At 59.4% G+C, this 57,539-nt stretch carries 48 protein-coding genes and 1 riboswitch; of the genes, 26 read left to right on the top strand and 22 right to left on the bottom strand.

Going from position 1 to position 57,539, the window contains the following annotated elements:
* The first annotated feature begins 78 nt into the window (after positions 1-78).
* On the top strand, positions 79-498 hold the full coding sequence (locus tag MEB48_RS19855) for an NINE protein (RefSeq protein ID WP_237885649.1): 420 nt from the start codon (positions 79-81) through the stop codon (positions 496-498).
* Between the two features lie 48 nt (positions 499-546).
* Here the strand turns inward: MEB48_RS19855 and MEB48_RS19850 are convergent, their stop codons facing one another.
* The 7 genes from MEB48_RS19850 to gshB form a co-directional block, all read right to left on the bottom strand.
* The gene (locus tag MEB48_RS19850) at positions 547-1,818 is read right to left on the bottom strand and encodes a dihydroorotase (protein ID WP_237885648.1); all 1,272 of its coding nucleotides are present in this window, start codon (positions 1,816-1,818) and stop codon (positions 547-549) included.
* Positions 1,815-2,819: an aspartate carbamoyltransferase catalytic subunit gene (locus tag MEB48_RS19845; protein ID WP_007897943.1), complete on the bottom strand. Its 1,005-nt coding sequence runs from the start codon at positions 2,817-2,819 to the stop codon at positions 1,815-1,817. Before MEB48_RS19845 ends, MEB48_RS19850 begins: the two co-directional genes overlap by 4 nt.
* A 27-nt stretch (positions 2,820-2,846) precedes the next feature.
* Positions 2,847-3,350: a bifunctional pyr operon transcriptional regulator/uracil phosphoribosyltransferase PyrR gene (gene pyrR, locus MEB48_RS19840; RefSeq protein WP_008068126.1), complete on the bottom strand. Its 504-nt coding sequence runs from the start codon at positions 3,348-3,350 to the stop codon at positions 2,847-2,849.
* A 99-nt stretch (positions 3,351-3,449) separates the two neighbouring features.
* Positions 3,450-3,887 carry a Holliday junction resolvase RuvX gene (ruvX, locus tag MEB48_RS19835; RefSeq protein ID WP_007897947.1) on the bottom strand — a complete coding sequence of 146 codons (438 nt, stop codon included), beginning with the start codon at positions 3,885-3,887 and terminating at the stop codon, positions 3,450-3,452.
* Positions 3,887-4,459, bottom strand: a complete 573-nt coding sequence (locus MEB48_RS19830; protein WP_237885647.1) for a YqgE/AlgH family protein — start codon at positions 4,457-4,459, stop codon at positions 3,887-3,889. The genes ruvX and MEB48_RS19830 overlap by 1 nt, the downstream gene beginning before the upstream one ends.
* A 180-nt stretch (positions 4,460-4,639) precedes the next feature.
* Positions 4,640-5,539: an energy transducer TonB gene (locus tag MEB48_RS19825; RefSeq protein ID WP_237885646.1), complete on the bottom strand. Its 900-nt coding sequence runs from the start codon at positions 5,537-5,539 to the stop codon at positions 4,640-4,642.
* Between the two features lie 64 nt (positions 5,540-5,603).
* The gene (gshB, locus tag MEB48_RS19820) at positions 5,604-6,557 is read right to left on the bottom strand and encodes a glutathione synthase (RefSeq protein WP_123500226.1); all 954 of its coding nucleotides are present in this window, start codon (positions 6,555-6,557) and stop codon (positions 5,604-5,606) included.
* A 233-nt stretch (positions 6,558-6,790) separates the two neighbouring features.
* Here gshB and pilG point away from each other — a divergent pair, with 233 nt between their 5' ends.
* The 8 genes from pilG (at position 6,791) to trhA (ending at position 18,621) form a co-directional block, all read left to right on the top strand.
* A complete protein-coding gene (gene pilG, locus MEB48_RS19815) occupies positions 6,791-7,195 on the top strand; it encodes a twitching motility response regulator PilG (RefSeq protein WP_237885645.1) in 405 nt (134 codons plus the stop codon).
* Positions 7,196-7,252: 57 nt separating this feature from the next.
* Entirely contained in the window at positions 7,253-7,618 is a 366-nt protein-coding gene (gene pilH, locus MEB48_RS19810; protein ID WP_008068134.1) for a twitching motility response regulator PilH, read from the top strand.
* Positions 7,619-7,628: 10 nt separating this feature from the next.
* The gene (locus tag MEB48_RS19805) at positions 7,629-8,183 is read left to right on the top strand and encodes a chemotaxis protein CheW (RefSeq protein ID WP_237885644.1); all 555 of its coding nucleotides are present in this window, start codon (positions 7,629-7,631) and stop codon (positions 8,181-8,183) included.
* A gap of 155 nt (positions 8,184-8,338) precedes the next feature.
* Entirely contained in the window at positions 8,339-10,387 is a 2,049-nt protein-coding gene (locus MEB48_RS19800) for a methyl-accepting chemotaxis protein (protein WP_237885643.1), read from the top strand.
* 37 nt (positions 10,388-10,424) lie between these two features.
* Positions 10,425-16,328, top strand: coding sequence for an Hpt domain-containing protein (locus tag MEB48_RS19795; protein ID WP_237885642.1), 5,904 nt, complete (start codon positions 10,425-10,427; stop codon positions 16,326-16,328).
* Complete coding sequence (locus MEB48_RS19790; RefSeq protein ID WP_237885641.1) at positions 16,321-16,779, top strand: chemotaxis protein CheW; 459 nt, start codon at positions 16,321-16,323, stop codon at positions 16,777-16,779. The genes MEB48_RS19795 and MEB48_RS19790 overlap by 8 nt, the downstream gene beginning before the upstream one ends.
* 200 nt (positions 16,780-16,979) lie before the next feature.
* Positions 16,980-17,609 carry a nucleotidyltransferase domain-containing protein gene (locus tag MEB48_RS19785; protein WP_237885640.1) on the top strand — a complete coding sequence of 210 codons (630 nt, stop codon included), beginning with the start codon at positions 16,980-16,982 and terminating at the stop codon, positions 17,607-17,609.
* A 394-nt stretch (positions 17,610-18,003) separates the two neighbouring features.
* Positions 18,004-18,621, top strand: coding sequence for a PAQR family membrane homeostasis protein TrhA (trhA, locus tag MEB48_RS19780; RefSeq protein WP_007897999.1), 618 nt, complete (start codon positions 18,004-18,006; stop codon positions 18,619-18,621).
* Between the two features lie 126 nt (positions 18,622-18,747).
* On the opposite strand, the gene MEB48_RS19775 is transcribed toward trhA, so the two are convergent.
* On the bottom strand, positions 18,748-19,662 hold the full coding sequence (locus MEB48_RS19775; RefSeq protein ID WP_237885639.1) for a LysR family transcriptional regulator: 915 nt from the start codon (positions 19,660-19,662) through the stop codon (positions 18,748-18,750).
* 107 nt (positions 19,663-19,769) lie between these two features.
* Here MEB48_RS19775 and MEB48_RS19770 point away from each other — a divergent pair, with 107 nt between their 5' ends.
* From MEB48_RS19770 to MEB48_RS19760, 3 genes are read left to right on the top strand one after another with little or no spacing between them, the layout of a single operon-like run.
* Positions 19,770-21,011, top strand: a complete 1,242-nt coding sequence (locus tag MEB48_RS19770) for a D-amino acid dehydrogenase (RefSeq protein ID WP_237885638.1) — start codon at positions 19,770-19,772, stop codon at positions 21,009-21,011.
* A gap of 21 nt (positions 21,012-21,032) precedes the next feature.
* Positions 21,033-21,383 (top strand): RidA family protein, encoded by a 351-nt coding sequence (locus tag MEB48_RS19765; RefSeq protein WP_237885637.1) that lies wholly within the window; start codon positions 21,033-21,035, stop codon positions 21,381-21,383.
* 28 nt (positions 21,384-21,411) lie between these two features.
* Positions 21,412-22,314: a transporter substrate-binding domain-containing protein gene (locus MEB48_RS19760; protein ID WP_237885636.1), complete on the top strand. Its 903-nt coding sequence runs from the start codon at positions 21,412-21,414 to the stop codon at positions 22,312-22,314.
* Positions 22,315-22,485: 171 nt separating this feature from the next.
* Here the strand turns inward: MEB48_RS19760 and MEB48_RS19755 are convergent, their stop codons facing one another.
* On the bottom strand, positions 22,486-23,205 hold the full coding sequence (locus MEB48_RS19755; protein ID WP_237885635.1) for a 16S rRNA (uracil(1498)-N(3))-methyltransferase: 720 nt from the start codon (positions 23,203-23,205) through the stop codon (positions 22,486-22,488).
* Positions 23,206-23,343: 138 nt separating this feature from the next.
* Positions 23,344-24,750, bottom strand: coding sequence for an adenosylmethionine--8-amino-7-oxononanoate transaminase (locus tag MEB48_RS19750; protein ID WP_237885634.1), 1,407 nt, complete (start codon positions 24,748-24,750; stop codon positions 23,344-23,346).
* A gap of 222 nt (positions 24,751-24,972) precedes the next feature.
* Between MEB48_RS19750 and MEB48_RS19745 the strand changes: the two genes are divergently transcribed.
* Positions 24,973-26,736 (top strand): FAD-dependent oxidoreductase, encoded by a 1,764-nt coding sequence (locus MEB48_RS19745; protein WP_237885633.1) that lies wholly within the window; start codon positions 24,973-24,975, stop codon positions 26,734-26,736.
* 75 nt (positions 26,737-26,811) lie between these two features.
* Here MEB48_RS19745 and MEB48_RS19740 read toward each other — a convergent pair whose 3' ends face one another.
* Positions 26,812-27,708, bottom strand: coding sequence for a YncE family protein (locus MEB48_RS19740; RefSeq protein ID WP_237885632.1), 897 nt, complete (start codon positions 27,706-27,708; stop codon positions 26,812-26,814).
* 312 nt (positions 27,709-28,020) lie between these two features.
* Between MEB48_RS19740 and MEB48_RS19735 the strand changes: the two genes are divergently transcribed.
* Both MEB48_RS19735 and MEB48_RS19730 read left to right on the top strand, forming a co-directional pair.
* A complete protein-coding gene (locus tag MEB48_RS19735; RefSeq protein WP_237885631.1) occupies positions 28,021-28,572 on the top strand; it encodes a cytochrome b in 552 nt (183 codons plus the stop codon).
* Positions 28,573-28,604: 32 nt separating this feature from the next.
* A complete protein-coding gene (locus tag MEB48_RS19730) occupies positions 28,605-29,198 on the top strand; it encodes a YceI family protein (RefSeq protein ID WP_237885630.1) in 594 nt (197 codons plus the stop codon).
* A gap of 247 nt (positions 29,199-29,445) precedes the next feature.
* On the opposite strand, the gene MEB48_RS19725 is transcribed toward MEB48_RS19730, so the two are convergent.
* From MEB48_RS19725 to ltrA, 5 genes are all read right to left on the bottom strand, one after another.
* Entirely contained in the window at positions 29,446-31,314 is a 1,869-nt protein-coding gene (locus tag MEB48_RS19725; protein WP_237885629.1) for a DEAD/DEAH box helicase, read from the bottom strand.
* 222 nt (positions 31,315-31,536) lie between these two features.
* Positions 31,537-32,352, bottom strand: a complete 816-nt coding sequence (locus tag MEB48_RS19720) for a substrate-binding periplasmic protein (RefSeq protein ID WP_237885699.1) — start codon at positions 32,350-32,352, stop codon at positions 31,537-31,539.
* Between the two features lie 193 nt (positions 32,353-32,545).
* Positions 32,546-33,391 (bottom strand): methylenetetrahydrofolate reductase [NAD(P)H], encoded by an 846-nt coding sequence (gene metF / locus MEB48_RS19715; protein WP_237885628.1) that lies wholly within the window; start codon positions 33,389-33,391, stop codon positions 32,546-32,548.
* 160 nt (positions 33,392-33,551) lie between these two features.
* A complete protein-coding gene (ahcY, locus tag MEB48_RS19710; protein WP_007898042.1) occupies positions 33,552-34,961 on the bottom strand; it encodes an adenosylhomocysteinase in 1,410 nt (469 codons plus the stop codon).
* Between the two features lie 23 nt (positions 34,962-34,984).
* Positions 34,985-35,083, bottom strand: a riboswitch (S-adenosyl-L-homocysteine riboswitch).
* A 130-nt stretch (positions 35,084-35,213) separates the two neighbouring features.
* Positions 35,214-36,902: a group II intron reverse transcriptase/maturase gene (gene ltrA / locus MEB48_RS19705; RefSeq protein ID WP_237885627.1), complete on the bottom strand. Its 1,689-nt coding sequence runs from the start codon at positions 36,900-36,902 to the stop codon at positions 35,214-35,216.
* A 1,234-nt stretch (positions 36,903-38,136) separates the two neighbouring features.
* Here ltrA and MEB48_RS19700 point away from each other — a divergent pair.
* Positions 38,137-38,535, top strand: coding sequence for an acyl-CoA thioesterase (locus tag MEB48_RS19700; protein ID WP_330932714.1), 399 nt, complete (start codon positions 38,137-38,139; stop codon positions 38,533-38,535).
* Between the two features lie 106 nt (positions 38,536-38,641).
* Complete coding sequence (locus tag MEB48_RS19695) at positions 38,642-39,520, top strand: formate/nitrite transporter family protein (RefSeq protein WP_237885626.1); 879 nt, start codon at positions 38,642-38,644, stop codon at positions 39,518-39,520.
* Positions 39,521-39,579: 59 nt separating this feature from the next.
* On the opposite strand, the gene MEB48_RS19690 is transcribed toward MEB48_RS19695, so the two are convergent.
* On the bottom strand, positions 39,580-41,598 hold the full coding sequence (locus tag MEB48_RS19690; protein WP_237885625.1) for a patatin-like phospholipase family protein: 2,019 nt from the start codon (positions 41,596-41,598) through the stop codon (positions 39,580-39,582).
* A 526-nt stretch (positions 41,599-42,124) separates the two neighbouring features.
* On the opposite strand from MEB48_RS19690, the gene MEB48_RS19685 reads away from it, so the two are divergent.
* Both MEB48_RS19685 and MEB48_RS19680 read left to right on the top strand, forming a co-directional pair.
* Positions 42,125-42,958, top strand: a complete 834-nt coding sequence (locus MEB48_RS19685; protein ID WP_237885624.1) for an EamA family transporter — start codon at positions 42,125-42,127, stop codon at positions 42,956-42,958.
* 50 nt (positions 42,959-43,008) lie between these two features.
* Positions 43,009-43,392, top strand: a complete 384-nt coding sequence (locus MEB48_RS19680; RefSeq protein ID WP_237885623.1) for an MAPEG family protein — start codon at positions 43,009-43,011, stop codon at positions 43,390-43,392.
* A gap of 884 nt (positions 43,393-44,276) precedes the next feature.
* On the opposite strand, the gene mltA is transcribed toward MEB48_RS19680, so the two are convergent.
* Positions 44,277-45,461, bottom strand: a complete 1,185-nt coding sequence (mltA, locus tag MEB48_RS19675; protein WP_237885622.1) for a murein transglycosylase A — start codon at positions 45,459-45,461, stop codon at positions 44,277-44,279.
* A 128-nt stretch (positions 45,462-45,589) separates the two neighbouring features.
* Here mltA and MEB48_RS19670 point away from each other — a divergent pair, with 128 nt between their 5' ends.
* On the top strand, positions 45,590-46,039 hold the full coding sequence (locus MEB48_RS19670) for a c-type cytochrome (RefSeq protein WP_237885621.1): 450 nt from the start codon (positions 45,590-45,592) through the stop codon (positions 46,037-46,039).
* Between the two features lie 64 nt (positions 46,040-46,103).
* On the opposite strand, the gene MEB48_RS19665 is transcribed toward MEB48_RS19670, so the two are convergent.
* The 4 genes from MEB48_RS19665 to MEB48_RS19650 all read right to left on the bottom strand — a co-directional run bounded on the left by MEB48_RS19665 (position 46,104) and on the right by MEB48_RS19650 (position 50,724).
* On the bottom strand, positions 46,104-46,499 hold the full coding sequence (locus MEB48_RS19665) for a DUF1090 domain-containing protein (protein WP_237885620.1): 396 nt from the start codon (positions 46,497-46,499) through the stop codon (positions 46,104-46,106).
* Positions 46,500-46,589: 90 nt separating this feature from the next.
* Positions 46,590-48,269 carry an NAD-dependent DNA ligase LigB gene (ligB, locus tag MEB48_RS19660; protein ID WP_237885619.1) on the bottom strand — a complete coding sequence of 560 codons (1,680 nt, stop codon included), beginning with the start codon at positions 48,267-48,269 and terminating at the stop codon, positions 46,590-46,592.
* 250 nt (positions 48,270-48,519) lie between these two features.
* The gene (metK, locus tag MEB48_RS19655; RefSeq protein WP_095052562.1) at positions 48,520-49,710 is read right to left on the bottom strand and encodes a methionine adenosyltransferase; all 1,191 of its coding nucleotides are present in this window, start codon (positions 49,708-49,710) and stop codon (positions 48,520-48,522) included.
* A gap of 18 nt (positions 49,711-49,728) precedes the next feature.
* Entirely contained in the window at positions 49,729-50,724 is a 996-nt protein-coding gene (locus MEB48_RS19650) for an ArsR/SmtB family transcription factor (protein WP_237885618.1), read from the bottom strand.
* 273 nt (positions 50,725-50,997) lie between these two features.
* On the opposite strand from MEB48_RS19650, the gene tkt reads away from it, so the two are divergent.
* From tkt to fba, 6 genes are all read left to right on the top strand, one after another.
* Positions 50,998-52,995, top strand: a complete 1,998-nt coding sequence (gene tkt, locus MEB48_RS19645) for a transketolase (RefSeq protein ID WP_237885617.1) — start codon at positions 50,998-51,000, stop codon at positions 52,993-52,995.
* A gap of 163 nt (positions 52,996-53,158) precedes the next feature.
* Positions 53,159-54,220, top strand: coding sequence for an erythrose-4-phosphate dehydrogenase (gene epd, locus MEB48_RS19640; protein ID WP_237885616.1), 1,062 nt, complete (start codon positions 53,159-53,161; stop codon positions 54,218-54,220).
* Between the two features lie 25 nt (positions 54,221-54,245).
* On the top strand, positions 54,246-55,409 hold the full coding sequence (locus tag MEB48_RS19635; RefSeq protein ID WP_007894933.1) for a phosphoglycerate kinase: 1,164 nt from the start codon (positions 54,246-54,248) through the stop codon (positions 55,407-55,409).
* A gap of 34 nt (positions 55,410-55,443) precedes the next feature.
* Positions 55,444-55,665 carry a hypothetical protein gene (locus tag MEB48_RS19630; protein ID WP_237885615.1) on the top strand — a complete coding sequence of 74 codons (222 nt, stop codon included), beginning with the start codon at positions 55,444-55,446 and terminating at the stop codon, positions 55,663-55,665.
* Positions 55,666-55,721: 56 nt separating this feature from the next.
* Entirely contained in the window at positions 55,722-56,054 is a 333-nt protein-coding gene (locus tag MEB48_RS19625; protein WP_237885614.1) for an MliC family protein, read from the top strand.
* A 248-nt stretch (positions 56,055-56,302) separates the two neighbouring features.
* Positions 56,303-57,367 (top strand): class II fructose-bisphosphate aldolase, encoded by a 1,065-nt coding sequence (gene fba, locus MEB48_RS19620; protein WP_007894938.1) that lies wholly within the window; start codon positions 56,303-56,305, stop codon positions 57,365-57,367.
* The last annotated feature ends 172 nt before the right edge of the window (positions 57,368-57,539 follow it).

The following is a 57,539-nucleotide window of genomic DNA, read 5'->3' as shown; positions in this document are numbered from 1 at the left end:
TTGCCGTATGTCGGTCATTGGTAAAAAAGTCACAAGAAATTCAAGAATATTTCTCTATCGCGTGAATCGAGGTCATCCATGAACACCTATCGACATCCCGTTTCACAGCAAGACACCCATAGCAAAGTGATCGGTTATCTACTGTGGATTTTCGGTTTTACCGGGGCTCATCGTTTCTATTACGGCAAACCGGTGACCGGGACGATCTGGTTTTTCACTTTCGGTTTGCTGGGCATTGGCTGGCTGATTGACCTGTTTCTGATCCCGGCCATGGATCGTGAAGCGGACCTGCGCTTTACCGCCGGACCCATCGAATACAACGTGGCGTGGATTCTCCTGACGTTTCTGGGAATCTTTGGTGTGCACCGGATGTATCAGGGGAAGTGGATCAGCGGCTTGCTGTACCTGGTGACGGGCGGGTTGTTCTTTCTGGGGGTGTTGTATGACTTCTGGACGTTGAATGATCAGGTGTCGGTTCGCAATGCGCAGAACCGCTGATTAATGATGATCGTTCCCACGCTCTGCGTGGGAACGATCAGATTGCGCTTACGCTTGGTGGCTGATCCGCCCATCCACCAGGGTGTAACGCACCAGACCCGGCAGGCTGTGACCAATGAACGGGCAGTTTTCGCCCTTGGACAGCCAGGTTTCACCGGCCACGGTCGAGGCCGCAGGGTCGAACAGTACGATATCTGCAGGCCCACCCACCGCCAGCTTGCCCGCCGGCAGGCGCAACGCCTCGGCAGGACCGGCGCCCAAGCGTGCGAGCAGCGTCGGTAAGTCGAGCAAACCGTCTTCCACCAAGGTCATCGCCAGCGGCAGCAGCAATTCAACACTGCTGATGCCCGGCTCGGTCGCGCCGAACGGCGCCAGTTTGGCATCACGTTCATGGGGCTGGTGATGGCTGGAGATGGCCGAGACCACCCCAGACTTCACCGCTGCCCGCAGGCCGTCGCGGTCCGCGCGGGTGCGCAGCGGCGGCTGGACGTGATAGAGGCTGCTGAAATCGATCAGTGCTTCGTCGGTGAGGATCAGCTGATACAACGCCACGTCCGCCGTGACCTTCAAGCCACGGGCCTGGGCCTGGGCGATCAGCGCCACACCGCGGGCGCTGGTGAGCTGGCTGAAGTGCGCACGCACACCGCTTTGCTCGACCAGCAGCAGATCCCGGGCCAGGGCCACGGTTTCGGCGGTTTCCGGAATGCCCGGCAAACCGAGGAAACTCGCAGTCGGGCCTTCGTGAGCCAGGCCGCCTTCGGCCAGATCATGGTCCTGCGAGTTGAAAATCACCGTCAGGTCGAACGTCGCCGCGTATTCCAGCGCCCGGCACAGGGTGCGAGTGTTGCGAAAGCTCTCCAGACCATTGCCGAAAGCCACGCAGCCGGCATCGCGCAAGGCGACCAGTTCGGCCAGCTGTTCGCCATCCAGACCTTTGCTCAGAGCGCCGATCGGGAAGACTTTGGTATTGCCGGCTTCGCGGGCGCGGTCGAGGATCAGTTCGGCCACGGCCGAGGTGTCCAGCACCGGTTTGGTTTTCGGTGGGCAGCACAGGCTGGTCACGCCACCGGCAGCAGCTGCGCGGGTTTCGCTGGCGATCGAGCCTTTACGGCTATAACCCGGCTCGCGCAGGGCGACGTTCAGGTCAACCAGCCCGGGGGCGGCAACCAGACCTTTGGCGTCAATGGTGTCTACTGCAACGAAACCCGCTGGAGCGGCGCCGAGGGCGACGATCTTGCAGGCTTCAACGTGGATATCAGTCACTTGATCCAGACCGCTGGCCGGATCGATAACGCGTGCGCCGAGAATGCTGAGCTTCACTGGGCGTTCTCCTGCTCGAATTGGCGCTGGGCTGTTTGCCCGCTCATGGCCATGGACAGCACGGCCATACGAATCGCGATGCCGTAGGTCACCTGGTTGAGGATCACCGAGTGCGGACCGTCGGCCACCGCCGACTCAATTTCCACCCCACGGTTGATCGGCCCCGGGTGCATGACGATGCAATCCGGTTTGGCTCCGGCCAGACGCGCGGTGGTCAGGCCGAACAGGCGATAGAACTCGCCTTCGCTTGGCAGCAGGCCGCCGGTCATGCGCTCACGCTGCAAGCGCAGCATGATCACCACATCGACGTCTTTCAGGCCTTCGGTCATGTCGGTGTAGACCTTCACGCCATATTGCTCGATGCCGATCGGCAGCAGGGTTTTCGGCGCGATTACGCGGATGTCCGGGCAGCCGAGGGTTTTCAGCGCCAGCATGTTCGAGCGTGCAACCCGCGAGTGCAGGATGTCGCCGACGATAGCTACCGAGAGATTCTCGAAGCCGCCCTTGTGCCGACGGATGGTGAGCATGTCGAGCATGCCCTGGGTCGGGTGGGCGTGACGGCCGTCGCCGCCGTTGATGATCGCCACTTGCGGGCAGACATGTTCGGCGATGAAGTGCGCCGCGCCGGAATCACCGTGACGCACGACGAACATGTCGGCGGCCATGGCTTCCAGGTTGCGCAGGGTATCGAGCAGGGTTTCGCCCTTGCTCGCCGACGACGTGGATACGTTCAGGGTGATCACGTCGGCCGACAGCCGCTGGGCCGCCAGTTCGAAGGTAGTGCGGGTACGGGTGGAGTTCTCGAAGAACACGTTGCACACGGTCTTGCCGCGCAGCAACGGAACTTTCTTCACCGCCCGGGCACCCACTTCGAGGAACGAGTCGGCGGTGTCGAGGATTTCCGTCAGCAGCTCGCGGCGCAAACCGTCGAGCGAGAGGAAGTGGCGCAGCTGGCCCTGATCATTGAGCTGCAGCGGGCGCTTGGTTTCTAGAGGCGTCATCGCGAGGGGGACTCTCAATAGGGCGAATTAAAGGGCGAGGTCTTGAAGTTCGAGCTTGAGTTCCGGGCCGGACAGCTTCACGCGCTCATGGGCTGCCAGCGACAGAGTCGCGCCAACCACGTTCGGGCGGATCGGCAGTTCACCGGCGTCCAGGTCCAGCAGGCATACCAGCGTCACACTGGCCGGGCGACCGTAGTCGAAGAGTTCGTTCATCGCGGCGCGGATGGTCCGACCGCTCATCAACACGTCATCGATCAGCACCAGATGCTGGCCTTCGATCTCGAACGGCAGTGCCGAAGGGCGTACTTGAGGGTGCAGGCCGTTCTGGCTGAAATCATCGCGGTAGAACGAAACATCCAGGGTGCCCAAGGGCGAATCGCTGCCCAGTTCATCGAGCAACGCCTGCGCTACCCAGACGCCACCGGTCCGAATGCCGATGTAGCGCGGTTCGCTGATGCCCCGTTTGGCCAGATAGGTGTCTAGACGGATCGCCATCTGGCTGATCAGTTCGGCGGGATTGGGCAGGCTCATGGTTTGCTCCTTCTTTGTCCCCAGCCGGATGCTGCTTGAGTGGTGGCTGGGGTTGTAGCTAAGGGAGACGCCGCAGCGGCTCTTCAGAATTAGGTACGCTCAGGATTCGAACAGCGCGGTGTTTTCGTCGAGCCAGCCTTGCAACAGTAGCGCGGCGGCGATGGCATCGACCGGGTTGTCGCGGTAACTGCCTTTCTGGCCGCCCCGGACCAGACGTTCGCCCTTGGCCTCGAAGGTGGTCAGGCGCTCGTCGTGCGTATAAAAGGGCAGGTTGTAGCGGCCGTTCAGGCGCCGGGCGAACTTCTCTGCCCGCAGGCACATGTCGCTCGGCGTGCCATCCATGTTCAGCGGCAGACCGACCACCACAGCGTCGGGTTTCCACTCTTTAATCAGGGCTTCGACCTGATTCCAGTCGGGAATGCCGTTTTGTGCCTTCAAGGTGCACAGCTCGCGGGCCTGGCCGGTAATCACCTGACCGACCGCAACGCCGATCTGTTTGGTGCCGTAGTCGAAACCCAAAATCAGCCGCAGGGCCATCAGGCGTGCCCCGCCTGGCTGGTGAGCAAACTGAGATTGATACCCAGATGTCTGGCCGCCGCTTCAAGGCGCAATTCGCTGCTGGTGTTGAACAGGATGTCGGCGTGGAACGGGCAAGTCAGCCAGGCGTTGTCAGCCAGTTCGGCTTCCAATTGACCGGCTTCCCAACCGGCGTAGCCGAGGGTGATCAGGCTTTTCGCGGGGCCGACGCCGTCGGCGATGGCGAACAGCACGTCCTGCGAGGTCGACAGCGATAACTCGCCGTCCAGATCAACGGTCGCCTGATAGGTTTTCCCCGACGGGTGCAGGACAAAACCGCGATCGGTTTGTACCGGGCCGCCAATAAAGATCGGCACGTGCTGGCAGAGGACCGGCGGCTCGATATCGGGGCGCAATTGCTCGAGGATATCGGCCAGGTTCAGGTCCTGCGGCCGGTTGACCACCAGCCCCATGGCACCATTGGCCGTGTGCTCGACGATGTAGGTCAAGGTGTGCGCAAAGTTCGGGTCGGCCATATGAGGCATGGCGATCAGGAAGTGATGCTTGAGGTAGCTGGGGCTGACGTTCTTCATGAGCGCTAGTGTGGCGTTGGAGGGGCGAACTGACAAGCCGGGGATGCCGCAATTTGGCAGTCGGCACAGACCAAATGTGGGAGCGGGCTTGCTCGCGAAGAGGGCGGTACATTCAACATTGATGTCGACTGCCCCGACGCCTTCGCGAGCAAGCCCGCTCCCACAGGGGTTTTGTGGTGGTCAGTTACTGGAGAGTCTGTCCCCACGCGCAAACTTCCAGGTACGGATGATTTCCAGCCGATCGATGTCCGACAGATCCCCGGTAAACGGTGCAAAAGGCGCCGCCAGCCTCACGATGCGCTGCGCCGCCTGGTCCAGCAGCGGCTGGCCGGACGATTCCAGCACCAGCACTTCATACAATGAGCCGTCGCGATTGATCGAGACCATCAGTCGCAAATTGCCATAAATCTGTTTGCGCCGTGCTTCGTCGGGGTAGTTGAGGTTGCCGATGCGCTCGACCTTCTTGCGCCATTCATCTTTGTACCAGGCACCCTTGTCGCGCATGGTCGAAGCGGCGCTCAAACGGTGGATGCGTGGGCGCTTGGCATACAGCTGTTGTTCATTGGCCAATTCCGCTTCCAGGCTGGCGATGTCACTGGACAGCTGCGCGCTGTCGAACGTCGGTGCCGCCACTTGGGGTTTGGTCAGGGGCTTGGGTTCTTCAGTCTTGCTGGCGGCTTTTTTCGGCTTCGGCGCGACGGTGGTCACAGATGCCTTGGGCGCGGCTTCCTGCACTTGAGGTTTGGCCGCCGGCGGTGGAGTAACTGGCTGCACCTTGTTGTCCTGGAAGGGCGCGACCTCGGTGGTCTTGGGAATCGCCTTTTTCTCCAGGGTGCCGCTGCCTTCCTGATTTTCCTGGGCGAGAAAATCAGCTTTCGCAGGCTTCTTTTCGCTTTTGAAAGTGGCGAGGGTGATTTCCAGGGTTTTGCTGATTTGCTGGGGTTCGACCATGGTGAACCCGACGCCCAACAGCAAGGCCAGGTGAATCAGCGCCGCGAGAAACAGGGTAAAGCCGAGGCGATCGGCCGGGCGCACGCCACGATGGGCGAGTTCAGCGGGCAGGTCGGCTGGGAGTGTCATAACAAGGAAACCAACATCGCGTTTTCACGGGCCGGGCATGATAACGCAATGTTGGTTTGGCTTATCAACGAGCCTTGAGCTTCTGATCGATGGCATCCATCAGCAGGCCACCGATGTCGGTACCGAACGCGTTATCGATCTCGCGAATGCAGGTCGGGCTGGTGACATTGATTTCGGTCAGATGCTCACCGATCACATCCAGACCGACGAACAGCAGGCCTTTCTCGCGCAGGGTCGGGCCGACTTGTGCGGCGATCCAGCGATCTTTCTCGGTCAGCGGTCGGGCTTCGCCACGGCCACCGGCGGCGAGGTTGCCACGGGTTTCACCGAGCGCGGGAATTCGTGCCAGGCAGTAATCCACCGGCTCGCCGTCGATCATCAGGATGCGTTTGTCGCCATCGACGATCGCCGGCAGGTAACCCTGGATCATGATCTGCTGCCGACCATGCAAGGTCAGGGTTTCGAGAATCACCGACAGGTTCGGATGACCAGCGGTGTGACGGAAGATCGACGAACCGCCCATGCCGTCCAGCGGCTTGAGGATCACGTCACCGTGATGGTCGGCGAATTCACGCAACACGTCCGGACGACGGCTGACGATGGTCGGCGGCGTGCACTGCGGGAACAGCGTGGCGAACAGTTTCTCGTTGCAGTCACGCAGGCTTTGCGGCTTGTTGACCACCAACACGCCGGCATTTTCCGCTTGTTCCAGCAAATACGTGGAATAGACGAATTCCATGTCGAACGGCGGATCCTTGCGCATCAGGATCACATCCAGATCGCTCAGCAGCGCATCGCTTTCGGCGCCCAGCTCAAACCATTTTTCCGGGTTGGCGAACACCTTCAGCGGACGCATCCGCCCGCGAGCCTCGCCTTCGGCCTGATACAAATCGCGCTGTTCCATATAGAACAGTTCCCAGCCGCGCTTTTGCGCGGCCAGCAGCATGGCCAGCGAGCTATCCTTTTTATAGGAGATGCTGGCAATAGGATCCATGACAATCCCGACGCGAACGCTCATGGGTTTTTCCTCGAAATTGGGGTGGAAAGTGTTGTGAAAAAGTGGCGTCAGAGTGGCGCTGAGTGTGTTTCCGGTCAAGGAAAAACCACCGCCAGGGTCGCCGGATAGATTGGATGGGGAGACTGTGCTAAAAAGGCTGCCATGCCGTGTTGGCCCTTAAGTATCAAGGGTTTCGAGCCAACGGTAAGTGGCAAACGGACAAATTGATTCACAAAGGCGACGGTAGAGCCACTATGGAACAGCATTCCAGCGCCTTGAAGGTCATGGTGATCGATGATTCGAAAACGATTCGTCGCACCGCCGAAACGCTGTTGAAAAACGTGGGCTGTGAAGTCATCACCGCAGTCGATGGTTTCGATGCCCTGGCCAAGATTGCCGACAATCACCCTGGCATCATCTTTGTCGACATCATGATGCCGCGTCTGGATGGCTATCAGACCTGCGCTTTAATCAAGAACAACAGTGCGTTCAAGTCCACGCCAGTGATTATGCTGTCGTCCAAAGACGGGTTGTTCGACAAGGCCAAGGGGCGGATCGTCGGTTCCGACCAGTTTTTGACCAAACCCTTCAGCAAGGAAGAACTGCTGAACGCGATCAAGGCCCATGTACCGGGCTTCGCCGCCGTTTCGCCGCAGTAGGACACGCACAGTGACGCTCGGCCATGGGGCCTGGTGTCGACAAGAATGGGGAAGACCATGGCACGTATTCTGATCGTCGATGACTCGCCGACCGAAATGTACAAACTGACCGGCATGCTCGAAAAGCACGGTCATGAGGTGTTGAAAGCCGAAAACGGCGCCGACGGCGTGGCCCTGGCCCGTCAGGAAAAACCCGACGCGGTGCTGATGGACATCGTCATGCCCGGCCTCAATGGTTTCCAGGCGACCCGTCAGCTGACCAAAGACCCGGAAACCGGGCACATTCCGGTGATTATCATCACCACCAAGGATCAGGAAACCGACAAAGTCTGGGGCACGCGCCAGGGCGCCAAGGACTACCTGACCAAACCGGTCGATGAAGAGACCCTGATCAAGACCCTGAACAACGTGCTGGCCGGTTGATCGTCCGGTCATGACCGAGTCGCTGACGGCTTTCGAACTGCTGCTGCAGATTGACCAGCGCTGTCGTCTGCTGGCGGCGGACCTGCCATCCCAGCCGACCCGACAGGACAGCTGGAGTGGCATCGGTTTTCGCTTGGGCGAGCATTGGTACGTCGCACCCATGGGCGAAGTCAGCGAAGTCCTGCACGAACCGCGGGTTACGCAATTGCCGGGGGTCAAGCCCTGGGTCAAAGGCGTGGCTAACCTGCGCGGGCGCCTGCTGCCGATCATGGATTTGCAGGGCTTTTTTTATGGTTATGAGTCCGGCCATGAACTGCCGGCCTTGCGCAAGCAACGGCGGATATTGGTGGTGGAGCACAAGGAAGTGTTTGCAGGGTTGATGGTCGATGAGGTCTTCGGCTTGCAGCACTTTGCCCAGGACAGTCTGGAGCCGGTGCCGACCGATGACTTGCAAGGGCCGATGTCGGCGTTCGTCAAAGGCCGGTTTCAGCGTGAGCAGAAGTGGCAGGTGTTCAGCCCGTTTGCGTTGGCGCAGTCGCAAGGATTCATGAACGTCGCCGCATAACCGGCGCGACGCCGATTCAATGTGGGAGCGGGCTTGCTCGCGAAAGCGGTCATTCATTCAACATTGATGCTGACTGACCCATCGCCTTCGCGAGCAAGCCCGCTCCCACAGGTTCTTCGGCAAGGTTCACAGGTGTGGTTAACAGGCGAGGACCGATGATAAAAGCAAAATCAGGCAAGCCAGAAGGGTCGCGCAGTCGGTCGCAGATCATCGCGCTGTTCATCGCGTTGATCGTCTTCATCATGCTGCTGTTCGCCAACTTCGCGTACCTCAACACCCAGGCGAATTACGACAAGCAGTACATCGGCCACGCCGGTGAGCTGCGCGTGCTGTCTCAACGCATCGCCAAGAACGCCACTGAAGCCGCCGCCGGCAAGGCCGCGGCGTTCAAATTGCTCAGCGATGCGCGCAACGACTTCGCCCAGCGTTGGGGCTACCTGAAGAAAGGCGATCCTTCCACCGGCCTGCCGCCGGCACCGTCCACCGTGCGCCCGGAAATGCGCGCCGTGCAGCTGGATTGGGAGCGTCTGCTGAAAAACACCGACGCCATCCTCTCCAGCGAACAGACCGTGCTGTCCTTGCATCAAGTGGCTGCGACCCTGGGCGAAACCGTGCCGCAGTTGCAGATTGAGTATGAAAAGGTCGTCGAAACCCTGCTGCAACGCGGCGCCCCGGCCGCTCAGGTGGCGATGGCCCAGCGTCAGTCTCTGCTGGCCGAGCGGATTCTTGGTGCGGTGAACACTGTGCTGTCCGGCGACGAAAGCTCGCAGCAGGCAGCCGACGCCTTCGGTCGCGACGCGGCGCGTTTTGGCCTGGTGCTCAACGGCATGCTTCAAGGCAATGCGGCACTGAAAATCAGCCAGGTCGAAGACCGCGATGCGCGCGCCCGGTTGACCGAGATTTCCGAACTGTTCGAATTCGTTTCGGGTTCCGTGGACGAAATCCTCGAAACCTCGCCGCAGCTGTTCAAGGTCCGCGAATCGGCCACCAACATCTTTACCTTGTCGCAAACCCTGCTCGATGAAGCCTCGCACCTGGCCAGTCGGTTCGAAAACCTCGCCGGCGGACGCAACACCGATACCATCGGCGGCTATGTGCTGGGCCTGCTCGCGTTGATGTCGATCATCCTCATCGGCTTGGTGATGGTGCGTGAAACCAACCGTCAGCTGCGTGAAACCGCCGAGAAGAATGAGCGCAACCAGAACGCGATCATGCGTTTGCTGGACGAAATCGAAGACCTCGCCGACGGCGACCTGACCGTGACCGCCTCGGTGACCGAAGACTTCACCGGCACCATTGCGGACTCGATCAACTATTCCGTCGACCAACTGCGCGATCTGGTGGCGACCATCAACCTCACCGCTGGCCAGGTCGCCGCCGCCGTGCAGGAAACCCAGGCCACCGCCATGCACCTGGCCCAGGCCTCGGAGCATCAGGCCCAGCAGATTTCCGAAGCCTCCACGGCGATCAACGACATGGCCCAGTCCATCGATCAGGTCTCGGCCAACGCTGCCGAATCCTCCGCGGTGGCCGAGCGCTCGGTGGAGATCGCCAACAAGGGCAATGAAGTGGTGCACAACACCATTCATGGCATGGACAATATTCGCGAGCAGATTCAGGACACCGCCAAGCGCATCAAACGGCTGGGAGAGTCTTCTCAGGAAATCGGCGACATTGTCAGCCTGATCGATGACATTGCCGATCAGACCAATATCCTCGCCCTCAACGCGGCGATTCAGGCGTCCATGGCCGGTGACGCCGGGCGCGGTTTTGCGGTGGTGGCCGACGAAGTGCAGCGTCTGGCCGAGCGTTCGTCCGCGGCGACCCGGCAGATCGAAACACTGGTGCGGGCGATTCAGACCGACACCAACGAAGCGGTGATTTCCATGGAGCAGACCACCACCGAAGTGGTGCGCGGCGCGCGTCTGGCGCAGGATGCCGGAGTGGCCCTGGAAGAAATCGAAGGTGTATCGAAGACCCTCGCGGCATTGATCCAGAGTATTTCCAACGCCGCGCAGCAACAGACTTCGTCGGCCGGCCAGATTTCCCTGACGATGAACGTGATCCAGCAAATCACTACGCAGACCTCGTCGGGTTCCACCGCCACTGCCGAGAGCATTGGCAACCTGGCGAAAATGGCCAGCCAGCTGCGACGTTCGGTGTCCGGTTTCACTTTGCCGGCCAGATCTGCGGACAACGCTTGAACCGCCCCAGGGCGGATGCATCTTGATTGGAGTGGTTATGGGTGATCGGCACGACTATGTGGCCCTCGAATGGGTCAAAGGCGAGATTGCCGAAACGCTGAAACAGGCTCATCAGGCGATCGAAACCCTGATCGACGATCCACAGGCGACGCACACGCTGAGCGAGTGTCTGGCCGGTGTCCATCAGGTTCACGGTAGTTTGCAGATGGTCGAGTTCTACGGCGCGGCCCTGCTCGCCGAAGAAATCGAGCAGCTGACCAGCGCCTTGCAGCAAAACCGCATCAGCCATCGCGACGAGGCGATCCATCTATTGCTGCACGCCTTGGGGCAATTGCCGACTTACCTCGACCGGGTGCAAGGCGCCCGTCGTGATTTGCCTTTAGTCGTGTTGCCTTTGATCAACGACCTGCGTAGCGCTCGCGGCGAAAGCTTGTTGTCGGAAACCAGTTTGTTCAGCCCGCAACTGCCGGAGCTGTCACCCCTGAGCCCAGAGGCCGTGGCGCTGCTGGAGCCATCCGACTTGCCGAATGTGCTGCGCAAATTGCGGCAGATGTTGCAAATGGCGCTGGTCGGCTTGCTGCGCGAGCAGGATAGCGAAACCCACTTCGGTTATCTGGCCAGGGTGTTTGCGCGCCTCGAAGCGTTGTGCGGCAATGCGCCCCTGAGCCCGTTATGGCAAGTCGCTTCGGCACTGGTCGAAGGTATGCGCAATGGCTCGATAGCCAACAGCCCGGCGTTGCGCAGCCTGTTCAAGGACGCCGACAAAGAGCTCAAGCGTCTGCTCGAACAGGGCATGCCCGGCATCAATCAACCGGCACCGCCGGAGCTGCTCAAGAGTTTGTTGTTCTATATTGCCAAGGCCGAACACCCCACCGGGCAGATGCTGACCATGAAAGATCGCTACTCACTTGACGACGCGCTACCCGACGGCGCGATGGTCGATGAAGAACGGGCACGGCTGGCCGGCCCTGACCGCGACGCCATGCGCTCGGTATTGTCGGCGCTGTGCGAAGAGCTGGTGCGGGTCAAGGAGCGCCTGGACTTGTTCGTGCGCAGCGACCGCCAGCACACCTCGGACCTCGAAAGCCTGCTGGCGCCCTTGCGGCAAATTGCCGACACCTTGGCGGTGCTCGGTTTCGGCCAGCCGCGCAAGGTCATCATCGATCAATTGGCGGTGGTGCTGAGCCTCGCCCAGGGCCAGCGCGAACCCAACGACGCGACTCTCATGGACGTCGCCGGAGCCTTGCTTTACGTGGAAGCGACCCTGGCCGGCATGGTTGGCACCGTGGAGCCGGAAAGCCAGGAAGACAGCCGTCTGCCGACCACCGATCTGACGCAGATCCATCAGATCGTGATCAAGGAAGCGCGCATTTGCCTGCAACAGGCCAAGGACATGATCGTCGATTACATCGACGCCGACTGGGACCGCCAGCATTTGCAGCCCTTGCCGGCATTGCTGACCCAAGTGCGCGGCGCGCTGGCGATGATTCCATTGGCCCGCGCGGCGAGCCTGGTCGAGACCTGCAATGGCTTCATCCGCGAGCATCTGCTGGTGGACCCGGGCCAGCCCGGCTGGCAGCAACTGGACAGCCTGGCCGACGTCATCACCAGCATCGAGTATTACCTGGAGCGCCTCGGCGACGACCCCGAAGCACCGGGGGAACACCTGCTCGATGTCGCGGAAAAAGGCCTGGCCTCACTCGGCTTCTTCCCCAGCGAACAGCGGGTGCCGATGCTCAAGGATGTGCTCAGCCCCAGTGAAGCCTTGGTCATGCAGGACATGCAGGAACTGGACGACCCCGAAACCGTTCAGTCCCTGGCCGATGTGCTGGCCAGCCCGGTGTCGTCGGTCAACCCACCAGCGCTGACCACGCCGGGCAGCCTGTTGCCGCCGCCCGCCAGTGAAGAGCCGGTGGACAATGAACTGCTGGAAGTCTTCCTTGAAGAGACTGACGAGGTGCTGGAAATCCTCGAGGAGTACCTGCCACGCTGGTCGGCCAACCCCGACAACACATCAGCCTTGGTTGAATTGCGCCGCGCCTTCCACACCCTCAAAGGCAGTGGCCGGATGGTCCGTGCGCTGGTGCTGGGTGAGTTGGCCTGGGCGGTGGAAAACCTGCTCAATCGGGTGCTTGAACACAGCGTCGCACCAGGGCCTGCGGTGCAACAACTGGTGGGCGATGCGCTGAAACTGCTACCGGAACTGGTGGCCGAGTTCGCCGCCAATGCCCAGCGCCAGCGCAACGATGTCGATCAACTGGCCGCCCGCGCCCATGCCCTCGCCAAGGGTGACAAGCCGTTGTCCGATGAGGACGCGCAGGATGTCGCGGCGCTCGATCCACTGTTGCTGGAGATCTTCCGCAACGAAGCCGAAACCCACTTGGGCAGCCTCAATCGCTTCCTCGATCAGGCCGCCGAGCATGTGCCGCTTCAGGCCAGCGACGAGTTGCAGCGAGCCTTGCACACACTCAAGGGCAGCGCCTCGATGGCTGGCGTGCTGCCGATTGCCGAACTGGCGGCGTCGCTGGATCAACTGGCCCGAGAGTACAAGGCGCACCGGATTGCCCTCGACCTGGACGAAGTCGAATTGCTGCTGGAAGCCGAAGGGCTGTTCCGTCTTGGGCTGCGACAACTCAAGAGCGATCCGCTGGCCGAAATTCCCGACGCCCACTCGTTGATCGAGCGAACCCACACAGTGCTGACCGAGCGTCTGCACAGCCTCTTGAGCGCGTCCAACACGGGACTGCGCATCAAGCGCGACCCGCAACTGATCAACAATTTTCTCGCCCAGGGCATGGACATCCTGCTGGACGCCGAAAGCCTGTTGCAGCGCTGGCAGCAGCATCCCGGCGAGCGGCAGGAACTCAGCGCGCTGCTGGACGAATTGACCACCCTCGGCGAAGGCGCGCACTTGGCCGATCTGCATCCGGTGGATGAACTCTGCGAGGCCTTGCTCGACCTCTATGGCGCGGTGGAAGAAAGCAGCCTGGCGGTCAGCGACAGGTTTTTCCACGAGGCGCAAAGTGCCCATGAAGCGCTGATCAATATGCTCGACGAACTGGCCGCCGGCCAGGAAGTCACTGCGCAACCGGCGCGCGTTCGGGCCTTGCGCGGCTTGCTCGATGAGAGTCTCGATCCCTCCTCCATGGGCCTGATTCGTAGTGACGGCAGTCGCACCCTGAGCATCCGCGAACTGGGCAGCGCCACCGCCGAGCTGGAGCAGAGCGCGACCCAGGTTGAGCTGGACGACGAAATCGTTTCGATCTTCCTGGAAGAGGCGGTGGATATCCTCGAAAGCGCCGGCCAGGCCTTGCAGCGCTGGCTGAGTGACCCGGACAATGCCGCGCCGCTGTCGTCCTTGCACCGCGATTTGCACACCCTCAAGGGCGGTGCGCGGATGGCCGAGGTCGAGCCGGTCGGCGATCTGGCCCATGAACTGGAAAGCCTTTACGAAGGCCTGGTGGACCGTCGTTACAGCCACAGCGAAGGGCTGGCGCAGTTGCTGCAACAGAGCCATGACCGACTGGCCATGTTCCTTGATCAGTTACAGCACAACCGTCCGCTGGGTGACCCGGGCGAGTTGATCGAAGCCATTCGTGAGTTTCGTCAGGGCAATGCCGGCAGTGCCGAGGTGATCGAACCGGCGGCCAGCAATGACTCGGCGGGACATGATCCCGAGCTGCTGGAGATCTTCCTCGAGGAAGGTTTCGACATCATCGAAAACTCCGGCGCGGCACTGTTGCGTTGGCAAGCCGAGCCGTCGAATCGCCAGGAAGTGGAAACCCTGTTGCGCGATCTGCACACCCTCAAGGGTGGCGCACGGATGGTGGAAATTGCGCCGATTGGCGACCTGGCCCATGAACTGGAATTTCTCTATGAAGGTTTGTCGGCGGGCGTGCTGCAACCCACCGCCGAGCTGTTCTCGTTGTTGCAACGCAGCCATGACCGACTGGCGCAAATGCTCGACGCCACCCGCGCCGGTCAGCCATTGCCACCGGCCGATCGGTTGATCGACGCGATCCAGAATTTCAGCCATCCGGCGGTGCCTGAAACTGCGGAATCGCTGGTGATGCCCGCAACACCCAAAACCGAGCCAACCGCTCCCCAACCCGAAGGCACCGACACGGTCAAGATCTCGGCGGAGTTGCTCGACGATCTAGTGAATCTGGCGGGAGAAACTTCAATCTTGCGGGGCCGCATCGAACAACAGGTCAGCGATGCACGGGTGGCCCTGAGTGAGATGGAAACCACCATCGAGCGCATGCGTGACCAGTTGCGCCGCCTCGATACCGAAACCCAGGGGCGGATTCTCAGCCGTCAGCAAGTCGAAGCCGAACGCCTGGGCTATGAAGAATTCGATCCACTGGAGATGGACCGTCATTCGCAGTTGCAACAGTTGTCGCGGGCATTGTTCGAATCGGCCTCCGACCTGCTCGATCTCAAGGAAACCGTCGAGCAGCGTAATCAAGACGCGGAAAACCTGCTGCAACAGCAGGGCCGCATCAACACCGAATTGCAGGAAGGCCTGATGCGTACGCGCATGGTGCCGTTCGAGCGAATGCTGCCGCGTTTGAAGCGCATCGTTCGGCAGGTCGCCAGCGAGCTGGGCAAGGACGTGGACTTCGTCGTCGGCAACGCCGAAGGCGAGATGGACCGCAACGTCCTCGAACGCATGGCCGCGCCGCTGGAGCACATGCTGCGCAATGCCGTCGACCATGGGCTGGAATCGGCCGAGGTGCGAATCGCGGCGGGTAAACCAGCCCAAGGCAAGATCACGCTCGACCTGTCGCGAGAGGGCGGCGACATCATTTTCGACATCCGCGACGACGGTGCCGGCGTGCCGCTGGACGCCGTGCGGCGCAAGGCGATCAAGCGCGGATTACTCAACCCGGACAGCGACATCAGTGACCGCGACGTGCTGCAATTCATCCTGCAACCGGGGTTCTCCACCGCCGAAAAAATCACCCAGATCTCCGGGCGTGGCGTCGGCATGGACGTGGTTCACGAAGAAGTCCGCCAGCTCGGTGGCAGCATGAGCATCGACTCTGTGCCGGGGCAGGGCGTGCATTTCCGGATCCGCCTGCCGTTCACCGTATCGGTCAATCGCGCGCTGATGGTGCAATGCGGGGAGGATCAATACGCGATTCCGCTGAACACCATCGACGGCATCGTTCGGGTGTTGCCCAACGAACTCGAAGGGCATTACCGGCTCGATCCACCGACCTACGAATACGCCGGGCAACGTTATGAGTTGTGCTATCTCGGCGAGCTGCTGAAAACTAGCACCCGCCCGAAACTGCTGGGCCAGAGCCTGCCGTTGCCGGTGTTGCTGGTGCAGTGCAACGAGCGGCACGTCGCGGTGCAAGTGGATGCCATGGCCGGTACCCGGGAAATCGTGGTCAAAAGCCTTGGCCCGCAGTTCGCCGCGGTGCAGGGTTTGTCCGGCGCGACGATTCTTGGCGACGGCCGGGTGGTGCTGATTCTCGACTTGCTGGCGCCGATCCGCGCGATGCAAGTGCGTGCGCCGCAACGGCCTGTGACTCAGGACGTCGAGCCCGAGGCGCAACGGCCGTTGCTGGTGCTGGTGGTCGACGATTCGGTCACCGTGCGCAAGGTCACCAGCCGTTTGCTGGAGCGCCACGGCATGAACGTGCTGACCGCCAAGGACGGGGTCGACGCCATGTTGCTGCTCGAAGAACACAGGCCCGACCTGATGTTGCTGGACGTCGAAATGCCGCGCATGGACGGCTTCGAAGTGGCGACCCAGGTGCGCGCCGACGAGCGCTTGCAGCATCTGCCGATCATCATGATCACCTCTCGTACCGGCCAGAAACACCGCGACCGCGCCATGGCCATCGGCGTCAACGACTACCTCGGCAAGCCATACCAGGAATCGGTGCTGCTCGATAGCATTGCCCGGTGGAGCAAAACCCATGCATGAGCACCGTTCCAGCAATCTCACCGGGCTTTTATTGCCCTTGGCTGATCGCAACCTGATTTTGCCCAACGTCGCTGTCGCTGAACTCATCGATTACCAACCCGGCGCCTTCGACCTCGACACACCACCGTGGTATCTGGGGCGGGTGACGTGGCGGGATCGGCAGATTCCATTGCTTAGTTTTGAGTCGGCGTGTGGCAACAAAGTGGTGATCGGTGAGCGAGCACGGATCGTCATCCTCAACGCCCTCGGCGGGCGGCCTGAGCTGAAGTTCATTGCGTTATTGGTGCAGGGGATTCCGCGGTCTTACAAGTTGGATAGTCAGTTGAGCTATGTCGATGTGCCGTTGTGTTCGCTGGAACAGGCGGCGGTGCAGGTGGGGGAGCAAGTGGCCAAGGTGCCGGATTTGTTGGCGCTGGAGGAGCTGCTTGTTACAGCAGGGTTAGCCCACTGATCGTTCCCTCGCTCCGCGTGGGAATGCCTCAACGGACGCTCTGCGTTCGGCTTTTTGGGACGCAGAGCGTCCCGGGCTGCATTCCCACGCAGAGCGTGGGAACGATCGTGAAGCCCTCTTGCCACAAAATTTCTGCGTCAGGTTGAAGATTCCCAAAAAGGGACCTATCGTTCCTTTTTTGGGACTTATCGGTCGTTGCCGTGAAAAACCTGTCACTAAGCGAAGCCTTGTTCACCACCACCCAGCAAAAAGTGCTCGGCCTGTTGTTCGGTAACCCCGACCGAAGTTTTTACGCCAACGAAATCGCCCGCTGGGCTCAAGTGGGTAAAGGCAGTCTCATGCGCGAGCTGGATCGGTTGCAGCGGTCAGGCGTGCTGACCATGACCCGTCAGGGTAACCAGACCCACTATCAAGCCAATCCCGACTGCCCGATCTATGCCGAACTGCTGGGCATTGCCCGCAAAACTTTTGGTATTGCCGAGCCTCTGCGTCAGGCGCTCCAACCCTTTGCCGAACAGATCACCTGGGCATTTGTGTACGGATCTATCGCCAAGGATCAGGCAAACGCATCCAGTGACATTGATCTCATGCTGATCGGTGAGGGCCTGCACTACAGTGAAGTGATGGAGCGGCTCATACCGATGGAAGAGCAGTTGGGCCGCGTCCTCAACCCGACGCTCTACACCCCCGACGACTGGGCCGCAAAACTGGCGGCTGAAAATAGTTTTGTCGTGCGGGTAGCGCAGCAGGACAAGATCAATCTGATGGGGGGAAACCCTTTGGAGTCCAAGGATGGGCAGCAACGAGAACCTGGAAAACCTGTTACGTAGCGGTGGACTGAAAGCTGAGCCGCCGGATCGCAAGGAGTGCGAAGGGCTGATGCGTTCGGCTGTGGATCGATTGAAAGACGCGCAAACGTCTTGATCGTTCCCACGCTCTGCGTGGGAATGCAGCCCGGGACGCTCCGCGTCCCATTCGAGAGCTGGAACGCGGAGCGTCCCTTGAGGCATTCCCACGCAGAGCGTGGGAACGATCGGGACGGTGTTCGATCATTACGGTCAGCGTAACGATCCAACACTCTTGATTGATGCCCCACACCCAACACTCCTAAGGTGACTCCCACGACAGCTCTTACAGGGGCATTGTGTTCTGAAACATTGCGCTTTTAGTCTCAAGGCCTGAGCCTTGCGCGATGCGGCAATGAATTTTGAGGGTGAACAACAGATGTATCACGGAGAAAGATTGAATGCCTGGACGCATCTGGTCGGGGCGGTGGCGGCGTTTGTCGGGGGTGTGTGGTTGTTGGTGATCGCCAGTATGGACGGCAGTCCGTGGAAGATCGTCAGCGTGGCGATTTATGCGTTCACCTTGCTGGTGCTCTACAGCGCCTCGACCGTTTACCACAGCGTGCGCGGGCGCAAAAAAGCGATCATGCAGAAGGTCGATCATTTTTCGATCTACCTGCTGATTGCCGGCAGTTACACGCCGTTCTGCCTGGTGACCCTGCGCGGGCCGTGGGGCTGGACGTTGTTCGGGATTGTCTGGGGGCTGGCGCTGATCGGCATCCTGCAAGAAATAAAACCCCGCTCGGAAGCGCGGATTTTGTCGATCGTGATTTACGCGGTGATGGGCTGGATCGTACTGGTGGCGGTCAAGCCGTTACTGGCGGCGCTGGGGCCAGTCGGCTTTACCTGGCTGGCGTCGGGCGGGGTGTTGTACACCGTGGGGATTATCTTTTTTGCCCTCGATCATCGTTTGCGTCACGCCCATGGCGTATGGCATCTGTTCGTGATCGCCGGGAGCGTGCTGCACTTTGTGGCGATTTTGTTTTATGTCCTGTAGAGCGCACTGCAGCTATTTGCAAAACCTGTAGGAGCGAGGCTTGCCCGCGAAGAACGATGACGCGGTGTACCTGATATACCGCGGGGGATTGTTCGCGGGCAAGTCGGATCGCCGCACCGCTCGCTCCTACAGGGTGGGGCATAGGTGATCCAGTTGCGCCTGCGCCCGACGGCTGAACACTTGCAGCAAATCGCTCAAGGTGTGCGGCGGCGGTTCGTCGGCGCGGGTCACCGCGTACAGGGTGATCGGCAGCGCCGGCGCCAGGGGGCGAATCGCTGTGGTGGCGGGAGACGCGCCGAGCGCGGTGAACGGGTCGATCACTGCCAACCCGGCACCGGATTCAACCATCGCCCGCGCCAGCGAATAGGTCTGCACCGCGATGCGTACCTTGGGTGGCGGATCGACCGCCTCAAGGTAGCTGTCGAGTCTGGCGGCCAGCGGGTCGGCGCTGGACAAGCCGATCAGCGGCGCACCGGCCAGTTCGATCAACCGCAGCGGTTTACCGTGAGTGTCATCGGCCCAAAAGCCCTTCGGCGCCAGCGCCACCAACATCCCACAGGCCAGGGCTTGCGCCTTCAGGCCCGGATGATCCGGCGGTTGCAGCGTCAGGGCGACATCCACTTCGCGCATCAACAGATTCTGCATCAGCTCACGGCTGTGGGCGCTGGACAGTTCGCAGGCGATTTCCGGGTAGCGTTGCGTCCATTCGTTGATCGCCGGTGGCAGCAGCGACAAGGCCAGCGCCGGGATGGCGCCGATCCGTACACTGTGGCCCGGCTCGCGGCGCAGGCTCAGCGCCAGACGTCGCACCCCTTGCAGGCTTTCAGTGACCTTATCGACCTCGCGCTCAAGCTCCAGGGCTTCGGGCGTCGGCTGCAATTTACCGCGCACCCGCAGGAATAACGCAAAGCCCAGTTGCTGTTCGGCGTGTTGCAGCACTTTGCTCACCGCCGGCTGCGACACGTGCAGCAACTGGGCGGCGCCACTCACCGAACCGGTCTGGCGAATGGCCTGAAAAATCTCGATGTGTCGCAGTCGCATGGCAAGTCCATAACCTTTGTTTATGGGTCAGCCATCTTTATGCATTGTTCAACGGCTGTCACCTGGTCCTAACCTGAAGCCTGTTCCAACAACGCTTAAGGACAGACATGGCTCAGCGGGTTTGCATCATCGGTGGCGGCGTCATCGGACTGACAACGGCTTACGCACTGGTTCGCGACGGCATCGACGTGACGCTGATCGAGGCCCGGGATTCGTTTGCCAGCGAGACCAGTTTCGCCAACGGCGGCCAGTTGTCCTACCGCTATGTCGCGCCACTGGCCGATGTCGGCGTACCGTTGCAGGCGCTGGGCTGGATGTTGCGCGGTGATTCGCCCTTGAAGCTGCGTCCGCGCCTGGACCCGGCGCAATGGCGCTGGATGGCGTCCTTTCTGGTGGCCTGTCGGCGTTCGGTGAATCAGCGCAACGGCGCCCATCTGCTGCGTCTGGCGTTGCTGAGCCAGGCCACGCTGCAAGGCTGGCGCGACGAAGACCGCCTCGACGGTTTCGATTGGCGGCGCAACGGCAAACTGGTGACGTTTCGTGAAACGGCAAGTTTCGAGCATGCGCGCCAAGGGCTGACTGATCCACGACAGCAACAGGTATTGTCCCGGGCCGAATGCGCACAGTTGGAGCCGGCACTTGCCGAGGCGCCGTTCGTGGGCGCGATCTACACGCCCGATGAAGAAGTCGCCGATTGCCATGCGTTCTGCCAGCAACTGGTGGCTCGGCTCAAGGCGTCGGGGCGTTGCGAGTTTTTGCTCGGCCGCACAGTCACCGGCATTCGCCACGCGGACGGCGCGGTACAGGCCATCGAAATGGGCGCGCAGGTGCTGCCAGTCGAGCAATTGGTGATCGCTGCCGGTCATCGCAGCCCGGCGCTGGCGTTGCCGGGCATGAACCTGCCGCTGTATCCGCTCAAGGGCTACAGCCTGACCCTGCCGATCCGCGCCGAACATCGCGCGCCGGAGCTGAGCATCACCGATTACAACCGCAAGATTGTTTACGCCCGCATTGGGGCACAACTGCGCGTAGCGGCAATGGTCGACATTGTCGGTTTCGACCCGGCGCTCGATCCCAAGCGCCTGGCGCTGATCAAACGCCAGGCGCAGGAAACCCTGCCCAATGCCGGCGATTACGGCGCCGCCATCGAATGGGCCGGCATGCGCCCGGCGACGCCCAGCGGCGTGCCGTTGATTGGCGCCACGGCGTACCGCAACCTCTGGCTCAACCTTGGCCATGGCGCCCTGGGTTTTACGTTGGCCTGCGGTAGCGCTCGACTGCTGAGTGAGTTGATTGCCCGGCGCGCACCCTCGATCGAAATGCAGGGCCTCGCACCCCGCGTCGCCTGACTGGAAAAGGAAAAAGAACCAATGAGCATCACGCGTTTCAACAGCAACAATCGACTCTCTGGCGCCGTGACCTTTGGCGAGCTGGTGTTTCTCTCGGGACAGGTGCCGGGTGACAGTCACGACGTCACCGGCCAAACCGCAGAGGTGCTGGCGAAAATCGACGGTTTGCTGGCCGAGGCTGGCAGCGACAAGGATCACTTGCTCAGCGCGACCATTTACCTGAGTGACATTGGCCGCGATTTCGCCGCCATGAACGAGGTCTGGTCGCAATGGTTGTCGCCGGACAAGGCGCCGACCCGCACCACGTTGCAGGCGCAACTGGCCCGTCCAGAGGTTCTGGTGGAAATCACCGTAATCGCCGCCCGCCGTTAATTCGATCTACCCACAACGGAGAATAACAATGCAAAAAATCACGTTGATCGGCTGCACCCTCGGCCTGTTGCTTGGCAGTCAGGTCCAGGCCAGTGAAACACCACTGACCGGCACGCTGAACAAGGTTGCCAATGCCAAGAGCATCACGCTGGGCTATCGCGATGCGTCGGTGCCGTTCTCTTACGTGGGTGATCACACGGGACAGCCGATGGGCTATTCGGTGGATCTGGCGAGCAAGATTGTCGAGCGCATCAAGCAAAAACTCGAGCTGCCGGATCTGCAGGTGAAGTACAACCTGGTGACCTCGCAAACACGCATTCCGCTGGTGCAGAACGGCACGGTCGACCTTGAATGCGGCTCCACCGGCGTGACCGCCGAGCGCATGCAGCAAGTGGCGTTTTCCTATGGGTTCATCTACGTGAAGGGGCAGTTGCTCACGGCGAAGGACAGCGGCATCAAGAGTTTCGCCGACCTGCGCGGCAAGAACGTCGTGACCACCGCCGGCACCACCAATGAGCGGTTTTTGAAGAGCTACAACGTCGATCACAAGATCGATATGTTCGTGATCAGCGCCAAGGACCACGGCGAAGCGTTCCAGATGCTGCAGTCCGGGCGGGCAGCGGCGTTTTATATGGATGACGCGCTGCTCTACGGCGAACGGGCCAAGGCGCGCGATCCGCATAAGTGGGTGGTGGTGGGCGAGGAGCAATCCCGGGAAATCTACAGCTGCATGGTACGCAAGGGCGATCCGCAGTTTCTTGAATTGGTGAATTCGACGCTTGCCGATTTGTACAGCTCGGGGGAAATCAATGGCATCTACAACCGCTGGTTCCAGCAGCCGATTCCGCCTAAAGGTTTGAACCTTGAGTTTCCGATGACCAGCGAGTTGAAGGCAATAATCGCCAAACCAGTGAGTGACCCGGTGCAATAGTCCCTGACGGATCGTTCCCACGCTCTGCGTGGGAATGCCTCTACGGACGCTCCGCGTTCGGCTTCAAGTGGGACGCAGAGCATCCCGGGCTGCATTCCCACGCAGAGCGTGGGAACGATCAACGGAGCAACCCGGGCTGCATTCCTTTGCTGAGCGTGGGAACGATCAAACCTAGAAGTCGCCCCAAAGCTGCTGGGCTACCGCCAGCGCCACCACCGGCGCGGTTTCGGTGCGCAACACGCGAGGGCCGAGGCGGGCGGCGTGAAAACCGCCAGCCTTGGCCTGCTCGACTTCAGCGTCGGACAACCCGCCTTCCGGGCCGATCAGAAACGCCAGTGTCGCCGGTTTCGCATGGCTCACCAGCGGCTCGGCCACCGGGTGCAGCACCAGCTTCAATTCGGCCTCCGTCTGCTTCAGCCAATCGGCCAACAGCAGCGGCGGATGAATCACCGGCACCGATGAGCGCCCGCACTGCTCGCAGGCGCTGATCGCCACCTGACGCCAGTGCATCAGGCGTTTGTCGGCGCGCTCGTCCTTGAGGCGGACTTCGCAGCGGTCGGTGAAGATCGGCGTGATCTCGCTGACGCCCAGTTCGGTGGCTTTCTGAATCGCCCAGTCCATCCGCTCGCCCCGGGACAAACCCTGGCCGAGATGGACCGCCAGCGACGACTCGACCTGCCCGGCGAAGCTTTCATCGATGCGCACCGAGACGCGCTTCTTGCCCACTTCCGCCAGCGCGCCGCGAAACTCATGGCCCGAACCGTCGAACAATTGCACCGCATCACCCTCGGCCATGCGCAGCACGCGGCTGATGTAATGGGCCTGGGCCTCGGGAAGCTCGTGTTCGCCGATGCTCAAGGGGGCGTCGATAAAGAAGCGGGACAGTCTCATCAATGGTCTCTGTAATTCGTCTGAACTGATCGTTCCCACGCTCTGCGTGGGAATGCCTCACCGGACGCTCCGCGTCCGCTTTTGGGAGGCGGAGCGTCCCCGGCTGCGTTCCCACGCAGAGCGTGGGAACGAGAGAAACTAGCCCGGATCGCGGTAACCCGGATGAAAGTCCTTCGGCACCGCCACGCTGATGCTGTCACGGGTGGCGATGTCGATGCCTTCGCTGGCCACTTCGGCCAGAAAGTCGATTTGCTCCGGGGTAATCACGTACGGCGGCAGGAAATACACCACGCTGCCCAACGGCCGCAATAACGCACCACGCTCTAGCGCATGCTGGAACACTCTCAAACCACGACGTTCCTGCCACGGGTAAGCGGTCTTGCTGGCCTTGTCCTTGACCATCTCGATCGCCAGCACCATGCCGGTCTGGCGCACTTCGGCAACGTTCGGGTGATCGGCCAGGTGCGCGGTGGAGGAGGCCATGCGCTGGGCCAGAGCCTTGTTGTTCTCGATAACGTTGTCTTCTTCGAAGATATCCAGCGTCGCCAATGCCGCCGCGCACGCCAGCGGATTGCCGGTATAGCTGTGGGAATGCAGGAAGGCGCGTAGGGTCGGGTAGTCGTCGTAGAAGGCGCTGTAGACCTCGTCGGTGGTCAGGCAGGCCGCCAACGGCAGGTAACCGCCGGTCAGGGCCTTGGACAGACAGAGGAAGTCCGGGCGGATACCGGCCTGTTCGCAGGCGAACATCGTACCGGTGCGGCCGAAGCCGACGGCGATTTCATCGTGGATCAAGTGCACACCATAACGATCACAGGCTTCGCGCAGCAGCTTGAGGTACACCGGGTGATACATGCGCATCCCCCCGGCGCCCTGAATCAGCGGTTCCAGGATCACGGCGGCCACGGTGTCGTGGTTGTCGGCCAGCGTCTGCTCCATGGCGGCGAACATAGTGCGCGAGTGTTCTTCCCAGCTCATGCCCTCGGGACGCAGGTAGCAATCGGGGCTCGGCACCTTGATGGTGTCCATCAGCAGGGCTTTGTAGGTTTCGGTGAACAGCGGCACGTCGCCCACCGCCATCGCCGCCATGGTCTCGCCGTGGTAGCCGTTGGTGAGGGTGACGAAGCGCTTCTTGTTCGGCTGGCCGCGGTTGAGCCAGTAATGAAAGCTCATTTTCAGCGCGACTTCGATGCACGACGAACCGTTATCGGCGTAGAAGCACCGGGTCAGGCCTTCGGGCGTCATTTTCACCAGACGCTCCGACAGTTCGATCACCGGCTGATGGCTGAAACCGGCGAGGATCACGTGTTCCAGCTGATCGACCTGATCCTTGATGCGCTGGTTAATCCGCGGATTGGCGTGACCGAACACATTGACCCACCAGGAACTGACGGCGTCGAGGTAACGTTTGCCTTCGAAGTCTTCCAGCCACACGCCTTCACCGCGCTTGATCGGGATCAGCGGCAGCTGTTCGTGGTCTTTCATCTGGGTGCAGGGATGCCATAACACCGCGAGATCGCGTTGCATCCACTGATTATTCAGGCCCATGTTCAGTCTCCTCGAGGCGGCTCGCTTGTGTCGCGGGCAAACAATCGCGCAAGCCTATGCAATGCGCGTCATCGGGACAACCCATTGTGTCGATTGAGCTACTTTGTAGAGGACGATAGGCGTCGCTGGCGGCGTTTTGATGGCTGACGTATTCTTCGCGGTTCTTTGAGTCGTCTGACTCGCAAAACCGCTATTTCCTCGTGTATTTCCGGAGTTCGCTGAATGTCTGCTGGTTGGCTGCGCGCCTGTGCGCTGGTGATGTTGGGGCTGTTCAGCGTTGCGGCGCTGGCCAAGGATAAAACCGCGATCGTGGTCGGCGGCGGGCTTTCGGGCCTCACCGCGGCGTACGAATTGCAGAACAAAGGCTGGCAGGTCACCTTGCTGGAAGCCAAGCCGACCCTGGGTGGTCGCTCCGGCATGGCCACCAGTGAGTGGATCGGCAACGACAAGACCCAGCCGGTGCTGAACAAGTACATCTCGACGTTCAAGCTGACCACCACGCCAGCCCCTGAATTCGTACGGACCCCTGGCTATCTGATCGACGGTGAATATTTCACCGCCGCCGATCTGGCGACTAAACAGCCGGCCACCGCCGAAGCGCTGAAACGCTACGAAAAGACGCTGGATGATCTGGCGCGTTCGATCGAAGACCCGCAAAACCCGGCCGCCAACAGCACGCTGTTTGCCCTGGACCAGATCAACGTGTCCAACTGGCTCGATCGTCTGAATCTGCCGACCACTGCGCGTCAGTTGGTGAATCAGCAGATTCGTACCCGCTATGACGAACCTTCGCGCCTGTCGCTGCTGTACTTCGCACAACAGAGTCGCGTCTACCGTGGCATTGCCGACCGTGACCTGCGCGCCTCGCGTCTGCCTGGCGGCAGCCCGGTGCTGGCCCAGGCTTTCGTCAAACAACTGAAAACCATCAAGACCAGCTCCCCGGTTTCGGCCATTACTCAGGACAAGGACGGCGTGACCGTCAAAGTCGGCAGCGTTGGCTATCAGGCGGATTACGTGGTGCTGGCCGTGCCGTTGCGCGCACTGAACAAGATCCAGATGACCCCGGCGCTGGATGCTCAGCACATGGGCGCCATCAAGGGCACCAACTACGGCTGGCGCGACCAGATCATGCTGAAATTCAAGACGCCAGTGTGGGAAAGCAAGGCGCGTATGTCCGGCGAGATCTACAGCAACACTGGCCTGGGCATGTTGTGGGTCGAGCCGGCCCTGAAGGGCGGCGCCAACGTGGTGATCAACCTGTCGGGCGACAACGCGCGGGTGTTGCAGGCCTTTGGCGACAAGCAGATGGTCGATCAGGTGTTGATTCGTCTGCACGCCTTTTATCCACAGGCACGCGGGTCGTTCACCGGTTATGAAATCCGTCGCTACAGCACCGATCCTTCAATGGGTGGCGCTTACCTGGCCTTCGGCCCGGGCCAGATCAGCAAGTACTGGCGCCTGTGGGAGCGCCCGCTACAACGTGTAGCCTTTGCCGGCGAGCACACCGATACCTTGTACCCAGGCACTCTGGAAGGCGCATTGCGCACCGGTCAGCGTGCGGCCAGTCAGGTAGAGGATCTGGCGGCGGGCAAATCGTTTGAGCCGGCGAAAGTTGTTCCGGCGGCGACCGCAGCAGCGGCAGGTGCAGTGGCGGCGAAGAAAGGCAACTTCTTCACCAACCTGTTCGGTGGTTCTGACGACAAACCGGCACCAGCCAAGGCGCCAGCACCAGTGGCACCGGTGGCTCCCGTGCCGGCCCCGGTAGCTGCGCCGGCCCCAGCGCCAGTACCGGTTGAGCCGCCGAAGCCAGCGGTGCCGGTGAAAGCCGAGCCGGTCAAGAAAGCTCCCGTGAAAAAGCCGGCGGCTAAAACCGAGACCAAAAAAGCGCCGGTCAAGGCGACGGCGAAAAAGACTGAACCCGTGAAGAAACCAGTGTCCAGTACAGCTGCGAAGATCCCGGCAACGACTGAAACCAAGACACAGTAGGAGCGGGCTTGCCCGCGAAGACGGCGGTACAGTCAACATCGATGTTGCCTGACACACCGGTTTCGCGGGCGCGCCTTATGCCTGAGACAGATCGACGATATGGACTTCGTCACTTTGGTAGTCGCTGATATAGGCACGGTTGTGTCGATCAAGCACCATGTCATACGGTTCGCAAGCACCAGGGATGGGCACCCTGCGAATAATCTCGTGCGTGGCGGTATTCACTTCCACGATCTCCTTGTTGGTTTGATCGACGGCATAAGCGCTTTTTTCGCCGAATACTATCTTCCCTTCGCAAGTCACAAAGTCGAAATGCCTGGTGATTGATGACCGGGTGTCCAGCACGGTAAGTTTTCGAGCGTCCTGACCCACGACATACACTTCTCTGCCGTCGGGGCTGACGGTAACCGCTGACGGATATTGTGCGGTTTTGATGATGTCGATGACTTCGAACGTCTTGCTGTCGATGACCGTGAGCGCATCCTGATACGGGGCGCCAGGGGGGTTGGTGCTGGAAATATAAAGACGCGAATCGTCCTGGCTGATATCCACACTGATGGACGGCGAGGGTAATCCTCGCACTCTGCTCACCGCGTAAGTGCGGGCGTCAATAATTGCCAACCACTCTTTATCCTGTCGAACCGTGACGTAAACCTGTTTCCCGTCGCGGCTCACGACGACTCCCCACGGATGTCTCCCCACCGTGACGTTACCCATTTCGTATGTTTCGGTATCAATCACTGAAACCGAGCCCGAGCCGTAGTTGGTTACATAAGCTCTTTTTCCGCCAGGGCTAAGGGTGATGTTTTGGGGGTAACGCTCGACGGCAATGGTGCGGATTACCTTTTTTCTCCGGGTGTCGATGACAGAGACATTGTCTGAAATGTAATTGCAAACAAGAACGCGAGCCCCATCACTGCTGATGGCTATCCCTCGCGGTCCTTCTCCTACGGGTATCGATTGATTGCTCATTATCACGGGGGGGAACTCGAATTGTGACTCATCGTAGAACTCCTTTTCGGCCGCTCGAACAAATATTCGAGTCCAGATTCATCAATGACCCGAAATGGCACTACTGCCAGATATGACAGTTCTGACGAGTGGTAAGGCGCTGGCAGTGAAAATGGGAACGATGGCTGAAGGTTTTTCACCCGGTTAACACTCTCTTAACATCTCGACCCCAAGGTCTTGATCGTATTTCTCGATATTTCAGAGCGAAATTTTCCGCTTTAAATCGATAGATAACTCGATAGTCTTGGTCGCAGTTCTTACAGGATTTGGGCAATGCAGCTACGTAACTCTTCTTCCCGCTACGGTTGGGTCAGCATCTTCATGCACTGGGGTGTAGCGCTCGCCGTCTTCGGCCTGTTCGCATTGGGGCTGTGGATGGTCGGTCTCGACTACTACAGCACCTGGCGCAAAGATGCGCCGGATTTGCACAAGAGCATTGGTCTGGTGTTGTTCGCGGTCATGTTGCTGCGGGTATTGTGGCGCTTTCTCAGCCCACCGCCGCCGCCCCTGCAAAGTTATAGCCGCATGACGCGCCTTGGCGCTGTGTTCGGCCATGGCTTTCTCTATCTCGGGCTGTTCGCTGTGATGATTGCCGGTTACCTGATTTCCACCGCAGACGGTGTCGGGATCCCGGTGTTTGGCCTGTTTGAAGTTCCTGCACTGGTTTCCGGACTACCGGACCAGGCAGACACCGCTGGTGTGATCCATTTGTACCTGGCTTGGGTGCTGGTAATTTTTTCCGGCCTCCATGCGTTGGCAGCATTGAAACACCACTTTATCGATCGTGATGCGACCCTGACGCGAATGCTGGGACGCAAAGCCTGATATTCAACCTCGACTCCCAAGGAATAGAAAGCATGTTGAAAAAGACACTCGCCGCTCTGGCAATCGGTTCTGCTCTGCTGTCCGCTAACGTGATGGCGGCCGACTACGTGGTTGACAAAGAAGGCCAGCACGCCTTCGTTGACTTCAAGATCAGCCACCTGGGTTACAGCTACATCACCGGTACCTTCAAGGATATCGACGGCAAGTTCAACTTCGACGCTGCCAAGCCTGAAGACAGCAAGATCGAGTTCAATGTGCGCACCGCCAGCGTGTTCACCAACCATGCCGAACGCGATAAGCACATCGCCAGCGGTGACTTCCTGAACGTGGGCAAATTCGCCGACGCCAAGTTCGTCTCCACCAGCGTCAAATCCACCGGCAAAAACGCCGCTGGTAAAGACACTGCCGACGTAACCGGTAACCTGACCCTGTTGGGAGTGACCAAGCCAATCGTGGTCAAGGCCACCTTCCTGGGTGAAGGCAAGGATCCATGGGGCGGCTACCGTGCCGGCTTCGAAGGCACCACCAGCATCAAGCGTTCCGATTTCGGCAAACAGAAAGATTTGGGTCCATCGTCCGACATGGTCGAGCTGTACGTTACATTTGAAGGTGTGAAGGCGAAGTGAATTTCGCTGTTTGAATAAAAAGCGCCCCTGCTCTAACGATCAGGGGCGTTTTTTGTTTCTGACGGGTTCGGGCCGATCGACACATGACCCTGTAGGAGCCAGGCTTGCCGGCGAAGACGTCATCCGCCGCACCGCAAAAACCGAGTCGCCCCCTTCGCCGCAAGCCTGGCTCCTACAGGGTTATGTTGAGGCATAAAAAATGCCCCTGATCTCGCGATCCGGGGCATTTTTCATGGCTTTGAAGAACTCAGCGATTGCGTGTCAGCAACGCTGGTTTTTCACCGCGCGGACGGCCTGGCAGTTGATCCAGTTGCTCAGGTGTCGGGAAACGATCGCTTTTCGACTCCTTGTGAATGATCTTCGGTGCCGGACCCCGTGGGTTCTGCACGGCCGGTTCCGAACGAGATTGTTCGTCACGGGCCGGGCGGCGGTTGCGGGACTCTTCGCGACGGGCCTGGCCATCACGTGGAGCACCGCTGCGTGGGCCGCTGCGCTTGGCCGGTGGCGTACCGGTGGTTGCGCCGCTGCTGTTGCGCGGACCGTTCTGGCGACCTTGTGGCTGGCCGGTGCGCGGAGCACCTGCACCTGCACCTGCACCTTGTGCCGGAGCGCCCGGACGGCGACCACGGCCCTGAGCAGGTTTGGCTTGAGGCACGTAGTCGACGCGGTTACCGAAGTTATCGATATCATCGTCCAGGAACTCGTCTGGAGCACGGTCAGCGGCGGCGCGAGGTGCCGGGCGCTGTTGCTCACGGGCCGGGGTGCCTTCGCGAGGCTTGTGTTCACGTGCAGGACGCTCGCCACGGCCAGCAGCAGGTTTTTCCTTGCCGCCCTTGTCCTTGCCTTTGTCTTTACGACCGCCGCCACCGCCGCTGCCGTTGGGGCCATCACCGCGCGGACCACGTGGGTTGCGCGGGTTCCGCACATCCGGACGCTCGCGAACTTCAGGTTTTTCGGCTTCCACGGCGCTGGAGTCGAAGCCCATCAGGTTGCCGTCGGCAATCTTCTGCTTGGTCATGCGCTCGATGCTTTTCAGCAGCTTTTCTTCGTCCGGAGCCACCAGCGAGATCGCCTCGCCCGAACGACCGGCGCGGCCGGTACGGCCGATACGGTGCACGTAATCTTCATCGACGTTCGGCAGTTCGAAGTTGACCACGTGGGGCAACTGGTCGATGTCCAGGCCGCGAGCGGCAATGTCGGTGGCGACCAGGATGCGCACTTCACCGGCCTTGAAATCGGCCAGGGCTTTGGTGCGCGCATTCTGGCTCTTGTTGCCATGGATCGCGACGGCGGTGAGACCGTGTTTGTCCAGGTACTCGGCCAGACGGTTGGCGCCGTGTTTGGTGCGGGTGAACACCAGCACCTGTTCCCAGGCACCGGCGGTGATCAGGTGCGCCAGCAACGAACGCTTGTGGCTGGCAGCCAGGCGGAATACGCGCTGTTCGATCCGCTCGACCGTGGTGTTCGGCGGCGTGACTTCGATGCGTTCCGGGTTGTGCAGCAGCTTGCCGGCGAGGTCGGTGATGTCCTTGGAGAACGTCGCCGAGAACAGCAGGTTTTGCCGTTTGGCTGGCAGGCGGGCCAGAACCTTCTTCACGTCATGGACAAAGCCCATGTCGAGCATGCGGTCGGCTTCGTCCAGCACCAGGATTTCCACGTGGGACAGGTCGACGCTGCCTTGGCCGGCGAGGTCGAGCAGACGACCGGGGCAGGCCACCAGTACGTCAACACCACGGGACATGGCCTGAACCTGCGGGTTCATGCCGACGCCGCCGAAGATGCAGGCGCTGACGAATTTCAGGTCACGGGCATAGACCTTGAAGCTCTCGTGCACCTGGGCCGCGAGTTCGCGGGTTGGGGTCAGGACCAGTACGCGCGGTTGGCGCGGGCCGTGACGCTGGGATTTGTCCGGGTGACCGTTGGGGAACAACCGCTCCAGAATCGGAAGGGCAAAGCCGCCGGTTTTGCCAGTACCTGTCTGTGCCGCAACCATCAGGTCGCGACCTTGCAACACGGCGGGAATGGCCCGCTGTTGCACCGGAGTAGGCTCGGTATAGCCCGCTGCCTCGATGGCGCGGACTAAAGCCTCGGAGAGACCGAGGGAAGCAAAGGACATGAGTAATCCTGTTTTAGTTAGGGCTTGGCCCAATGGGAGTCTTGCCTGGCGCGAATCGCGTTTAAGAGGACGCAATCCCGTCCGGTCCTGCTGGGCCTCGAAGGCTCGTCTGGAACGCTCGCGCGGGCTGAAAAGCTGCGCTGTAGCGGGGTCGAGATGCCTTGAACAAGTCCGAGCGTCCGGGCGTGAGCCTGGCGGGAAGGCCGGAGTATAACAGAGCAATCACTGCGCGCCGCTTTCCTGCTGCTCAACGGTTTTTCCGCCGGTTGCGGTGGCGCTGGCGGCCCGTGCTTCGGTCATCGGGCCGGCGCCATAGCGGGCGCTCAGTTCGGCATAGGCCGGCTCGCGCTTGAAGCGTTTGAGCTCGGCACCGAAGCGCTGCACCAACAAATCCATCCCGGCATTGCGGCGTACCGCCAGAAACTGGCTCTGCTGGCTGATGATGATTGGGTTTTCGGTGATCTTGTCGCGGATGTTCAGTTGATCGAGCAAGTACTGGCCAACCCGGCGATCAGTGATCAGCAGGTCAATGCGGCCGCGCACCAGTTTGCCGAAGTTGGCTTCATGGGTGGGCGCCGACTCTTGGGTGAACAGCGTCGATTCGCTGAAGTCCTTGCTGTACAGATAGCCCGGCGAGGTGCCAATGGTCAGGCCTTTCAGATCGTCCAGCGTGCGAAACGGATAGGGTCGCTCGTTGGCGTAGAACATCACGAATTCGACTTGCGAGAGCGGTTCGCTGGGGTAGAGCAGGGTCGCGTCGCGTTCATCACTGTGGAAAATATCCAGCACGCCATCCGCCTGGCCTTGCTCAAGCATCGACAGGCAACGTTTCCACGGCAGGAACTGCCATTCCACATCGATTCCCAGGCGTTTGAAGACGATGGCCGTGGCTTCGTAGTCGAGCCCCAGAGACTTACCGTTTTCCTCATACACATAAGGTGCCCAGGGTTCCGTGACAATACGCAACTTCTCGCCCCGAGCGGTGAAGCTCAGGCAAGTGAATAGAAGCACGGTCAGTAACTGGGTGATCAAGGGCATGGGGTTGAGATTACGACGAGAAATCATAAAGAGCCAGAAACCGGATCCAGAAGCTCTATCTCAGGATATGACTGCACAACAAAGGGGCGTCGAAAAGCAAAAGATCGCAGCCTTCGGCAGCTCCTACATGGGCGTACATACCTCTGTAGGAGATGCCGAAGGCTGCGATCTTTTGATCTTGCTTTAACGACTTTTAGCGCGGCAACTTCAGGTTATTCCACACCGCCAGACTCGGCTCAGCCTGGTTCAGCGTGTAGAAATGCAGCCCTGGAGCGCCACCTTGCAACAGGCGTTCGCACATCTCGGTGATGACTTGCTCACCAAAGCCTTGGATGCTTTGGGTGTCGTCGCCGTAGGCTTCCAGTTGCTTGCGGATCCAGCGCGGGATTTCCGCACCGCAAGCGTCGGAAAAGCGCGCCAGCTTGCTGTAGTTGGTGATCGGCATGATCCCCGGCACGATCGGGATGTTCACACCTTTCGCCCGTATACGCTCGACAAAGTAGAAATAGCTGTCGGCGTTGAAGAAGTATTGGGTGATCGCACTGCTGGCACCGGCATTGGCCTTGCGCACGAAGTTGTTGAGATCGTCTTCGAAGTTGCGTGCTTGCGGATGCATTTCCGGGTAAGCGGCGACTTCGATATGGAAATGATCGCCGGTCTCTTCACGAATGAATTCAACCAGGTCATTGGCATGACGCATCTCGCCGCTGGCCATGCCCATGCCCGAAGGCAGGTCACCGCGAAGCGCAACGATACGTGTGATGCCGGCTGCCTTGTACTGGCTCAGCAGGCCACGAATATCGTCCTTGCTGTCGCCCACACAGGACAAATGCGGTGCGGCAGGGACTTTGACTTCGCTTTCAAGCTGCAACACGGTGTTGAGGGTGCGATCACGGGTCGAACCGCCAGCGCCGTAGGTGCAGGAGAAAAAGTCGGGATTGTAGGTCGCCAGATGACGGGCAGTGGCGATCAGTTTTTCATGCCCAGCATCGGTCTTCGTAGGGAAGAACTCGAAGCTGTAGCGACGGTCTTGGGACATGGTCATATCCTTGGAAACACGTAAGCCGGACGCTTGCACACCCTAATGTGGGAGCGGGCTTGCTCGCGAAGGCGGTGGGTCAGACGACATTAATGTTGAATGCTAAACCGCCTTCGCGAGCAAGCCCGCTCCCACAAGGGAGAGCAGGCAGCAGGACCAATCAGTAGCGGTAAGCGTGCGGCTTGAACGGGCCTTCGACGGTCACGCCGATGTAGTCAGCCTGTTGCTTGGTCAGTTGAGTGACCACGCCACCGAAACCGCGGACCATTTCCAGGGCCACTTCTTCGTCGAGTTTCTTCGGCAGTACTTCAACGGTCAGGCGCTCGGCTTTCTGGGCTGGCGACAGGTCGGCGTACTTCTGGCCGAACAGGAAGATCTGTGCCAGAACCTGGTTGGCGAACGAACCGTCCATGATGCGGCTTGGGTGGCCAGTGGCGTTGCCCAGGTTAACCAGACGGCCTTCGGCCAGCAGGATCAGGTAGTCGTCGTTCTGAGCGTCGAAAGCGCCCGGGCCGGTGCGGTGAACCTTGTGAACCTGTGGCTTCACTTCTTCCCATGCCCAGTTCTTGCGCATGAAAGCGGTGTCGATTTCGTTGTCGAAGTGACCGATGTTGCAGACAACAGCGCGCTTCTTCAGGGCTTTGAGCATGTTTGCGTCGCAAACATTGACGTTGCCGGTGGTGGTCACGATCAGGTCGATCTTGCCCAGCAGTGCTTTGTCGATGCTCGCTTCGGTACCGTTGTTGATACCGTCGATGAACGGCGAAACCAGTTCGAAACCGTCCATGCAAGCTTGCATGGCGCAGATCGGGTCGACTTCGGAGACTTTAACGATCATGCCTTCCTGACGCAGGGACTGGGCCGAGCCCTTGCCCACGTCACCGTAACCGATGACCAGCGCTTGCTTGCCGGACAGCAGGTGGTCGGTACCGCGCTTGATCGCGTCGTTCAGGCTGTGACGGCAGCCGTACTTGTTGTCGTTCTTGCTCTTGGTCACCGAGTCGTTGACGTTGATGGCCGGGATTTTCAGCTCGCCCTTGGCCAGCATATCCAGCAGACGGTGAACGCCGGTGGTGGTTTCTTCGGTGACGCCGTGGACGCGGTCCAGAATCGCCGGGTATTTCTTGTGCAGCAGCTCGGTCAGGTCGCCGCCATCGTCGAGGATCATGTTGGCATCCCAAGGCGCGCCATCTTTCAGGATGGTTTGCTCCAGGCACCACTCGTACTCTTCTTCAGTCTCGCCTTTCCAGGCGAAAACCGGGATACCGGCAGCAGCGATAGCGGCAGCGGCCTGGTCCTGAGTCGAGAAAATGTTGCAGGACGACCAACGCACTTCGGCACCCAGGGCAACCAGGGTTTCGATCAGCACGGCGGTCTGAATGGTCATGTGGATGCAGCCGAGAATCTTCGCGCCTTTGAGCGGTTGCTCGGCGGAGTATTTACGGCGCAGACCCATCAGGGCTGGCATTTCGGATTCGGCGATGATGGTTTCGCGACGGCCCCAGGCAGCCAGGGACATGTCGGCGACTTTGTAATCGTTAAAATCTACAGGCGTGATAACAGCGCTCATGAAGAGCCTCCATTCGTAATGTATGCGAATGGGCGCCGTTGTGCGTTTAGTGTCTGGCCGTGGCCAGGCAACGCCCCATCCGAGCCTGACAGGTCGAACCTGCTGCAGCGCCCCTCGGACAGGTGGCGGGAAAACGGTAGCAACCGAAGATGACCGTTTTGAGTTGGGTAGCCCCATTCCATTGCTGGAATGAGGCCCCCCAAGAACCGTACGTGCGCCTTTCAGCGCATACGGCTCAAGTCTTGCAAAACCTCAATTAGAGGCCGGTTTGTTCACTGTCAAACCCAGCGCGTGGAGCCGCTGGTGACAAACAGGGTGCAATAGTACCCGATTGCCCAAAGAGTCGTCACCACCCTGAATGCGGTAAATGACGTGATGGTCGTGCCATCCAGTCTCTTTGGTTATCGATTGCCCACATAACGCACACTTTCCATTCTGGCTTCGGAACAAGCTGACAATCTGCTTCCGGTACTTCATCTTTTTCAGCATTCGGTCCATACGCAGTTTCTCGCTCATCCCCTCCATCGCAGGATCGAAGGGGTTGTATCCTCCGCTGACTTTTCGGTGTCGCTCAATGGGGGTCTCGGCTAACGAGTACAGCTTTAGGGTCACACGTTCTCCCTTTCCGTTTATCACCGACTCGGCGAATACCCAACATTTCTGCTCCTGTGCGGGAAAGTACTTCTCCTTTATCCAGACCGCATTCTTGTTGGGGTGTCGCCGTTTAGCCCAGCGCCAAAGCGCATAGTTAATTAAATGGTCCATGCGGCTGTACGTCTGCTTGGCAACCACTGGCTGGTGGTAAATCGCCCAACCTCGGAGTACGGGATTCAGCAGTCGGATCAAGTCCTCCTGCCTAGCCGTTTTATTGGTACTGATGACTTCCTTTACCTTGCGATAGAACGCTTGCACGTTTTTCTTGCTCGGTTTGATCAGGAGCTTCCCTTTGTACTTGCGGAAATTCCATCCCAAAAAGTCGAAGCCTTCATCAATGTGGACGACATGGGTTTTCTCCGGTGAAAGCTGCAGTCCCCGTACTGAAAGGAACTGCTCCACCCAAGGTTTGATCTCGTTTTCCAATATCTCTTTCGAGCTACCAGTGATCACAAAATCATCCGCATATCGCACCACATTGATCTTCAGCTTCTTGGCCCTTGTCACGCCCAGATGTTGCTTGAGCTGTGTTTCCAGACCATCCAGCACCATGTTTGCCAAAGTGGGCGAAATAATCCCGCCCTGCGGCGTACCGGCATTCGTTGCCTGTAGCTGGCCTTTGTGAATCACACCAGCTTTCAACCACTTCCGAAGGATCGTTTTGTCCGTAGGGACGTTGGCGATCAGCCAGTCGTGGTTGATATGGTCGAAGCAACCTTTGATGTCCGCCTCCAGTACCCATTGGGCCGAAACCTTTTGAGAAAGAGAGATGAACAGCTGTCCCATCGCATCCGCCGTCGAACGCTCGATCCGAAAGCCGTAGCTGTTTGGATCGCCGGTGGTTTCTGCAATGGGCGCCAGCGCCAGCAGGTATAAAGCCTGCATGGCCCTGTCAGTCATGGTCGGAATGCCCAGAGGACGTTCTTTCCCATTCGACTTCGGAATGAACACACGCCGTAAAGGCCGTGGCTGATATCCGTGGCGCTTCAACCCGTTTGCCGCTTTCCATTTCGCGTCGGGTGTATCCCAGAGCACGCGGTCGACTCCCGCCGTGCGCTTACCCTGGTTTTCAGTGACTCGCCGTACGGCCAAGTACCTGGCCGTTCGAGAGTGGGTCAGCATCCGTTGCAAGGTTTTAACCCTGCGCCATTGGCCTTCCCGACAAGCCTTCGCAATCCGTACCTGCATTGCCCGAACATTCCGCTGAACACGACGCCAATCGATGTCGTGCCACTGTTGTGGAGCGCCGGAGGGCGCAGACACGGCCTTTAGGCTGTGTTCTATCATGCTGCCGTCCTCTCAAGTTTCCCCGAACAGAAGACGTGCGCATCCCCTGACGGGGATGGACGTTCCCGTCAGGGTTGGATTAATTGGAGACCACTGTTGCTGGCCTCTAAGATCATTGAGACAGGTTCAGTCAGAGTTCATGCGACGAAAGACCACGCAGAAGTCTGCCCGGTTTCCCGTGGAGTAATGTCTCAACCCCTATCCGGACCATTACAGCCCGGCGTTCGCTTTCTCTGCGATCCCATACCCGCACAGCCAACAGATCCCCTTGCGGTTCACCTGCCCGAAGGCAGCCATACGGGCTTACCACGTTCCCTGCCTGTCACACGACTGGGTTAGGGTCTGCCTTTCCACCGGTGGTCATACGGCGACGTATCTCTATCCGCTACAGCGATAACCGACCACATACCTTTTGGTTCGAGCCTGTCAGCAGTTTGGGCTCGTCAATCGTTACGGTGTTTATCAGCAGTTCACATGGGTTACCCATGCCAGCCAGCCTAGCGCCTCAACCCGGTACTGCTCCGAGCATCTGCGTCCTGCCTCGCGGCGAGGTCGCACCCGTTAGGGGGCACATTGTCAGAAAAACTTCACACCCCACCGTTACCAGTGACGCATGTCTTCGTAGGCTATCGTTGGTCGCACAACGAGTCCGCTGCCACCTTGCAGGCAAGGTAGATGGACAATGACAAACAGAGCTTGCGCTCATGTCTCCGAGAAATGACGAAACGAAAGCAGGGACTGCCTAGTTAGGCGGCATGCTTGAAAGAAGTATTGCCTCTTATTTCTGAGGCAGGAGATAACCCCTACGGGGATTATTTCCCGCAGGGTTGTGCCCTGAGATAGGGCTGAGATGAATGAGCACTCTCGAACCGGGAACTCCGGTTCTTAGGTCGATATATAGAGTGCGAATCGACCTGACATTGCCATCCGCCGTAGCGGCAAGTCCTTGAAGGCATAGGACTTTGGAAAGGATTTTGGTTCTCAGGATTGGGTGCCTGAGCTTCGGTTCTACTGAAAAAGAACCCTTCAAGATGACCTTACACCTCGAAGTCGGAGACACGATCTACGTGTCGTACAACGGTGGCGATTATAGCCGTGTAGACGATACTTCCAAAGTGTTTCTGTTGGTCAACGTCCGAACGGTAATCGAGACCATAGTCGATGCTTAATAGAGGCTTGGGGCGGGCTCTGCCATGATGCCCGGCATCAATCGGCAAGACGGTCAGGAGTGAGCATGAATTTCCACACCCGCAAATGGGTAAAACCCGAAGACCTCAACCCCAATGGCACACTGTTCGGCGGCAGTCTGTTGCGCTGGATCGACGAAGAAGCAGCAATCTACGCCATCGTCCAGCTGGGTAATCAGCGCGTGGTCACCAAGTACATTTCCGAAATCAACTTTGTCAGTGCCTCGCGCCAGGGCGACATCATCGAGCTGGGCATCACCGCCACTGAGTTCGGTCGCACCTCGATCACGCTGACTTGCGAAGTACGCAACAAAATTACCCGCAAGAGCATCCTGACGGTAGAGAAGATGGTTTTCGTGAACCTCGGTGAAGACGGCCTGCCCGCGCCGCATGGCCGGACCGAGATCAGGTACGTCAAAGACCAGTTCAAGGATGACGCCTTGTAGGAGCTGGCTTGCCAGCGAAGGCGTCATTAGCGTCACAGTAAAACCGGCTCGCGCCGATCGCTGGCAGCCAACCCCTACATGGCACGCCAGCGGTTCAGGAGTCCCCATGGACACTCAAAAAGACGGCAAGACCCCGGATCTCTCGGCGCAAGAACAGCGCGAGGTCGACAAGAGCCAGCCACCGCGCGCAGCGGTGTTGCACGAAATCATTCGCACCCAAGGTGATAAGGAGCTCGAGCGTAGCGTCGCGGCGCTGTGGTGGTCGGCCCTGGCTGCCGGCCTGACCATGGGCTTGTCGCTGATGGGCATGGGGCTGCTCAACTCGCGTCTGCCGGACGGCGAAGGCTTCAAGGTGATCGCCAGCTTCGGTTACTGCGCAGGTTTTCTCGCGGTGATTCTCGCCCGTCAGCAACTCTTCACCGAAAACACCCTGACTGCCGTGCTGCCGATCATGAGCAAACCTACGCTGGGTAATTTCGGTCGGTTGTTTCGGCTGTGGTCGGTCGTGCTGGTGGGCAACCTCTGCGGCACCTTGCTGGTGGCGTATGTGATGCTGCACCTGCCGATTTTCGACACCAAGACCGATCTGGCCTTTCTCGACATCGGGCGCAAGGTCATGGAGAACGATGCCAGCAAAATGTTCGCCAAAGGCATCATCTCCGGCTGGATGATCGCCACCATGGTCTGGATGATCCCGTCCATGGAAAGCGCCAAAATGTGGATCATCATCCTCATCACCTATTTCATGGCCCTGGGAGATTTCACCCACATCGTGGTCGGAGCGGTGGAGGTCTCGTACCTGGTGTTTGCCGGCGAGTTGCCGTGGAAGGATTTCTGGCTGGTATTCGCAGGTCCCACGCTGGTGGGGAACATCATCGGCGGCAGTTTTATTTTCGCGCTGATCAGTCATGCGCAGATTCGCAGTGAAAGCGGCGCACCGAAATACGATGGCAGCAAGGCTGGGCCGGATTCACCCAAGCGCTAAACAGTAAAGTCGGGCAACGCATTGGTAGTTGCTTACCCGATTCATTCTGCAATGTGTGTTTATCGGTCAGGAATCAGCCATGCCCGCACTTGAGCGACCGTGGTCGATTTGAAGGGGCGCGACGAATTCGGGAAGTTGCGCGAGACGTACTTGTCGGCGATCCGATTGAGTACAGCGTTGAAGTCCGCGGGGTTCGTCGACTCTCGCAAATCGGAGATTGCTCTTGTCAGCACTTTGACGTTCGAATCAGGTTGGTCGAGACGGTATAAGGAGGGGGAGATCACTTCGCGAATGAAATTTTCGCTCTTGGTTTTGATGTTGCGGACACCCATTTCCTCGATCGCTTTAGTCAACACAACGGATTTTGGCCCCGCAGTCTCCGCGTCAATGCGTTTAACCGCTTGAAGCAGCTCCATGTAATCCGGAACGTTTCCATGGTTGAGTTTTTTCGCCAGCCATTCAATCTTGCCCGGCATATTACCGAGTTGATCAAAACGGTTGATGGCATCTTTCAATGGAGCAGTAAGGTTCAACTTGTCGGGGCTTGTGGCTTTCGCCTCGAGCAGAGCCTGGCTTAAATTCGCCATTGTCTGTTGAGCTTGCTGGCGGAAGTCGATGACATCTGCACACGCCGGATCGTTTTGCAGTTCATTCGCTGCAGCGTCGAACATTCGATCATCGAGGGTCAGTAGTGCGCCGCCGATTGAGTTGAATGTATACGTCTCGCTGCTTGCATGACGTTTGAGGTATTCACTTACCTCATTGTCCAGTCTCTGTTGCAGGTTGTTTTTGTGTTCTAACGGCATGCTGAAGTTGACGGTGCCGTTCAACGTGCCCGTAAAATCACCTTTTTCAGTCTTCAATGGAACGATGATGGTCTGCTTTTCAAAGGCTTTGATGCCGCTCGCTTCCTGTGCATCCCGAGCTGCATAGTTCACGCCGACAAATTTGTCGGCCAGTGCCGAGGTCAGCGTTCCACGATCTTTTTTATTGCCGCCATTCCCGCTCTCGAACTTGAGGATCAACTGATCGCTTTCGGGAATTGGGCTCATTGGGAATTGAGGCTCGTAAAGGTCCACGACGGGTGTGTTGAGCATGATTCCGCCGTCCTGGAAGGAAGTTCGCTCCTCGTCAGTCTGAAAGGGCAATCCTTGTTCCGAGGGCTTTTGGAAAACGACGGGCAACGAACCTGAAATATGGGCGGCGCGAGCCACGTCCATCTCCGGGGTCAGGCTGGCGTTGAACACTACCATTTGGGGGCGTTCGTCGAACATGGCCGTTCCGGTGATATGCAGTTGCTTTATTTCAGGCATGTCTTTGCTCAGCGTCGCCAGATCACCGAATGTCACATAACCGTTGATGTTTATTTTTTCTACACAGTCCTTGGTCGCCTGCGAAAGCTGTTGTTGTGGGTCGTGAAGGGCCTGGGTGAAGCGTGATTGAATCGACTCGACCATTTTCTCGTGAAGCAGTTCTTCCAGCGGCACGGCTTTGGACTGGAGGCGAGGCATCAGATCGAACAGCAGTCGTCCGATGGTGCCAGTCTTTCCAGGGATTTTCGCGATACCTTTGCCGATGACGGAACTGACGTGCTGAATCGGTCCCAGAACCTTGTTGTGACTGTCGAGCAGGGAAACGAGGTTGGTCTCGTCCGACATCTTGTCGAAGTCTGCATGGCCCATGCCGCTGGCCAGAAAAGCTGCCGAAATTGCGCCGGCCGATGAGCCGAAGATACTTCGGATCTTGTCCAGCGCCTGATGCTGCTCCAGTGCTTTCACCATCCCTGAAAACGCTACGCCCTTGGCCCCCCCGCCGCTGAGGACCAAGCGGTCGATGTCGGGACGCTTGAGGTCTATTTCAACTACGCCATTGTCATAGCGGCGGATTGTCATCTCTCGCTCGGTTAATGATTGCACCAGGGTTTCGGACGGACCTTGACCTTGACCGATGTGCCTGGAGCCCGTCTTGAAATCGCTCCAATCATGGTCAACTGGGCCTGACGACGGGCCTCGAGTGGCATGTTCCGAGTTGCTCGATTGGCGCACTGAAGCTGTTTGGGGCACAGATATGCTGGGCATGAGTGTCTCTTCCTTTGAGAGCTAATGTGGAAGCTGCACTTTAGGAGAGTCGAGGGGGACTCGAGAACACTGGGTAATGGCTTGGGACAAATGTCCGAAACTGCTGTGAAAGGCGACGGGGCATGGCTGAAAGGCTTTGGAATGAACCTTTCAGGTGAACATCGTAGGGTTGGTGTAAAGGTTTGAGGAAACGTCATACAGCTTGCGTCCAATTTGTCTGGACATTCAATTCCGCTTTTCTCTTCGGCTGTTTGCTATGACACAGCAGTGTCAATCGGCCACATCAATCGCAGCGGCACTGCGAAGTTGCAGGTAGATGAAAAACAAAGTGGTTAGCACGGTCAGGCGTGCGCAACTGAGTGCGGCGTGGTCGCTTGCAGTATAAACAGCTGCGGAATATGGCGAATCAATTCTCTGCCCCGCTTTATGTAGGAGCACGACTTGCCGGCGATGGCGATCTCCAGAACGATATCGCCGGCAAGCCGTGTCTTACAAGGAAGAGGCGGACAACCAAAAGGAGTGTGCCGTGCTTGCGACGGTTCTGGTATTGGTGGCGGCGCTGTTGCACGCCGCGTGGAATACCCTGATCAAATTCAGCGCGGAGCGACTGTTGGTGGTGGCCTGCATGGACAGCGTGGCCCTGCTGTTTGTCGCCCTGATGCTGCCCTTCGTGGCGCTGCCGCCACTGGAAATGTGGTCATGGATTCTTGCTTCAGCGGCATTTGAGTTGCTCTATCGCTACCTGCTGATCCAAGCCTATCGGGTCGGCGATCTGGGTCTGGTCTATCCCTTGATGCGTGGTCTGTCGCCGCTGGTGGTGCTGGCGCTGACGCTGACCTTCGCCGGGGAAGTGCTGACGGTTCAGCAGATCTTCGGCATTTTGCTGATCCCGTTCGGCATGTTGTGCCTGCTCTGGCAGGGCGGTGGCGGGGTGCGTCTGCCGTGGTCGATGCTGCCGGTGGTGGTGCTGATCGGGTTGTGCATCGGTTGCTACACCTTCATCGATGGCCAGGCCTTGCGGCGCTGGTCCCATCCGCTGGATTACCTGATATGGGTCACCTTGTTCAGCGCCTGGCCGTTTCCGCTATTGGCGCTGGCGAGCAAACGCCCGGCGTTTATGCTGTTCTGGCGCGAGCAGTGGCGGTTAGGGTTGGTGGTCGGGTTTTGCGTACTGTTCAGTTACGCTCTGGTGCTGTGGGCCATGCAGCTCGGCTCGATTGCCGAAGCCGCTGCGCTGCGCGAAATCAGTGTGATTCTGGTGGTGCTGTTCGGTATGCGCTACCTGAAAGAACCTTTCGGCAGGCCCCGGCTCTTAGCCTGTGGGTTGGTACTGATCGGCATGTTGGTGATGAAGTTTTAGTCACCTCTGATGGAATTCGATTTTCTATAACTTGAAGAAGGGACTGCGTTATGACGGTTGCTCTGTGGTGCATTTTGATTGCGATCTGCTTGCCTTACTTGTGCATAGGCATCGCCAAGGTCAGTGGCGGGTACGGGCTTAGACACAACCATGACCCTCGGGGATTTCTCGATTCCCTGGAAGGCATGGGCAAGCGGGCGCATGCGGCGCAACTGAACAGTTTTGAAGTGACCCCGGCGTTTGCGGCGGCGGTGATCGTGGCGCATCTGGCTGGCAATGCCGAACTGGTGACGATCAATGTACTGGCGGTGTTGTTTATCACCAGTCGGCTGCTGTACATCATTTGCTATCTGGCGGACTGGGCGATTTTGCGATCGTTGGTGTGGTTTGTGGGGGCGGGGTTGATCGTCAGCTTTTTTGTGGTTTCGGTTTGACGTTACTTCGGTTTTTTACTGACCTCATCGCGGCATGGGTATCTTTGTGAGCTACAGAGACTCTCTGCCGGGGCCTGGTGTTTTGGAGTACATATCCATTTCTGCGGTCACGGCCGCTGGCGGTTTCGCTTTTACAGCGAGTCACTTGGAAAAGCCCCAAGTAACCAAGGGCTCTTGCCCCGCCATTCGGTGCTTCGCTTGGGCTCGGCATGCCCTCTCTCCGGCATTGCTCCGGGGGCCCGCTGCCATCGGCAATCCATGGCCGGGGGCAGCTACCGCGGCATCCCTGCCGCGGTGCCCCCTGCACAACGCCTGCGTTCGGCCTCTGGGAAAAGGGGCAAGCAGATCAGGATCAAAAGCCAAAGCAACGGCAACGGCAAGATCAACAGCTTCGCGAGCAAGCCCACACAGTTGGACGGGGTACATTCGGGGAAGATCCGTCGGCTGACAGGCCGCCATCGCAGCGATGCGGCGACCCGACAAGCCAGCCACAAAAATCAGCCCCCATCCACTCTGCTTCTCACCACTCAACAGGCCGAGCGTTAGCTCGCCTGCAGCTGTTGATCTTGATGCACCGCCGCCTCGAGAGGCCGAGTGGAGGTTCTGCGCAGTGGGCAACCCGGCATGGATGCCGGGTTAGCCGCGCACGGCCAGGGATGGCCGATCGCGGCGGGCCCACGGAGCAGGACCGGAGCGAGGGCATGCCGAGCCCAGGCGAGGCACCGAACGACAGGGGCAAGAGCGCTTTGGTTACTTTCCGCCGGGCCGCGCAGGCTTTTCGAAAGTGACTCGCTGTAAAAGCGAAACCGCCAGCCGCCATGACCGCAGCAACGGATATGTACCCCACCATCATGTATAGATACCCATGGCCATCGCTGTTGAATTCAAGGGCTGGCTTTAACCGCATCGGCAACTTGAGGCACTTGCGGCAACGCCGCCCCTTTTGGCCACAGCATCCAGATCTGACCCTGCTGTTTCATGTCGCCGGCCAATTGCCCGGCCGCATCGCCCGTGCCCCAGAACAGGTCCGCGCGGACCTCGCCGGCAATTGCGCCGCCAGTATCTTGAGCTGCCACCGGGCGCACCAGTGCGCTGCCGTCCGGGCGTGTGGTCGATAACCACAACAGACTGCCGAGCGGAATCACCTTGCGGTCCACCGCCGCGCTATAACCTGCGGTCAGCGGTACATTCAGCGAGCCGCGCGGCCCTTCATTGCTGTCGGGGTTGCGGTTGAAGAACACGTAGCTGGGATTGCTACCGAGCAGTTCGGGAATGCGCGTCGGATTGGCTTTGGCCCAATTATCGATGGCGGCCATGGTCACGTCTTCTTTCTTCAGCTCACCCTGGTCCACCAGCCAGCGGCCGATAGGGCGATAGGGATGGCCGTTCTGGTCGGCGTAGCCGATGCGCAACTGACGACCGTCATCAAGCCGGATACGCCCTGAGCCCTGGATTTGCAGAAACTGCAGGTTCATCGGGTCGGTCAGCCAGGCAATTACCGGTGCCTTCACGCCTTTGGTTTCAATGGTTGCCGCATCGTCGTACGGTTTGAGTACGCGACCTTCGAGTCGTCCGCGCAGGCGCTTGCCTTTGAGTTCCGGGTAGATACTGTCCAGCGAGACGATGATCATGTCCTCTGGCACACCGTAGACCGGGATGTTGGCGTCCTCGGTTTGAGTCAGGCTGCCGGGGTACACCGGTTCGTAATAGCCAGTGATCAGACCGTTGGGGTTGTCATTGGCGGCACGCAGGCCATAGACGTCCAGGTTCTGTTTGAGGAAACCGCGGATGTCATTGGCGTTTGGCTGCACATTGGCGGAAGCCGCACAGGTGCCGCCCCAGACCGGGTCGGCCTTGAGTCGGGTGCAGGCGCTGCGCCACGAGCCGAAGCCGGCGACGAGGTCGTTGTCGGACACCGCCGGAAGCGCTTCCCAAGTGGCGCTGGAGTAGGTCGCCAGGGCGTGGGTTTTTGGTTTGCTGCTATCGCCGCCGGTGCAACCTGCCAGCACGGCCACCATCGGAAGGGTCCAGGCCAGATTGTGACGCCATGCCTTGAAACGGCTGTTCATGGAGTAATTCCTTTGTCGGTTGCCTGAGTGCTCCATGCGCTCAAACAACCCGTATTGATAATAGGGCTATTGGTCTTTGCCGGTGACGCGAGGATACTGGCCGCCGTTTCCAGTGACCTGAAGCCACCATGACTCTTAAAAGACTTTTTGTTTTATTGCTGGCCTGCCTGACCTTGTCCGCCTGCGGCGGTGTCGATCCGAATTCGCCACTGGGTCAGCGCAAGACGATCTTCAAGCAGATGCTCAAGGCCGGCGAAGACCTGGGCGGCATGTTGCGTGGACGTATTCCATTCGATGGTCCGAAATTCGCTGAGGGTGCCGTGAAGCTCGACACTTTGTCCCATGAGCCGTGGAAACACTTCCCGCAGGTACGCGAAGACGATCACACCAGCGCCAAGGATGATGTCTGGCAGAAGCAGGCACGTTTCCAGGAGATGGCCCGAACCCTTGAAGGTGCCACCGGTGAACTGGTGATCGCCAGTAAGGTTCAGCCTTACAAGGTCAGCAACCTGGGGCCGGCGGTGCAGAAAGTCGAAGATGCCTGTAGTGCGTGCCATAAAGAGTTTCGGGATCATTGATTGTAGGAGTTGGGCCAGTGAATGGTTTTTGAGACTGTCAAAAGCTTCGCTGGCAAGCCAGCTCCTACTTGTCCAGCTCATCCAGCGCTTCCTGCATTTCCTTGCGCGATTGCGCCAGTTTTTCTTTGCGCTTGTTGATTTTCTCGGCGTCGCCTTTTTTCATCGCCTTGTCGAGATCGGCCTGACGTACGCTGACTTCGTGCTTGGCCTCGAGCACCTTGTTTTCCCGCTCCTTCTTCAAGGAGGCGTCGGTGCAATGGGCGGTGACTTCGCTCAGGGCGGTTTCCAGGCCCGCCTGTTGATCGGCGTTGCCGCGGGACTTGGCCAGTTCGATCTGGTTGATGATGCCTTGTTTTTTGGCGGCGCAGCCGGTCAGGCCAGGTGCGTCTTCGGCGGCCATCAATGGAGCGGCCATCACGCTGCACAGGGTCAACAAGGCGAGCGGTGAAAGAAGTTTCATAAAAGCTCCAGGTGAAAAAATCGATGTAGCGATGGGCTGTTTGAGCGCATCGGCCCCTTTGGGTTCCCGGTTCTCAGGCAGGGCTGGCAGCTAGAAACCCTCAATTCCGGCAACCCGTAATGTTTCACTCAAGGCCAGGACCTGCGGGTCGCGGAAAAATGCGCTCAATTGCGCTGCGCGTCCCGGGCCAATGCCGGCTTCGGCCTGCCATTGTTCGGTGTTTCGTTGCGCCAGCGCCTGCCATGAGTCGGCGAGGCGTGCCTGGCCTGTCGGCGGCAAGCCCAGGGCTTTGAGCCAGCGAGCGAACGGGCGTTGCCGGGCGCTGTTGAAACTGTTCAAAAGACGAGCACTGCTGCGCTCACCGAAGCCGTCAATGGTAGCAAGCTCTTGCTCATCGAGGGTTAACCAATCGAGCAGGTTACCAAGGCGTTCTGCCTTGAGCAGTTTCTCCCAAGTGCCCGGCCCGACATGAGGCAAGGCCAGCCCCTGTTTGCCGCTGAGCCAGCTCAGGCGTGCGAGGAATTGGCTTTCGCATCCTGGTGTCGGTTGCCAGCAGCTTAACGGATGAAAGTCTGCTGCCAGCGGTACGTTCAAATCAGGACGTTCGGTGCTGCGCAATACGACACCATCGAGTCTGGGGATGGTCAGCCCCGCCAGGCTGATGGCGACCTGATCGCCCGGGCGAATATCCAGGGCTTCCCAGCGTTGCAGGGAGCTGACACTCACGCGCTTGATTTGCCGGTCATCGAGCATCACCGGTGCCAGATCCAGCACGGGTGTGATCCGGCCCGTCCGCCCGATCTTGAAGTGGACCTTGCGAACTTCGGCCAGCGCTTGGGCAAAAGGGTATTTCCAGGCGACGCTCCAGTAAGGCGCTTTCGCCTGCCAGCGCTCGGCCGGTGGGCGTTGGCTCTGACGCAAGACGACCCCATCGCTGGCAAAGGGCAGGGGCGAGCGATACCAGTGATCGCGCCAGTGCTCGGCATCGGCAAATGCCTTGATCGGCTGACTGTAGAGCGCCGTGCTCGGGAACCCCAACTCATCCAGAGCAGCGACGCGGGCCGGCAGGTTTTTCGGGCCTTGCGGCCAGTCCCAGACAAACAGCCCGATACCGGCGGCTTGCTCAGGGCTCAGCGCTTTACGCGCCATCAACCCGGCCACCGTGGCGCGGGCATTGAGGCTGCCGGCCTGGGCTTGTATGTGTTCAGTCAGGCGCCAATAGAGTTCGCCTTGCAACAATAGATCCAGCGGCTGCGAAAGCTTTTGAGGGATGGCAGCGATCTGGCGCGCCGAGGCAGTCCAGTCCTGACCCTTTACCCCGTCACCCCGACTGATCGCCTGTTGCAGCCAGCCGTTGCGATAGATCAACGTCACGGCCACGCCGTCGACCTTGGGCTGAATCCAGACCTCGCCCCGATCTTTTAGCCAGGTTTCGACGGCGCGCCCATCGCGCAGCTTTTCCAGGCCGGTGTGGGCGATGGGGTGGGCAAGCGTGCCGCCGGCCGTACGCAATGGTTCGGCGGAAAGCCCTGAATCAAAGCACTCGCGCCATTCGGTCAGTCGCGCGCGGGACTGATCGTAGAGTTCATCGGCGATCAGCGAGTGGCCTTCACGGTGGTAGCTGTCGTCCCAACGATCGATTTGCAATTGCAGGGTGGTGATTTCTTCCTGCGCGCGGGCGGGCTGCCAGTCGGGGCATTCGGCGGCATTGGTAGTCAGACAGGCGAAGGTCAGCAGGAAGGAAAAAAACAGGCGCAGGTCGGGCAGCATCGAGAGCGTCCTTGCTCAGTGGGATGCTTGAAGGCTAGGACGGATTTCCACAATGACGAGGCGACTGTTTTTCAGTATGTGTCGACGCAACTTGTAGGAGCGAGGCTTGCCCGCGAAGAAGTTGACGCGGTCTTTCTGAAGGACCGCATTATCGTTCTTCGCGGGCAAGCCTCGCTCCTACAAACGACGCGGGCAATAAAAAGCCCCGCACGGCGAACCGTGCGGGGCTTTGGGTACCGCCGGGGAAGTCTTACAGGCCAGCCGCGACGCGCAGATCGTCGGCGCGGTCGGTTTTTTCCCAAGTGAAGGTGGTGAACGTATCGTCGCCCACGGTCTTGGTGGCCGGGGTGCGACCGAAGTGGCCGTACGCAGCGGTTTCCTGGTACATCGGGTGCAGCAGGTCGAGCATGGTGGTGATCGCGTATGGACGCAGGTCGAACACTTCGCGAACCAGTTTGACGATCTTGTCGTCGCTGATTTTGCCGGTGCCGAAGGTGTTCAACGAAATCGATGTAGGCTGGGCAACACCGATTGCGTAGGAAACCTGAATCTCGCAGCGCTCGGCCAGGCCAGCAGCGACAATGTTCTTGGCCACGTAACGACCGGCGTAGGCCGCCGAACGGTCAACCTTCGATGGATCCTTGCCGGAGAACGCGCCACCGCCGTGACGGGCCATGCCGCCGTAGCTGTCGACGATGATCTTGCGACCGGTCAGGCCGCAGTCGCCCACCGGGCCACCGATGATGAATTGGCCAGTCGGGTTGATGTGGAACTGGGTGTCTTTGGACAACAGCTCGGCAGGCAATACGTGCTTGACGATCAGTTCCATCACGCCTTCGCGCAGGTCTTTGTAGGACACTTCAGGGTTGTGCTGGGTCGACAGTACAACGGCGTCGATACCGACAACCTTGCCGCCTTCGTAACGGCAAGTCACTTGCGACTTGGCGTCCGGGCGCAGCCAAGGCAGCAGGCCGGATTTACGGGCTTCCGCCTGACGTTGAACCAACTGGTGCGAGAAGGTGATCGGTGCTGGCATCAGCACGTCGGTTTCGTTGCTGGCGTAGCCGAACATCAGGCCCTGGTCACCGGCGCCCTGGTCTTCAGGCTTGGCACGATCAACGCCCTGGTTGATGTCAGGGGACTGCTTGCCGATGATGTTCATCACGCCGCAAGTTGCACCGTCGAAGCCGACATTGGAGCTGTTGTAGCCGATGTCGAGAATCACGTTACGGACGATGTCTTCCAGATCGACCCAGGCCGACGTGGTGACTTCACCTGCGATGATTGCCACGCCGGTTTTCACCAGCGTTTCGCACGCCACGCGGGCGAGCTTGTCTTCAGCAATGATGGCGTCCAGCACCGCATCGGAAATCTGGTCGGCGATTTTGTCCGGATGCCCTTCGGACACTGACTCGGAGGTGAAGAGGGAGTATTCGCTCATCTCGATTTTTTCCTGAATTTACCGATGGTGAGTGTCGCCAGCCGGTCGCTGAAAATGGCGGACCTGAATCTGGAAACCATTACGTAAGCCTACATAGAGACTTTCCCCGGGAACGAGTCCCGCAGCGGTGGCCCAACGGGCCAGATCGTCCTGTTCAAACCCCAACCAGAGATCACCGCAGGCCTCCCTGGCCCAACTCTGATTGTGGCTGCATAAGTCTGTTACGAGCAGGCTGCCGCCTGGTTGCAGCAAGTCGGCCATGCGTTTGAGCGCTTCGGCCGGTGCGGCGAAATGGTGCAGTACCATGTTCAGTACAACGCAATCAGCCTTGAGGCTTACACCGTTCAATGCATCGGCCAATTGCAGGCTGACGTTCGCCAGCGTTTCACGTTCACAGACCTGACGGGCCAGATCGAGCATCGCCGGGCTGTTGTCCAACGCCGTGACTTGAGTGAAACGAAGTGCCAGCTCCGGCAGAAAGCTGCCATCGCCGGGACCCACTTCGATGGCTGTGGCGCCAGGGCCGAAACTCAGCTTGTCGAGCAGTGCCACCACGCTTTCGCGGTATTGCGGCAGGCCGGCGATCAAGTCTTGCTGGGCGCGAAACTTCTCCGCGACCCGTGAGAAAAAGTCCTGGCTGGCCGCCGCCCGTTGTCCATGGACCTGACCGATCCGCGACTGAACGTCAGTCGGCAGGGTCAGGTTATCCACTTCTTCCAGCAGCGCGGCGTGCAGCTTGCCGCCCAACAGATCGGTGTGGGGCAGGGCGCGACGATAGAAAATCGCATTGCCTTCACGGCGGGTCGCCACCAGATCGGCCTGGGCCAAAACCTTGAGGTGATGACTCATGCCGGACTGACCAATGCTGAAGATCTGTGCCAGTTCCAGTACGCCAAACGAATCGTTGGCCAGCGCGCGCAAAACATTCAGCCGCAGAGGATCGCCGCCGGCCTTGCACAGGGCCGCCAGCTCATCGCAATCGTCATGTCGAATGGAAGGCACGCGTAAATTCATAAGGCCAGCAGTCTAGTGACGCCCGGAAATCACCGCAAGGGCAATATCAAAAAGTTTTGATATTGCTCGATAGATGGCACTTCTTGACGTTAGGTTCAGTCAGTAAACGAACAGCGGAAAGGTTTCATCAGCCGAATACATCGTTATCCGTTGGAAAAACGCCTTCGGATGACTATCTGTCATTGCCCCGAGGCGTCCGGGTGAGGGAAAATGCTCGCCTTTTTTCCGTTTCGTTTTATTCATTCTCGATTCAGTACCCGCAGGAGAACAGCGATGCCCAGCCGTCGTGAGCGTGCCAATGCCATTCGTGCCCTCAGCATGGATGCCGTGCAAAAAGCCAACAGCGGCCATCCCGGTGCCCCTATGGGTATGGCGGATATTGCCGAAGTACTTTGGGGTGATTACCTGAAGCACAATCCGAGCAATCCATCGTTCGCCGACCGTGACCGCTTCGTGCTGTCCAACGGTCACGGTTCGATGCTGATCTACTCGCTGCTGCACCTGACCGGCTACGACCTGTCGATCGATGACCTGAAAAGCTTCCGTCAGCTGCACAGCCGTACTCCGGGTCACCCGGAATTCGGTTATACGCCGGGCGTTGAAACCACCACCGGTCCACTGGGCCAAGGCCTGGCCAACGCCGTGGGTTTCGCCTTGGCGGAAAAAGTTCTGGCGGCGCAGTTCAACCGTCCCGGCCATAACGTCGTCGATCACCACACCTACGTGTTCCTGGGTGATGGCTGCATGATGGAAGGTATTTCCCACGAAGTCAGCTCTCTGGCGGGTACCTTGGGTCTGGGCAAACTGATCGCCTTCTACGATGACAACGGCATCTCCATCGACGGCGAAGTCGAAGGCTGGTTCACCGATGACACGCCGAAGCGTTTCGAGTCCTACAACTGGCAAGTGATCCGCAACGTTGACGGTCACGACCCAGAAGAAATCAAGATCGCCATCGAAACAGCGCGCAAAAGCGAGCAGCCGACGCTGATCTGCTGCAAGACCACCATCGGCTTCGGTTCGCCGAACAAGCAAGGCAAGGAAGACTGCCACGGCGCCCCATTGGGTGACGCGGAAATCGCCCTGACCCGCGAAGCACTGAAGTGGAACCACGGCCCGTTCGAAATCCCGGCCAACATCTATGCCGAGTGGGATGCCAAGGAAGCCGGTCGCGCTGCCGAAGCCGAATGGGATCAGCGTTTCGCTGCTTACTCCGCTGCTTTCCCGGAGCTGGCCAACGAACTGGTTCGTCGTCTGAGCGGTGATCTGCCGACTGACTTCGCTGAAAAAGCTTCTGCTTACATCGCTGAAGTCGCCGCCAAGGGCGAAACCATCGCCAGCCGTAAAGCCAGCCAGAACGCCCTGAACGCGTTTGGCCCGCTGCTACCGGAACTGCTCGGCGGTTCGGCTGACCTGGCCGGTTCCAACCTGACCCTGTGGAAAGGTTGCAAAGGCGTCACCGCCGAAGACGCCAGTGGCAACTACATGTACTACGGCGTTCGCGAGTTCGGCATGAGCGCGATCATGAACGGCGTAGCCCTGCACGGCGGCCTGGTGCCTTACGGCGCGACCTTCCTGATGTTCATGGAATACGCCCGCAACGCAGTGCGCATGTCGGCGTTGATGAAGAAACGCATCATCTATGTGTTCACCCATGACTCCATCGGTCTGGGCGAAGACGGCCCGACTCACCAGCCGATCGAGCAACTGGCCAGCCTGCGCTGCACGCCGAACCTCGACACCTGGCGTCCAGCCGATGCCGTTGAATCGGCAGTGGCCTGGAAATGCGCTCTGGAGCGTGACGACGGTCCGTCGGCACTGATCTTCTCCCGTCAGAATCTGCAGCACCAGACGCGCAATGCGATCCAGGTCGAAGAAATCGCGCGTGGCGGTTACGTGCTGAAAGACTGCGCGGGCGAGCCTGAACTGATCCTGATCGCCACCGGTTCGGAAGTCGGCCTGGCTGTTCAAGCCTTCGACAAACTGACCGAGCAAGGCCGCAAGGTGCGTGTTGTTTCGATGCCGTGCACCAGCGTCTTCGAAGCCCAGGACGCCGGCTACAAGCAAGCGGTTCTGCCATTGCAGGTCAGCGCGCGTATCGCCATCGAGGCCTCCCACGCGGACTACTGGTACAAGTACGTGGGTCTGGAAGGTCGCGTGATCGGCATGACCACCTACGGCGAGTCGGCGCCTGCGCCTGCCTTGTTCGAAGAATTCGGCTTCACCCTGGAAAACATCCTGGGTCAGGCTGAAGAGCTGCTGGAAGACTAAGCACGACGCGGTGGTTTCACGACCACCGCGGTCCTCTGTAGGAGCTGGCTTGCCAGCGAAGGCGTCTGTTCAGTCGACGACAATGTTGAACCTGATGGCCTCTTCGCTGGCAAGCCAGCTCCTACAAGGGTTGTGTCGTACTTGCGCCTAATCGAGAACCCCCATGCCTCAACCGCGTCCTTACAAAGTTGCACTCAACGGCTACGGCCGGATTGGTCGTTGCGTCTTGCGTGCGTTGTTTGAGCGAGGCTCGACGGCCGGGTTTGAAATTGTCGCGATCAACGATCTGGCTGACATGGCCAGCATCGAATACCTGACACGCTTCGACTCCACTCACGGGCGCTTTCCCGGCGAAGTGAGGGTCGAGGGCGATTGTCTGCATATTAATGGTGACTGCGTGAAGGTCTTGCGCAGTGCCACCCCCGAAGGCATCGATTGGGCGTCACTGGGCGTCGATCTGGTGCTGGAGTGCTCCGGCGCTTACCACACCCGTCAGGATGGCCAGCGTTTTCTCGACGCCGGTGCGCCACGGGTGCTGTTTTCCCAGCCGATGGCCAGCGAGGCGGATGTCGACGCCACCATCGTCTACGGTGTGAATCAGGATTGCCTGACCGGCGACGAGCTGCTGGTATCCAACGCTTCCTGCACCACCAACTGCGGCGTGCCGCTGTTGCGCCTGCTGGATCAGGCCATTGGTCTGGAATACGTGTCGATCACCACCATCCACTCGGCGATGAACGATCAGCCGGTGATCGACGCCTATCACCACGAAGACCTGCGCCGCACCCGTTCGGCGTTCCAGTCGGTGATTCCGGTGTCCACTGGTCTGGCGCGAGGCATCGAACGCCTGCTGCCGGAACTTGCCGGGCGAATTCAGGCCAAAGCCGTGCGGGTGCCGACGGTTAACGTGTCCTGTCTCGACATTACGATGCAGACCGTAAGTGATACCGACGCCACCGAGGTCAACCGGATTCTGCGCGAGGCCGCCACTCATGGTCCGCTCAAAGGCCTTCTGGCCTACACCGAGTTGCCTCACGCCAGTTGTGATTTCAATCATGACCCACATTCGGCCATCGTCGATGCCAGCCAGACCCGCGTTTCCGGCCCTCGGCTGGTGAACATCCTGGCCTGGTTCGACAACGAATGGGGTTTTGCCAATCGAATGCTGGACGTTGCAGAACACTATTTGCAAACAGCTGCACCACAACCAAAACCTGCTCTCTAAAACAGCTATCCAGGAATTGCGACCCATGACCGTGTTGAAGATGACCGACCTCGATCTGCAAGGTAAGCGCGTACTGATCCGCGAAGACCTCAACGTCCCAGTCAAGGACGGTGTTGTCACCAGCGATGCGCGAATCCTGGCTTCGCTGCCGACCATCAAGCTGGCCCTGGAAAAAGGCGCGGCCGTGATGGTCTGCTCGCACCTTGGCCGTCCGACCGAAGGCGAGTTCTCGGCCGAGAACAGCCTCAAGCCAGTCGCCGACTACTTGAGCAAGGCGCTGGGCCGCGAAGTGCCGCTGGTGTCCGATTACCTGGGCGGCGTCGACGTGAAAGCCGGCGACATCGTTCTGTTCGAAAACGTGCGCTTCAACAAGGGCGAGAAAAAGAACGCTGACGAACTGGCCAAGCAATACGCCGCCCTGTGCGACGTGTTTGTGATGGACGCCTTCGGCACTGCTCACCGCGCCGAAGGTTCGACCCATGGCGTGGCCAAGTTCGCCAAAGTCGCTGCCGCTGGCCCGCTGCTGGCCGCCGAACTGGACGCACTGGGCAAGGCCCTGGGCGCCCCGGCTCAGCCAATGGCCGCCATCGTTGCCGGCTCCAAGGTGTCGACCAAACTCGACGTACTGAACAGCCTGAGCCAGATCTGCAACCAGCTGATCGTCGGTGGCGGTATAGCCAACACCTTCCTGGCGGCTGCCGGTCACCCGGTCGGCAAATCCTTGTACGAGCCGGACCTGCTGGACACCGCCCGTGAAATCGCCGCCAAGGTCAGCGTGCCATTGCCGGTGGACGTGGTGGTTGCCAAGGAATTCGCTGAAAGCGCGACTGCGACCGTCAAGCTGATTGCCGACGTGGCCGCAGACGACATGATCCTGGACATCGGTCCACAGACCGCGGCGAATTTCGCCGAGCTGCTGAAGTCGTCCAAGACCATTCTGTGGAACGGCCCGGTGGGCGTGTTCGAATTCGACCAGTTCGGTAACGGCACCAAAGTGCTGGCCCAGGCCATCGCCGAAAGCTCGGCGTTCTCCATCGCAGGCGGTGGCGATACCCTGGCGGCCATCGATAAATATGGCGTTGCCGAGCAGATCTCCTACATTTCTACCGGCGGCGGCGCGTTCCTCGAGTTCGTCGAAGGCAAAGTGCTGCCGGCCGTTGAAGTTCTGGAAAGCCGGGCCAAGGCCTGAGGCCGTCCATTTGGCCGGGCAAAGGAGTGTTTACATGGTCAAGACCATAGCGCTGTTGATCGTTGCGGGTTCGCTGGCGGCTTGCGGGAGTAACCCGAAAGCCACGCCGGAACCCGAGCCGCGTGCGCCGGAAAAAGGCTGCTACCAGGCCGATTGGCAGGCGGAAACCAACCCGGTGATCAACAAGCGTTCCGGGCCGGATGGCTTGGACAAATACGAGACACAAAACCCGGCCAAGGAACATGGTTGCCCTTGAGGGGTCTGACTCTTTACTCAAGGCAGGCGGCGTGCGCTGTCAGTCGAGGAACATGGATGAAACGCTTTATTGCCGTTGCGGCACTGGTATTGCTGGCAGGTTGCGCCAATTTGAACCTGTTCAACGCTGCCGAGCCAGCGGACAGCTGGACCACCTGGACCTGCGACAGTCAGGCCAAAGTGCTCTGGCGCTACACTGACATAAGCCGCAAGGAAGTCGACGTTCGCCTGGGCGGTGCCGATCAGGTCTACCGCTTGAAGCTGGAGCCGGGTGCCGAAGGTTCGCTGTACAGCAACGACATGTTGGCGTTTCACGTAAAAGGTGAGGAAGGCCTGGTGTACTGGGTCGCCACCAATGATTTGATTGGCCGCGGCTGCAAGACCCTGTAGGAGCTGGCTTGCCAGCGAAGAGGCTAACGAAATACCTGTAGGAGCTGGCTTGCCAGCGAAGAGGCCCTCGAGGCCAACGGTGTCTTTGAAGACGCCTTCGCCGGCAAGCCGGCTCCTACAGGGGATGAGTCGAGTATTTACAGAATCCGCAGCCCGGGCCAACCCCCGATCTGCAATAACTTGAATAGCCGCCGCCGCTACGGCAGGCTGGCACGATTAACGACCCTCAACCGGGAGAGACACACACAATGGCACTTATCAGCATGCGCCAGATGCTGGACCACGCAGCCGAGTTCGGCTACGGCGTTCCAGCCTTCAACGTCAACAACCTTGAGCAGATGCGCGCCATCATGGAAGCCGCTGACAAGACTGACTCCCCGGTGATCGTCCAGGCTTCGGCCGGTGCTCGCAAATACGCCGGCGCACCGTTCCTGCGTCACCTGATCCTGGCGGCAATCGAAGAATTTCCGCACATCCCGGTGTGCATGCACCAGGACCACGGCACCAGCCCTGACGTCTGCCAGCGCTCGATCCAACTGGGCTTCAGCTCGGTAATGATGGACGGTTCCCTCGGCGAAGACGGCAAGACCCCGACCGACTACGACTACAACGTCCGCGTTACCCAACAAACCGTAGCCATGGCTCACGCCTGCGGCGTTTCGGTAGAAGGCGAGCTGGGTTGCCTGGGTTCGCTTGAAACCGGCATGGCCGGTGAAGAAGACGGCATCGGCGCCGAAGGCGTTCTGGATCACAGCCAAATGCTGACCGACCCGGAAGAAGCCGCTGACTTCGTCAAGCGCACCCAAGTCGATGCCCTGGCCATCGCCATCGGCACCAGCCACGGCGCCTACAAGTTCACCAAGCCGCCTACCGGCGACGTGCTGGCCATCGACCGCATCAAGGAAATCCACAAACGCATCCCGAACACCCACTTGGTAATGCACGGTTCGTCTTCGGTACCGCAAGAGTGGCTGGCGATCATCAACCAGTACGGCGGCGACATTAAAGAAACCTACGGCGTGCCGGTTGAAGAAATCGTCGAAGGCATCAAGCACGGCGTGCGCAAGGTCAACATCGATACTGACCTGCGTTTGGCTTCCACTGGTGCGATGCGTCGTTTGATGGCTACCAATCCTAGCGAGTTTGATCCGCGTAAGTTCTTCGGTGCGACCGTGACTGCGATGCGTGATGTGTGTATCGCACGTTATGAGCAGTTTGGTACGGCGGGGAATGCTTCGAAGATCAAGCCGATCTCGTTGGAAGCGATGTATCAGCGGTATTTGAAGGGTGAGTTGAACGCTAAGGTGAATTGAGCCTGAGCGTTAAGCTGCGTTGATAAAAAAACCGCCGAGAGGCGGTTTTTTTTATGGTGCGCCAGGCATGGCGCGTAGCGCCGTGACTGGCGCTGTTCAGCTCATTATGGTGATGAGTTGGATGACTTGGAGGTGGAAGTCCTCTACACACCCGGCAAGGGGAAGTGTTAGC

Source organism: Pseudomonas sp. PGPR40 (assembly GCF_022014505.1).
In the GTDB taxonomy this organism is placed as follows: Bacteria; Pseudomonadota; Gammaproteobacteria; order Pseudomonadales; family Pseudomonadaceae; genus Aquipseudomonas.
This window is presented reverse-complemented; position numbering and strand designations above follow the sequence as displayed.

What these genes read in the sequence shown, in the direction of transcription:
- MEB48_RS19855 (WP_237885649.1), top strand. Translation starts at nt 79, where the DNA reads ATGAACACCTATCGACATCCCGTTTCACAGCAAGACACCCATAGCAAA.
- MEB48_RS19845 (WP_007897943.1), bottom strand. Translation starts at nt 2,819, where the DNA reads ATGACGCCTCTAGAAACCAAGCGCCCGCTGCAGCTCAATGATCAGGGC.
- pyrR (WP_008068126.1), bottom strand. Translation starts at nt 3,350, where the DNA reads ATGAGCCTGCCCAATCCCGCCGAACTGATCAGCCAGATGGCGATCCGT.
- ruvX (WP_007897947.1), bottom strand. Translation starts at nt 3,887, where the DNA reads ATGGCCCTGCGGCTGATTTTGGGTTTCGACTACGGCACCAAACAGATC.
- MEB48_RS19830 (WP_237885647.1), bottom strand. Translation starts at nt 4,459, where the DNA reads ATGAAGAACGTCAGCCCCAGCTACCTCAAGCATCACTTCCTGATCGCC.
- MEB48_RS19825 (WP_237885646.1), bottom strand. Translation starts at nt 5,539, where the DNA reads ATGACACTCCCAGCCGACCTGCCCGCTGAACTCGCCCATCGTGGCGTG.
- gshB (WP_123500226.1), bottom strand. Translation starts at nt 6,557, where the DNA reads ATGAGCGTTCGCGTCGGGATTGTCATGGATCCTATTGCCAGCATCTCC.
- pilG (WP_237885645.1), top strand. Translation starts at nt 6,791, where the DNA reads ATGGAACAGCATTCCAGCGCCTTGAAGGTCATGGTGATCGATGATTCG.
- pilH (WP_008068134.1), top strand. Translation starts at nt 7,253, where the DNA reads ATGGCACGTATTCTGATCGTCGATGACTCGCCGACCGAAATGTACAAA.
- MEB48_RS19805 (WP_237885644.1), top strand. Translation starts at nt 7,629, where the DNA reads ATGACCGAGTCGCTGACGGCTTTCGAACTGCTGCTGCAGATTGACCAG.
- MEB48_RS19800 (WP_237885643.1), top strand. Translation starts at nt 8,339, where the DNA reads ATGATAAAAGCAAAATCAGGCAAGCCAGAAGGGTCGCGCAGTCGGTCG.
- MEB48_RS19795 (WP_237885642.1), top strand. Translation starts at nt 10,425, where the DNA reads ATGGGTGATCGGCACGACTATGTGGCCCTCGAATGGGTCAAAGGCGAG.
- MEB48_RS19790 (WP_237885641.1), top strand. Translation starts at nt 16,321, where the DNA reads ATGCATGAGCACCGTTCCAGCAATCTCACCGGGCTTTTATTGCCCTTG.
- trhA (WP_007897999.1), top strand. Translation starts at nt 18,004, where the DNA reads ATGTATCACGGAGAAAGATTGAATGCCTGGACGCATCTGGTCGGGGCG.
- MEB48_RS19775 (WP_237885639.1), bottom strand. Translation starts at nt 19,662, where the DNA reads ATGCGACTGCGACACATCGAGATTTTTCAGGCCATTCGCCAGACCGGT.
- MEB48_RS19770 (WP_237885638.1), top strand. Translation starts at nt 19,770, where the DNA reads ATGGCTCAGCGGGTTTGCATCATCGGTGGCGGCGTCATCGGACTGACA.
- MEB48_RS19765 (WP_237885637.1), top strand. Translation starts at nt 21,033, where the DNA reads ATGAGCATCACGCGTTTCAACAGCAACAATCGACTCTCTGGCGCCGTG.
- MEB48_RS19760 (WP_237885636.1), top strand. Translation starts at nt 21,412, where the DNA reads ATGCAAAAAATCACGTTGATCGGCTGCACCCTCGGCCTGTTGCTTGGC.
- MEB48_RS19755 (WP_237885635.1), bottom strand. Translation starts at nt 23,205, where the DNA reads ATGAGACTGTCCCGCTTCTTTATCGACGCCCCCTTGAGCATCGGCGAA.
- MEB48_RS19750 (WP_237885634.1), bottom strand. Translation starts at nt 24,750, where the DNA reads ATGGGCCTGAATAATCAGTGGATGCAACGCGATCTCGCGGTGTTATGG.
- MEB48_RS19745 (WP_237885633.1), top strand. Translation starts at nt 24,973, where the DNA reads ATGTCTGCTGGTTGGCTGCGCGCCTGTGCGCTGGTGATGTTGGGGCTG.
- MEB48_RS19740 (WP_237885632.1), bottom strand. Translation starts at nt 27,708, where the DNA reads ATGAGCAATCAATCGATACCCGTAGGAGAAGGACCGCGAGGGATAGCC.
- MEB48_RS19735 (WP_237885631.1), top strand. Translation starts at nt 28,021, where the DNA reads ATGCAGCTACGTAACTCTTCTTCCCGCTACGGTTGGGTCAGCATCTTC.
- MEB48_RS19730 (WP_237885630.1), top strand. Translation starts at nt 28,605, where the DNA reads ATGTTGAAAAAGACACTCGCCGCTCTGGCAATCGGTTCTGCTCTGCTG.
- MEB48_RS19725 (WP_237885629.1), bottom strand. Translation starts at nt 31,314, where the DNA reads ATGTCCTTTGCTTCCCTCGGTCTCTCCGAGGCTTTAGTCCGCGCCATC.
- MEB48_RS19720 (WP_237885699.1), bottom strand. Translation starts at nt 32,352, where the DNA reads ATGCCCTTGATCACCCAGTTACTGACCGTGCTTCTATTCACTTGCCTG.
- metF (WP_237885628.1), bottom strand. Translation starts at nt 33,391, where the DNA reads ATGTCCCAAGACCGTCGCTACAGCTTCGAGTTCTTCCCTACGAAGACC.
- ahcY (WP_007898042.1), bottom strand. Translation starts at nt 34,961, where the DNA reads ATGAGCGCTGTTATCACGCCTGTAGATTTTAACGATTACAAAGTCGCC.
- ltrA (WP_237885627.1), bottom strand. Translation starts at nt 36,902, where the DNA reads ATGATAGAACACAGCCTAAAGGCCGTGTCTGCGCCCTCCGGCGCTCCA.
- MEB48_RS19700 (WP_330932714.1), top strand. Translation starts at nt 38,137, where the DNA reads ATGAATTTCCACACCCGCAAATGGGTAAAACCCGAAGACCTCAACCCC.
- MEB48_RS19695 (WP_237885626.1), top strand. Translation starts at nt 38,642, where the DNA reads ATGGACACTCAAAAAGACGGCAAGACCCCGGATCTCTCGGCGCAAGAA.
- MEB48_RS19690 (WP_237885625.1), bottom strand. Translation starts at nt 41,598, where the DNA reads ATGCCCAGCATATCTGTGCCCCAAACAGCTTCAGTGCGCCAATCGAGC.
- MEB48_RS19680 (WP_237885623.1), top strand. Translation starts at nt 43,009, where the DNA reads ATGACGGTTGCTCTGTGGTGCATTTTGATTGCGATCTGCTTGCCTTAC.
- mltA (WP_237885622.1), bottom strand. Translation starts at nt 45,461, where the DNA reads ATGAACAGCCGTTTCAAGGCATGGCGTCACAATCTGGCCTGGACCCTT.
- MEB48_RS19670 (WP_237885621.1), top strand. Translation starts at nt 45,590, where the DNA reads ATGACTCTTAAAAGACTTTTTGTTTTATTGCTGGCCTGCCTGACCTTG.
- MEB48_RS19665 (WP_237885620.1), bottom strand. Translation starts at nt 46,499, where the DNA reads ATGAAACTTCTTTCACCGCTCGCCTTGTTGACCCTGTGCAGCGTGATG.
- ligB (WP_237885619.1), bottom strand. Translation starts at nt 48,269, where the DNA reads ATGCTGCCCGACCTGCGCCTGTTTTTTTCCTTCCTGCTGACCTTCGCC.
- metK (WP_095052562.1), bottom strand. Translation starts at nt 49,710, where the DNA reads ATGAGCGAATACTCCCTCTTCACCTCCGAGTCAGTGTCCGAAGGGCAT.
- MEB48_RS19650 (WP_237885618.1), bottom strand. Translation starts at nt 50,724, where the DNA reads ATGAATTTACGCGTGCCTTCCATTCGACATGACGATTGCGATGAGCTG.
- tkt (WP_237885617.1), top strand. Translation starts at nt 50,998, where the DNA reads ATGCCCAGCCGTCGTGAGCGTGCCAATGCCATTCGTGCCCTCAGCATG.
- epd (WP_237885616.1), top strand. Translation starts at nt 53,159, where the DNA reads ATGCCTCAACCGCGTCCTTACAAAGTTGCACTCAACGGCTACGGCCGG.
- MEB48_RS19635 (WP_007894933.1), top strand. Translation starts at nt 54,246, where the DNA reads ATGACCGTGTTGAAGATGACCGACCTCGATCTGCAAGGTAAGCGCGTA.
- MEB48_RS19630 (WP_237885615.1), top strand. Translation starts at nt 55,444, where the DNA reads ATGGTCAAGACCATAGCGCTGTTGATCGTTGCGGGTTCGCTGGCGGCT.
- MEB48_RS19625 (WP_237885614.1), top strand. Translation starts at nt 55,722, where the DNA reads ATGAAACGCTTTATTGCCGTTGCGGCACTGGTATTGCTGGCAGGTTGC.
- fba (WP_007894938.1), top strand. Translation starts at nt 56,303, where the DNA reads ATGGCACTTATCAGCATGCGCCAGATGCTGGACCACGCAGCCGAGTTC.